Origin of the sequence: Coprococcus sp. HCN-4056 (assembly GCF_037892645.1) — a bacterium.
Classification (GTDB): Bacteria; Bacillota; Clostridia; order Lachnospirales; family Lachnospiraceae; genus Coprococcus; species Coprococcus ammoniilyticus.
Window position 1 is genome coordinate 57,672 of record NZ_JBBKBL010000002.1, and the last position, 57,671, is coordinate 115,342.

The window sequence follows — 57,671 nt, forward strand, 5'->3', positions numbered from 1 at the left end:
AGGTATGTCGAAAAATATAGACCTTTGGCTATTGTACAACAATTAGATACAAAATGGAACAGAAAAAATTAACCATTTGTGTTTCGAAACCATTTGTGCTAGAATAAGTTCGAAATGCCTAACTAAAGGGTACATAAATGGTCTGAAATCAAGGAGGAATGAAAGAAAAATGGAACAGTACAAACAGGAATTCATTGAATTTATGATCGATTGTAATGTATTAAAATTTGGAGATTTTACAACAAAGAGTGGAAGAAAAACACCTTTCTTTGTAAATACCGGATTTTACAGAACAGGGGCACAGTTAAAGAGACTGGGTGAGTTCTATGCGGAAGCAATCAACAGTGCGTTTGGTCTTGATTTTGATGTATTGTTTGGACCTGCATACAAGGGAATTCCGCTTTCAGTAGCAACTACCATGTCAATTGCAGAAATGTATGATGAAGACATCAAATATTGCTCAAACAGAAAAGAGATCAAGGATCACGGAGATAAGGGGATCTTACTCGGAAGCCCGATCTCAGATGGTGATAAGGTTGTTATCATTGAAGATGTAACAACAGCCGGAACCTCAATCCAGGAGACTATGCCGATCATTAAGGCACAGGGAGATGTAGATGTTATGGGACTCGTTGTTTCTGTTGACCGTATGGAGCGTGGACAGGGCAAGAAGAGTGCACTGACAGAGATTCAGGAAGAATATGGTATCCAGACAACTGCTATTGTTACAATGGCAGAGGTTGTAGAGCATTTATATAATAAAGAATATAAGGGAAAAGTCATAATCGATGATAAGTTAAAGGCTGCGATCGATGCTTATTATGACATTTATGGCGTAAAGTAGAAACGGTTGGTAGAAAAATGAAACTAGGAAGAAATGATATCTGCTGGTGCGGAAGTGGAAAGAAATACAAATCCTGCCATTTGAACATCGACAGCAAACTGGAAGAAATGAAGCTAAAGGGATATAAGATCCCGACGAGAAGAATGATGCGTTCACCGGAACAGATTGAAGGAATCCGTGTGGCATCCAAGGTAAATACAGAGGTGCTTGATTTCATCACTCCATTTGTAAAAGAAGGAGTATCTACAGGTGAGCTTGATCGAAGAATCTATGAATATACGAAATCAATCAATGCAATACCTGCCTGCCTTGGATATGAAGGATATCCGAAGAGTGTCTGTATATCGATCAACGATGTTGTCTGTCATGGTATCCCGGATGAGAAAACAATCCTGAAAAATGGAGATATTGTCAACATTGACTGTACAACGAAATATAATGGATATTTTGGCGATTCATCCCGTATGTTCATGATCGGAGATGTTGATCCGGTCTGGAAGAAACTGGTAGAGGATACAAAGAAAGCACTGGATCTTGGAGTAGAAGTATGTAAGCCATATTCGACGATCGGTGATATCGGATATGCGATCAATACATTTGCCAAAGAGCAGGGCTATTCTGTCGTCCGTGAGATCGGCGGACATGGTGTGGGACTTGATATCCATGAAGATCCGTATGTCAGCCATATCGGACAGCCGGGCAAGGATTATGTGATTGCTCCAAGCATGACATTTACGATTGAGCCAATGATCAATCTTGGTGTGCCTGATGTATGGCAGGATGCTGATGATGGCTGGACAATTCGTACAGATGATGGCAAGCCATCTGCCCAGTGGGAATACACCCTTCTTATGACCGAGCACGGAATTGAGATTCTGGCAAAATAATACTTTCACATAATTATACAAAACACAGGGATTGCCCCTATACAGACCATAAGCCCCATTATAATATGACATTTAGTGAAGGTTTCGTCGTGAAATGCATATTGCCAGTAAATACGAGCGCTTGTCTGAGCCAACGTTTAGTTGGCGAGTTAGCGCAGGAGTATTTACGAATCAGGCATATGCATTGAACAGAAACCGTAACGAGTCATTTATAATGGGGCTTATGGTCTGTATAGGGGCAATCCCTGTGTTTTATGTTTTAAATGAATGGCATTATTTTGCCAGAATGCTTAAGATCTCGTTGCTTCTTGCGACGAACTTGGTCATGGCATCGGCAGATAATGGTCTGTTGGCAAGAACTGCCAAGTCATATAACTGACAGCAGATGGTAGGAGTGTTCTCGCCATCCGGGTTGTCAAGGACATATTTGACCAGATTGTTGTTGGCATTTAATACCAGTGTTTCACCCTTGCCGCCGAACATGGCAGGATCCATGCCCATGCCGGCCATACCATACATCTTCATCATTTCCTGCATACGTCTGGATTCTTCGGATAAGGTCAGCATAGAAGATAAGTCCTTATTCTTTAATGCTTCTACCTTGATCGTGATATTTTCGACATCCAGTGCTTTCTTGAAGAGTTCGGTCAGCTTGTCGGTATAATCCTTTGCTGTTTCTTCGGATAATGCTTCATCTACAAAATTATCGGACAGATCTGCATCGATTCTGTAGAAATGTACATTTTCATTTTTCTGTTCCAGAAGCGTGATAAATGGGCTGTCAATCGTCTGTGTCATGATCAGGGCATCCATGCCTTCCTCTTTGAACATGTTAATGTACTGTGACTGAGCAACTTCATCCGTAACATAGAAGACTTTGTTTTCGTATTTTTCTTTTCCGGCTTCCAGATATTCCGGCAGAGTCAGGTATTTGCCTTCCAGATTCTTGTAGATACAGAAGTCTTTCATCTTCTCTAAGAATTTCTCATCCTTTAAGCAGCCGAATTTGATAAATGGGTTGATGTCATCCCAATATTTCTCATAATCTTCTCTGTGAACCTTATACATACCAGATAATTTATCGGCTACCTTCTTTGTGATGTAATCGGAGATCTTCTTAACAAATCCATCATTCTGCAGAGCACTTCTGGATACGTTCAGCGGAAGATCCGGACAGTCGATGGTACCTTTTAACAGCATCAGGAATTCAGGGATAACTTCTTTGATATTATCAGCTACGAATACCTGGTTGTTATACAACTTGATCGTTCCTTCCAGATTATCATACTGGGTATTGATCTTAGGGAAGTACAGGATTCCTTTCAGGTTAAATGGATAGTCCATGTTCAGGTGGATCCAGAACAATGGATCTTTGTAATCATGGAATACTTTATGGTAGAAGTCTTTGTATTCATCGTCTGTACAGTCATTTGGATGCTTGGTCCAGAGAGGTGTTGTAGTATTTAAAGGCTTTGGTGCTTCTTTTTCTTTCTTTTCGGCAGCATCCTTTGTTTCATCGGTTTCAGCAGTAGCTTCTTCTGATGCTTCAGCTTCGGTTGCCTTTTCTTCTTCATCTTTTGCAGGGGCATCTGCATTTGTAAAGTAGATCTCTACAGGCATGAAAGAGCAGTATTTGTCGATTACTTCTTTGATACGGTATTCATTTGCAAATTCATAGCTGTCTTCATTCAGATACAGGGTGATAACAGTACCTCTGGTTTCTTTGTCGCCTTTATCCATGGAGAAGTCCGTTCCGTTCTCACATTCCCAATATACAGGTTCTGCGTCCTGTTTGTAGGAAAGGGATTCGATCGTTACCTTATCGGCAACCATGAATGCGGAGTAGAAACCGAGTCCGAAATGACCGATGATCTGTTCCTCTGTTGCCTTGTCCTTGTACTGCTCAAGGAAAGCAGCAGCACCGGAAAATGCAATCTGATTAATATACTTTTCGACTTCTTCAGCAGTCATACCGATACCATTATCAATAAACTGTAAGGTCTTGTTGTCCGGGCTTGCGATCACATCGATACGATAAGGCTCGTCCGGTTCGTCAAATTCGCCCATCAGAGATAATTTCTTTAATTTTGTTACAGCATCACAGCCGTTTGAGATTAATTCCCTGACAAAGATATCATGGTCGGAATACAGCCATTTCTTGATGACAGGGAAAATGTTTTCGCTGTTAATTGATAAACTTCCTTTTTTCATAAAAAATGCATCTCCTTATATAAATTCTATATTATTCCAGTTGTCAGAACAAATCGGAATACGCAAATATATATATGTGTAATGAGAGAAATATCTGCCCTATCTGTTCTGTGTTATCACTAACAGATATCATAAATCAGAAAAAAATAGAAGTCAAGACAAAATTAGCACTCAAATACGTTGAGTGCTAATAATTCACAAATATTTTATGGTTTATTTAGAAATGAATGCTGTAACAGGTGGTTAAAAGATCTGATTCTGTTTAAAAAAAGCAGATACATTTGCATCCCAGATGTTTGCAAGTGTTTTATCCATGGAGAAAATGTTCATGGATGCCATCGTTGTAAGTGAGATCTTTTCTCCGTCAAAGTAGATGTTTAAAGACAGATTTGCAATGTCGGATGCCGTGAGATTCAGATGGTTCTGTTCAATGATCCGGTTAATGTTCGCGTCCGATAAGATCAGCACGATCTTGAAGTTTAATGGGAGTTTATTGCCCTTGATGACATTGAAGATGTGCTGCCTGACATTTCCCCATGTCGTGTAAGTCTTTGAGGTCATTTCTTCCAGTTCTTCCGTATCAAAAAAAGATGGATTCAGTCTGCCGTCGATCGTATAAGAAACGTCGGAACGGACATAGGCTTCCACCAGCAAAAATGTGTCAAAGACCGGTTCCATCAAAAGCTTTTTAACGAAGTTTTTTGTTTCAGTAATTTCTATATTAAGCATATGCAGCTCTTACCTCCCTGCAATAAACAACGGATTGCGATAAAATTCTTGCCTCTAGTTTACAGGAAAAGAGGAAAGGTTGCAATCGGAAATCTGAAAACAGCCGGATGAGAAAATCCATTTGTTGAACTTTAGCGGGAGGTGTGTTAGTATTTTTACAGATTTATAAAAATATGGGAGGTTTTGAAATGGCAGAGATTATATGGAAGGATCGCAAACGTATATTTTTCGGATTACCATGGACATTTACAAAGTACAGCTTATCAGAGGATCGGTTATTTATCAGTACGGGGTTCTTCAGTGTGCAAGAAGATGAAGTACGACTTTATCGCATCATGGATGTTTCATTGGAACGTAAATTATGGCAGAGAATGTGCGGACTTGGAACGATCAAATGCTGTTCCGCAGATAAGACAATGGGAGATTTCGAGATCAAGAACATCAAGAAGTCCAGAGAGGTCAAGGAAATGTTATCAAATATGGTAGAAGATGAACGTACCAAAAAGAAGGTTTCCAGCCGTGAGTTCATGGATCATGAACGCGATGAATTCGACGATTACGACGACCACGATACATATTAACGAGGACGATCAAAAGTACGTTGCTGCTTTATACGATAGTAGTTTGCTTTGATCGGTAATGTAAGATCGTATTTGGTTGTTCAGCAAGAGGTATGCTTTGACGATTAAATGAGAGCTGATATTACATATTATTCCGCAAGACGCTTTCGCTCTACCTTCGACGTAGTGGTACATAAGGCTGCAAAAGACGCAGCCTAAGTACCAACGCTCAGGCAGGCTTGCTTCATAATAGTAATATCAGTTCTCATTTTAAATTATAAGGTAAAGTGATTGCTGAACAACCAGATACGATCTTTTACGATATGAAAGCAAGATACCATGATATAAAAGCAACAACGCATTTTTGATCTGTCTGTGGAATCAAGTATCGAAGAAGAATATATCTTATTATAGACAGACAGAGTCCACTGCATACCTTTATGGAGCAGACCTTTTTTCACGTCGGTCCTTAACGAGTCACCGAAGGTGAGGAGGTTAGTACCGTTACGTGAAAAATAGAACGCAAGTGTTCTGCGTAATAAAGGGTATGGCAGGGGTCTCTGTCGTCAGGAAATCAGATATTCTCGGCTATCTTGGTGACGCCAACGTAGATTTGGGAGACTTTGTACCAGGTGGAGTAGTCGGTGATGCCGGTAACGGGCAGGTCGAAGATCTGTTGAAAGCGTCTGACGGCATCGGCAGTGGCAGGTCCATAGATGCCATCGGCGGCAACAGTTGGTATGGATGGATAATTCTGTGCGATACGATTTAACTGCTCCTGAAGCTGACGAACCTTGTCACCGGTTGCGCCAATTGACAGATCATATCCAGGATAAGAGGATGGAATACCGGCAATGGTTTCGGCAGAGTTGATATAAATGGAATCGCCATAGTAGTAGCGTAAGATCTCTATCGCAGACAGTCCCTGATCGGCAAGATACTTGGAACCCCATTGGGTCATCCAGTTTGGACAGGTGACCCGTTTCCCGTCACAGTATTGTGTAAAGATCGGTTGGGTGACACCCGGCCTTGACAGATAATTGGCAAATTGTTCATCAACGATACGGGAGATATTTTTATATATAGTCTTGTTATAGATCCATTTCTGATCGTAAGCGGTTGAAGATGTGATCGTAAAATCGTATCCCTTTCCGCGATACCATTCTGTATAGACACGGTTTAAGGTGAAGGACATAATTGCAAGGATGTTGGCTCGAAGGGAAGCATCCGGCCATGTGGAGTAGATTTCATTTGATGCAACATTCTTTATGTAGTCTTTGTAAGGTACATAGTAGTCGATTGCAGTTGGGTCGGAAGGAGCTCCATCATGTACCACGATGGTTTCCGGAATCACGACACGGCTTAAGACGATCTCGCCTGTCTCTGCAACTGTTTTAATCTCATCCTCAGCAATCTTTGGCGGATATTCTTCCCAGAGGGTATGAGCACCGATCACCGTTGGGTTATAGCTCGATTGGTCAGTATCAGAAACACGCAGCTTAACTGACTGAATGCCCTTTTCGTCGGTAAACATCTGTACACCGGAGATGATACGTGGTTCAAATCCGGGTGCATTGATTTTCAGATTGTATTCGGAATATGGCTGGTTGTCAGATGGTTCCATGCTGTATTCCAGTGGAGGAGTTTCAAGGGTGATGCCATCGATGATACCGTCGCTGTCTGTTTGCCGTTCCTCTATAACTTCATCCGGAGTTCCGGTTGATGCGACAGAAACGACCGCACCGGTTACCGGATATGCAGTCTGTTCCGAGATGATCCTGATTTTTAATGTTCCGTTATTGTTTCCATTTGCCATTTTAGTAATCCTGAATTATAATCTGTTTATTATATGAGACAAAATCATATTTCATGCCAATAATACTTTATCAATGCAGAAGCAGGAAAGAATGTATGTTATGCGTGGTGTAATGATCGTTTAGAAGATTTAAACGACAGAAACAAGTGTTATGCATGGTATATAATGATGAGGTATATGAAAAAAGAATTTATTGAAAAGTAATATAAAAGAAAAGAAGCGACAGGAGGTTTCACTATGGCATATTTTCCAATGTTTATCAATCTGGAAAACAAAAAAGTAATCGTACTTGGCGGAGGAAAGACCGCACTTCGAAAGATTAACTCTCTGATAAAGTTTGACTGTAAGATCGCAGTTATCGCACCGAGGATCTGCGATGAGATCAAGACAGTACCGGGAATCAGTGTACATGAGTCGAATATGACATTAGATGCGCTTGATACGGCAGATATGGTAATTGCAGCGACTAAGAGGGATGATGTAAATGCTAAGATCGGAAAGTATTGTAACGAACATAATATTCCGGTCAATGTAGCAGATAACAAGGATGTCAGCAGCTTCCTGTTCCCCGGAATTGTTATGCGTGAAGACCTGGTGATAGGGGTCACAACAGGAGGCTACAGTTCAAATGTAGCAAAGGAGATCCGTAATATGATCGAGAAGCTGATTCCTTATGAGTATGGAACCTTGACCAGAAAGATGGGAGCATACCGAGAGATTGCGTCCATTAATATCAAGGATGCTTATTTAAGGGAAATGGCACTGGATGAGATCATCAAACAGGCAATCAGCAATAAGTATATGATCGATGACCGAAAGGCAAATAAGATTCTGGATCGTTATGCGAAGGAAGATGAGCTGAGAGCGAAGGGTATGCGATAAAAAATACTTGCATTTTCCTTATAACGTGTTATAATCTTGTTTTAGTAAGATTATGGTAACTATTAAGAGTGGGTTTTGGCCCACTCTTAGTTTTTGTAGAAAGGTGGTATTGCTACGAAGAAAACAGATATTGAAGCAAAAGCAACAGAGATGGTTCTGCCGATCATTGAAGCAAATAACCTTGAACTGGTTGATGTGGAATATGTAAAAGAAGGCAGTGATTATTATCTGCGGATCTATGCAGATAAAGAAGGTGGAATAACGATCGGAGATTGTGAGATCGTGAACAGAGCCATGAGTGATCTGCTGGATGCAGATGACTTCATTAAGGATGCCTATATTCTTGAGGTCAGCTCTCCGGGGCTTACAAGACCATTAAAGAAGGAAAATGACTTTAAACGGAGTATTGGCAAGATCGTAGAGATCAAGACATATACCAAGATCGATAACTGTAAAGATTTTGAAGGTGAACTTACAGCGTACGATGAAGAAACAGTTACCATTTTGACAGAAGATGAGAAAGAACTGAAGATTGCAAGAAAAGATATATCGATGATAAGACTTGCATTTGTATATTAATAAAAGAAGCGGGAGGATAAAAAAGTGTCAGAAATTATCGAAGCATTAAATCAATTAGAAAAGGAGAAAAACATCAGCAAGGATATTCTGCTGGATGCGATCGAAAGATCCTTAAAGGCGGCCTGCAAGAAGGACTTTGATACCGATGAGAATATCGATGTTGTTATGGATCGTGAGACCGGTGAGTTTCATGTATATGCGAAGAAAGAGGTTGTAGAAGAGGTTGAAAGACCTGCGACACAGATTTCTCTGGAAAAAGCTAAGATGATGAATTCCAAATATGATCTCGGAGATATCATCAACATCGAGATCACAACAAAGGATTTCGGAAGAATCGCAGCACAGAGAGCAAGAAATGTAATCGTTCAGGCAATTAATGAGAGCGAAAGAGATGCGATCTACGATCACTTCTATACAAAAGAGAAGGATATCATCACAGGTATCGTTCAGAGATATGTTGGAAACAACATCAATGTCAGTCTGGATGATAAGACAGAAGCAATATTAAAAGAGTCTGAGATGGTTCCCGGCGAAGTATATAACAGAGGTGACCGTATCAAATTATATGTAACAGAAGTAAAGAAAGGCTCCAGAGGACCTAAGATCACAGTATCCAGAACACATCCTGATCTGGTAAAGCGTTTATTTGAAAAGGAAGTAACCGAGATCGCAGACGGTACAGTAGAGATCAAGAGCTCCTGCCGTGAGGCCGGTTCCCGTTCCAAGATCGCTGTTTATTCTCATGATGAGAATGTAGATCCGGTAGGTGCATGTGTAGGTGTAAATGGAAGCCGTGTTAACAACGTAGTAGAAGATCTGAACGGTGAGAAGATCGATATTATTTGTTGGGATGAGAATCCGGCAATCTTCATCAAGAATGCATTAAGTCCATCAGAGGTTATTGCAGTTGATGTAGATCTGAATGAAAAGAGCGCATTTGTCGTTGTACCGGATTATCAGTTATCACTTGCAATCGGTAAGAAAGGTCAGAATGCAAGACTTGCTGCAAAGCTGACAGGATATAAGATCGACATTAAGAGTGAGTCACAGGCAGAAGAGATGGGATATTTCTCAGAAGAAAATGATGACTACGAAGAGCCGGAGCAGGAAGAAGCATTTGACAATATCGACGATATCGTTGATGGTTCTTATGAAGAATCTCTGGAGCAGCAGGATGCAGAAGAAGTAAAAGAAGATGAAGAATAAAATGAAGTTCTGACCGGGTACCATGCCGATTGGAACGGAGATAAATATATAAGCATAGGAAGTGATGTTATGGCAAAGAAGATACCGCTCAGACAGTGCCTTGGTTGTAATGAGATGATACCGAAAAAAGAACTCATCCGTATCGTGAAGGATAATGAGAATAATTTTGCGATCGACCTGACCGGCAAGATGAATGGACGGGGGGCATATATATGCCGTAAGGCAGAGTGCCTGAAAAAAGCTATGAAGAGTAAATCTCTGGAACGCTCATTCAAGATGCAGATTCCAAAAGAGGTTTATGAGAAACTGGATAAGGAGTTAGAGGCAATTGAACAGTAAGAAGATTTATTCCATGATTTCCTTATGTGCAAAGGCTGGAAGGCTGGTAAGCGGAAACTTTTCAGTAGAAAAGGCCGTAAAAAACGGAAGCGCATGTGCCGTGATCGTGGCATGTGATGCAGCCCATAATACAAAGAAACTATTTGATCAAAAATGTAATTTTTATGAGATCCCATATTTTGAATTTGGAGACAAAGACAGTCTGGGAAAATTCGTTGGAAAAGAATTCCGGACGTCGATCGCGATCTTAGATGAAGGATTTGCGAAACAGATCATAAAATACATGAGTTTGAGTGAAAATATGGAGGTGTAACTTTTGACGAAACTGAGAGTACACGAATTGGCAAAAGAGCTGAATATAAGCAACAATGAAATCAAAGCAATCCTTGGCAAAAATGGTATCGAGATCAAGAGCCATATGTCGGCTGTTGATGAGAATATGATCAATATCGTTAAGAAGGCATGCGGAACCGGTACAAAGAAAGCAGATGCGCCGGCAGCAAAGCCTGTACCGGAAAAGAAGTCGGAGGACGTAAAGGCGGCAAAGACAGCACCGGAAAAGGTTCAGAAAGAGATTTCTGTAAAAGAAGAGCCTAAGAAAACGGCTGTAAGAAATGATCGACCGGCTACAGGGGAAGCGAATAAGCCGAAACAGGGTAAAGATGAGGGACATACGAGATTTGTCAGAGATGACAGAAACAGAAATAATTCCGACAGACAAAATAATGAGAGAGTAAGATTTAACAATAGTGAGCGTATGAATTCTGATAAGACAAGATTTGGCGACAAGCAGGGAAATGACAGACCAAGATATAACAACGACAGAAATAACGGTGACCGTGTAAGATTTACAAATGGTGATAGAAATAATTCTGACAGACCGAGATATAATAATGACAGAAACGGTACTGACAGAAACAATTCCGACAGACCAAGATACAACAATGACAGAAATAACACTGACAGAAATAACACTGACAGACCAAGATACAATAATTCTGGCGACAGAAATAATTCTGACAGACCGAGATTTAACAATGACAGAAATGGTCAGGACAGAGGAAGATTCTCAAACAATGGCCGTGGTGGTCAGGATCGTGGCAGATTTTCCGGAAACGGAGATCGTCAGGGCGGCTTCGACAAGCCGAAGTTCGGTGACAGACCGGATAACAGAAACAACCGGTTCAACAATAATAGAAACAATACTCCGATGGGATTTGGCAAGGATGACGAGGATGATAATAATAACAATCAGAGAAGAAGTCCAAAAGCAAATACCCGTAAGGATTTTGAAGCAAAAGAGATGCCGGGCAAAGATTTAAAGAGCCAGAACAGAGACAATTATAACAGAGATAAGAATAAGCCTCGTAAGGGCAACAGAAGATCTCCGGAAGAGGTTGAGGCAGATATCAGCAGACTGGCTAAAAATGTCAGAAACAAGCATCATCAGCCGCAGCAGCCACAGCAGCAGGCAGAGGATAAGGAAACGATCCGTACGATCACACTTCCGGAAGTTGTAACGATCAAAGAACTTGCAGACATTATCAAAGAGCCTGTAAATGCGTTGATCAAGAAGCTCTTCCTTGCAGGTAAGATGTATAACGTGAACTCTGAGTTAGACTTTGAAGCAGCAGCAGAGATCGCGTTGGAATATAATTGTATTGCTGAAGAGGAAGAAAAAGTTGATGTGATCGAGGAGCTCTTAAAAGAGGATGAAGAAGACGAGAAGGATATGGTTTCCAGACCACCTGTTGTCTGCGTTATGGGTCACGTTGACCATGGTAAAACATCCCTTCTTGATGCAATCCGTAAGACAAATGTAACATCAGCCGAGGCCGGTGGTATCACACAGGCGATTGGTGCATCTGTAGTAGAGATCAACGGACAGACGATCACATTCTTAGATACACCTGGACATGAGGCGTTCACAGCTATGCGTATGCGTGGCGCACAGTCTACCGATATTGCTATCCTTGTTGTAGCAGCAGATGATGGTGTTATGCCACAGACGATAGAGGCTATTAACCATGCAAAGGCAGCCGGTATCGAGATCATCGTTGCGATCAATAAGATCGATAAACCAAGTGCAAATATCGAGCGTGTAAAGCAGGAGCTTACAGAATATGAACTGATCCCTGAGGACTGGGGCGGATCAACGATCTTCTGTCCGGTTTCCGCACATACAGGTGAAGGACTGGATAACTTGCTTGAGATGATCCTGTTAACTGCAGAGGTTCTTGAGTTAAAGGCAAATCCAAACAGAAATGCCCGTGGTATCGTAATCGAAGCAGAGCTTGATAAGGGACGTGGCCCTGTTGCAACTATGTTAGTGCAGAAGGGTACACTTCATGTAGGAGATTATCTTGCAGTCGGATCTTCCCATGGTAAGGTTCGTGCAATGCACAATTCAAAGGGTGTCCGTGTAACAGAAGCAACTCCATCCACTCCGGTGCAGATCCTTGGTCTGGATACAGTTCCATCAGCCGGTGAGATCTTTATGGCAGTTGATAATGAGAAAGAGGCAAGACAGATTTCTGAGACATACATTTCGCAGAGCAGAGTGAAGATGCTTGCTGAGACGAAATCCAGAATGTCACTGGATGATCTGTACAGCCAGATCCAGGCAGGTAATGTCAAGGAACTGAACATCATTATCAAAGCTGATGTACAGGGTTCTGTAGAGGCTGTTAAGCAGAGTCTGTTAAAGCTTTCAAATGATGAAGTTGCAGTAAAATGTATCCATTCCGGTGTTGGTGCGATCAACGAGTCAGATATCATTCTGGCATCCGCATCCAATGCGATCGTAATCGGTTTCAATATCCGGCCGGATGCAAGAGCAAAAGAGACAGCAGAGACAGAAGGTGTAGATGTTCGTTTATACAGAGTCATCTACAATGCAATTGAAGATATTGAGTCTGCAATGAAGGGTATGTTAGATCCTATCTTTGAAGAACAGGTAATTGGTCATGCAGAGATCAGACAGACCTACAAGGCTTCCGGTGTCGGTATGATCGCAGGTTCTTATGTATTAGATGGTATCATCAACCGGAATTGCAGCGTAAGAATAACCCGTGAAGGAAATCTGATCTACGAAGGCAAGATGGCTTCCTTAAAGAGATTCAAGGATGATGTGAAGGAAGTTAAGTCAGGATTTGAATGTGGTATTGTTCTTGAGAACTTTAATGACATTCAGGTAGAGGATCAGATTGAAGCATATCAGATGGTAGAGGTTCCAAGAAAATAATGAGAAAGAACAGTGTAAAAAATACAAGAATTAATGCAGAGGTTCAGAGAGAACTCTCACGGATCATCAGCAGAGAGATCAAGGATCCCCGTATTAATCCGATGACATCCGTAGTAGAGGCGGTTGTAACACCGGATCTGAAATATTGCAAGGCATACATCAGTGTCCTTGGAGATCAGGATTCCGTAAACTCCACACTGGAGGGACTGAACAGTGCAATGGGATTTATCAGAAGAGAACTTGCACATTCCATTAATCTCAGAAATACACCTGAGATCACATTTATCATGGATCAGTCGATCGAATACGGTGTAACAATGTCCAAAAAGATTGATGATGTTGTAAAAGACATCGAAGATGATGAGGATGATACAGAAAATGAAGAATGATTTTCTTACCATGATCGAGCAGGCAGACACGATCGCTATAACCGGACATGTACGTCCGGATGGCGATTGTGTAGGCTCAACGGTTGGATTATATAATTATATCATCAGCAATTATGATAAGCAGGTACAGATCTATCTAGAGGAATTCTCCAAGGATTTTCTCTTTTTACATGATGCAGATAAGATCAGTCATACACCGACAGATCAGGTCTATGATCTGTGTATTGCGGTGGATTGTGGTGATAAGGAAAGACAGGGAGATTTTCTTCCAATCTTTGAACATGCGAAGCATACAATGTGTGTGGATCATCATATCTCCAATCCGGGATTTGGTGAGGTATGCTATGTGGATGCAGAAGCGTGTTCCGCGGCAGAAGCACTTTATAAGCTGATGGAACAGGATAAGATTAATAAGAATGCTGCCGAAGCACTCTATATGGGAATTGTACATGATACAGGCGTATTCAAACACAGCAATACAACAAAGAGTGCGATGAGTATAGCGGGTGATCTGATCGAAAAGGGTGCAAATCCGTCATTTATTATAGATGAAACCTTCTATAAGAAGACATTTGTCGCAAATAAGCTGCTTGGAATCGCTCTGACAAAAGCAGAGCAGCATGCAGATGGCAGGATCATCAGCACAGTGCTTGAGGCAGAGGATTTCCGAAAAAGTGGTGCAGGTAAGATCGATACGGATGGTATCGTCGATCAGCTTCGGATCACAGAGGGAACGGAAACGGCGGTATTTATCTATCAGACGGGAGAAGATGAATACAAGATTTCACTTCGGTCGAATAATATCGTTGATGTAAGCAGGATATCCTGCAATCATGGCGGTGGTGGTCATGTTCGTGCTGCAGGTTTCAGCATGAAGGGAGATATCAAAGAGATCCTTGCCGGCGTGATAGAGGAGATTAAGGAACAGTTATGCTAGACGGCTTTTTAAATGTATACAAGGAGCAGGGCTATACATCATTTGATGTAGTAGCCAAGCTTCGTGGTATTTTAAAACAGAAGAAGATCGGTCACACAGGCACACTTGATCCGATGGCGGAAGGTGTGCTTTTGGTGTGTCTTGGACAGGCAACAAAATTAAGCGAAATGCTGATTGATAAGGATAAGACATACCGCTGTGTCATGCTGCTCGGAAAGACAACAGATACAGAGGATGTAACAGGAAAAGTCCTTACAGAGACAGCAGATATCCCGGACGAAGCATCGGTAATAGAAACGGTAAACAGCTTTATCGGTACTTATGACCAGATACCGCCGATGTATTCGGCTATCAAGGTAAACGGCAAAAAGCTCTATGAATATGCCAGACAGGGAATTGAGATCGAGCGGAGCCCGAGAGAGGTAACGATCTTTGAATTAAAGATAGAAGATGTGTCGCTTCCAAGGGTTACATTTACCGTACATTGTTCCAAGGGAACGTATATCAGAAGCTTATGCCGGGATATCGGAGAAAAGCTTGGCTGCGGAGCAGTCATGGAGAAGTTGGTCCGTACTGAAGTGAAGAATTTCAGGGTTGAAGACAGTCTGACACTTGCGGAGATCGAGCAGGCGAGAGATCAGGGAACGATCGGATCATATGTAATGAAGAAAGAGCTGTTGCTGCCGGAATATCCGGAGCTTCATATCGGTACAGATGAATATGCAAGAAAGCTGTTAAGAAATGGAAACAAACTTCAGCTGTCCCAGTTTGCGGAAACTGTGAGCCCGGAAACGGTTACAGATGTTCCGGGTATCCGTGTCTATGATGAAACGGACAGCTTTGCAGCGATATACCGGTATGAAACGGAAAAGGGCAGCTGCCGGCCGGTAAAGATGTTCCCGAAGAATGCAGAGACAGATAAATGATAGGATAGAAGACAATGCAGCATTATTTTAATCAGAAAGATATACAGATCAATACAGAAAAAGGTTCCGTCGTTGCACTTGGCAAGTTTGACGGTTTTCATCAGGGCCACAAGCTACTGCTTGACGAGGTGCTTCGTTTACAGAGGGATGGATATACCGGAGTTGTATTTACCTTTGATATTCGTAAAAATTCGATCTTTGATGTAGATAAGCTTCAAAGCATCATAACCTCGGAAGAAAAATGTATGCTTGCAGAACAGATGGGAATCGATGTACTGGTGGAGTATCCGTTTGATGATGCATTTGCATCGATGGAACCGGAAGCCTTCGTAACGGATATTCTTGTAAAAAGGTTACATGCCGGATATGTAGTCGTAGGAACTGATTACGGATTCGGAAAAAAGAAACGCGGGAATGTAGAGCTTCTGCGGAAGATGGCCGGAGAATACGGCTATCAGGTGATCGTGATAGAAAAGAAAAAGATCCATGATGTCATTGTAAGTTCCACTTATATCAGAATGTTGATCAGTGAGGGAAAAATGGAAGAAGCAGAAACCTTCCTTGGCAGACCTTATTTTCTGTCCGGTCATGTAGTGCATGGCAGAGAGCTTGGCAGGACGATCCAGGTTCCAACGGCAAATCTGCTTCCAAAGCATGGGAAAATCTATCCGGTGACGGGTGTTTATGCATCAAGGATACATCTGGAGGACGGCAGGGTCTGTTATGGGATTACGAATATCGGAGACAATCCGACGGTGAATACAGATCGCAGGGTAACGATCGAGACGCATATCTTTGATTTTGATGAGGATATCTATGAACAGAAGCTGGTCGTGGAATTGTTATCCTTTATTCGCGGAGAGCAGAAATTTTCAGGTGTTTCAGAATTAAAAGCACAGATGCTTGCAGATATGGAAGTGGCAAAACAGAGGATATTCGGGTAAAAATTAATTTGTCAAGATATTTTACTTGACAACGATGCAGACATGGTATAGAATAACCCATGGTAAAGGGAAAATACTTTACAGGCGGTGATCGTATGGAGAAAATAGTCAGACAGTCTTTATTATATGATTTTTATGGAGAGCTTTTGACGGAGCATCAGAAAGCAATTTATGAAGATGTGGTCAATAATGATATGTCCTATTCCGAGATTGCCAGAATGAATCAGATCAGCAGACAGGGTGTCTATGACATGATCAAGCGCTGCGATAAGATCTTGGAAGAATATGAAGATAAGTTACAGCTTGTTGACAAATTCATGAAAGCGAGAAAGCAGGTCGAGAAGATGAAAGACTGCATTTCGGAGCTGATGGAGGAGAATCGGGATGACAGGCTGAATTCGAAGATAGAAGCAATCGACCGGTTATCGGATCGGATACTGGACGAGTTTTAGTAGATGAGTGTTAGGAACGAAGGGAGATATTCATGGCTTTTGACAGTTTATCTGACAAGCTTCAAAATGTTTTCAAGAAACTGAGAAGCAAGGGTGTTCTTACAGAAGATGATGTAAAAGAGGCAATGAAAGAAGTAAAGCGTGCTTTACTGGAAGCCGATGTAAACTTCAAGGTTGTTAAATCATTTATCAAAGCTGTAAGTGACAGAGCTGTTGGTGAAGAAGTCCTTAAGGGCTTGAATCCCGGACACATGGTCATTAAGATTGTAAAAGAAGAGATGGATAAGCTGATGGGTTCTGATGTAACAGAGCTGAAATTACTTCCGTCAAATGAGATTACAGTCATTATGATGTGCGGTCTTCAGGGTGCTGGTAAGACAACAACGGCTGCAAAACTTGCATATCAGTTTAAGAATAAAGGCAAGAAACCATTGTTAGTTGCCTGTGATGTATACAGACCGGCTGCGATCAAGCAGCTGCAGATCAATGGTGAAAAGGTTGGTGTGCCTGTCTTTACGATGGGAGATAATCATAAGCCGCTTGATATTGCCAAGGCTGCGATCCTGCATGCAGAAAAGAATCATATGAATCTGGTATTTATCGATACTGCCGGACGACTTCATGTAGATGAAGATATGATGGATGAGCTTGCGGAGATCAAGGAAAATATTAATGTTACATATACAGTTCTTACCGTTGATGCGATGACAGGACAGGATGCTGTCAATGTTGCAACGACATTTAACGATAAGATTGGTATAGATGGTGTGATCCTAACGAAGTTAGATGGTGACACCAGAGGCGGTGCGGCACTTTCCATTAAGGCTGTTACCGGAAAGCCGATCCTGTATGCAGGAATGGGTGAGAAGCTGACAGATCTGGAACCATTTTATCCGAGCCGTATGGCGAGTCGGATCCTGGGAATGGGTGATGTGGAATCGCTGATCGAGAAAGCACAGAATGCGATCGATGATGAGAAAGCGAAAGAGATGGAACAGAAGTTCCGGAAAGCATCCTTTGATTTCAATGATTTTATGGAACAGATGGATCAGCTTGAGAAGATGGGTGGAATCGGAGATCTGCTCTCCATGATGCCCGGAATGTCCAGTCAGATGAAGAATGTACAGATCGATGAAGATGCAGGCAAGAAGCCGAAGGCGATCATTCAGTCCATGACACCGAATGAGAGATGTCTGAAGGATCCGATCTCACCATCCAGAAAGAAACGTATTGCAGACGGCGCGGGCGTTCAGATCGCGGAAGTTAATCGTTTCTTAAAGCAGTTTGAACAATCCAAGAAAATGATGAAGCAGATGTCCGGTATGATGGGTGGCAAGAAACGCCACGGTGGATTCAAGCTTCCGTTTGGATTTAAATAAATTTTTATATTTTATATTTTATTTCAGGAGGAACAAACAAAATGGCAGTAAAAATCAGATTAAGAAGAATGGGTTATAAGAAGCATCCTTTTTACAGAGTAATCGTTGCAGATTCAAGATCCCCAAGAGATGGTAGATTCATCGAGGAGATTGGAACATATGATCCTAACCAGGAGCCAAGCGTAGTAAAGATCGATGAAGAAGCAGCTAAGAAGTGGCTTCAGACAGGTGCTCAGCCAACTGAGACTGTTGCTAAGTTATTCAAGCAGGCAGGTATTGAAAAATAATATCACCAGGGAGGTGTTTAAATGAAAGATTTAGTTGAAATCATTGCAAAATCCCTAGTAGATCATCCAGAGCAAATATCTGTTACTGAGACAGAGAAAGACGATATAATTAAAGTTGAACTGACTGTTGCACCAGAGGATATGGGCAAGGTTATCGGAAAACAAGGCAGAATTGCCAAATCCATCCGTACAGTTGTAAAAGCAGCTGCTTCAAAGGGTGACAAAAAGGTAATTGTAGATATTAAGTAGTACAAAGATCTTTTTGGGGGAGTTATCATAACTCCCCCATTTTTAGTTATAGTGGAGGAAAGATATAATTTTGGAAGACAGACTGAGAGTGGGTGTGATCACAGCACCGCATGGTATCAAGGGAGAGGTAAAAGTATATCCGACAACGGATGACCTGAATCGATTTAAAAGCCTGAAAAAATGTTTTCTGGTATCAGGCAGCAAAGAGATTGAAACTGAATGTACATCCTGTAAATTTTTAAAAAACATGGTAGTTTTGAAGCTCGCAGGGTATGATAGTATAAATGATGTAGAAGCTTTAAGACAATATGATATTCTTGTAAACAGAGAGGATGCCGTAGCCTTAGAGGATGGTGAGTTCTTTATCTGTGATGTGATCGGATCAAAGGTATACGATCAGAATGACACAGAGATCGGTGTGATTGATGATGTACTGGAGACACCGGCGAATCATATCTTTGTTATAAAGAAAAAAGGACAGGACGATATCTATGTTCCGGTTGTAAAGGAATGGGTAACAGATATTGATACGGTAAATAAAACGGTAAAGGTACATCTTCTGAAAATCGCAGAAGATTAGAACGAATGGAGAGAATGATGAATTTTTATGTTCTTACATTATTCCCCGATATGATCATGGACGGGCTTAGAACCAGTATTACCGGCCGGGCGATGGAAGCAGGGCTGATCCATATTGAAGCAGTGAATATCAGGGATTTTACAAAGGATAAGCATAAGCATGTAGACGATTATCCGTATGGCGGCGGAGCCGGAATGGTCATGCAGGCGGAGCCGGTTTATAATGCCTATCAGTATTTGTGTGAAAAGACAGGAAAGAAATTAAAGGTTGTATATATGACACCGCAGGGACGGACATTTACACAGAAGGTGGCAGAAGAATTTGCCGTTGAAGATGATCTGGTGCTTTTATGCGGACATTATGAGGGTATCGATGAACGTGTGCTGGAGCTGATCGTAACGGATTATGTATCGATCGGTGATTTTGTCTTAACCGGCGGTGAGCTTCCGGCAATGGCGATCATTGATACTGTATCCAGACTGGTTCCTGGGGTATTGAACAATGATGACAGTGCGGAGATCGAATCCTTTCATGATGATCTGTTAGAATATCCACAGTATACAAGACCGGTAGAATTCATGGGGAAGAAGGTTCCGGATGTGCTGCTTTCCGGTCATCATAAGAATATAGAGGCATGGAGACTGGAACAGTCGATCAGCCGGACAAAAGAACGGCGGCCGGATCTGTATGCGAAATATGAAGCAAATCACCCGGTTGTGGAGAAGAAAAAGAGAAAAAGGTAAATTCCCATTTGAAATTCACATTTATGACATAGATGTTTGTTAGAATACAGCAAGAAATGGAAATAACAGGAGGTCGCATATGGATAGTATAAAGGTATTGGTAGTTGACGATGAGAGCAGAATGCGTAAGCTGGTCAAGGATTTCCTGAGTAAGAAAGGATATATTGTTCTGGAAGCAGGAGATGGTGAAGAAGCGGTTGATATCTTTATGAATAATAAAGACATCGGACTGATCATTTTAGATGTTATGATGCCGAAGATGGATGGCTGGGAGACCTGTAAGGAGATACGGAAGTTCTCACAGGTTCCGATTATCATGCTGACTGCAAAGTCAGATGAAAGAGATGAACTTCTGGGATTTGAACTTGGTATTGATGAATATATCACGAAGCCGTTCAGTCCGAAGATCCTGGTTGCCAGAGTAGAAGCAATCTTAAGAAGAACCAGTGATGTACCGGCTGACAGTGTGATCTCAGCAGGCGGTATCACGATGGATCTTGCAGCCCATATCGTAACGATCGATGGAGAACCGATCGAGCTCAGTTATAAAGAATTTGAGCTGTTGAATTATTTTATGGTGAATAAAGGAGTTGCATTATCCAGAGAGAAGATACTGAATAATGTATGGAATTATGATTATTTTGGAGATGCCAGAACGATCGATACCCATGTAAAGAAGCTCAGAAGCAAGTTGAAGGATAAAGGTGACTATATCAAGACGATCTGGGGCATGGGATATAAGTTCGAGGTGGATGATGAGAAAAAGGTCGATAAGGAGTAAGATAACACTTTGTCTGATGGCGATCATTACTGTGATGATCCTGCTGTCAGGCATTTTGTCCGTTATCTTCATTAAAAAATATTATTACAATGAACTGAAAAATAATCTGATCCAGACTTATCAGGAATGTGATGCTTTTTTCAAAGATTCATCAAATAAGAACAGAGATGGCAGCTATGACCTTGACAGCATGGAGAGCCTGCTCGAGAATAAATCCGATGCGATGATCTATATTGTGGATGATGTTCATATGAAGATCTATACAACGGTAAATGAGGATACGGCTGTATTTAACAATCTGAAAAGTATCGGTGAGTTCCTGATGTTCTCAGACAGTATAGATGCGAATAATTCCCAGATCGAACGGGAAGAGGTCGAGAAGCATAAGGATTATAAGATACAGATCACAAAGGATAAGGATACAGCTCAGAGTTATTTTGATCTGCTCGGATTTCTGGATAATGGATTTGTTATTATCGTGCGTACCACAATTGCCAGAGTGGATTCCACGATCCAGACAACGATCAAATATTTTATGGCTGTACTGATTACAACAGCAATCATCAGTTGTATTCTGATGTATTTTGTCAGTGAGATATTTGCCGGACCGATCAAACGGCTTACCAGGGTTGCAAAACAAATGGCAACTCTTGATTTTGATGCAAGGATCGAGCATCCGTCCAATGATGAGATCGGTGAGCTGTCCTGTTATATGAATGATCTGTCGTATAAGCTGAATGAGACGCTGACGGAGCTTAAGGAGACAAACCAGAAGCTTCAGGTGGAGATTGATGAGAAGATCAAGATTGACGAGATGCGTAAGGAATTCCTGTCACATGTATCACATGAATTAAAGACACCGATCGCACTGGTACAGGGTTATGCAGAAGGCTTGCGGGATAATATCAATGATGATGAAGAAAGCAAGAATTTTTACTGTGATGTCATTGTTGATGAAGCAAACAAGATGAATAAGCTGGTAAAGCAGTTACTTGATCTGAATGAGATAGAATTCGGGCAGAACCGAGTGAATAAGGAAATGTTCAATATCGTTGATCTGATCCATAATTCCATCGATTCGTCTGCAATCCTTGCAGAGCAGAGTCAGGTTACGATCGTTTATGATGATGTAGATCCGATCAATGTCTATGCGGACGAATTCATGATCGAAGAAGTCTTCCGTAATTATCTGACAAATGCGATCCATTACTGCTATAAAGAGAAAGAAGTCCGTGTCTGGACAGAAAAATATATGTATGAAAAACCGGGAGCCACATATGAAGAAGGATCGATCCTTGGAAATCTCCGTGTCTATGTATATGATCAGGGACCAAATGTACCGGAGGGCGAACTGGAGAAGCTGTTCATCAAGTTCTACAAGGTAGATAAGGCAAGAACCAGAGAATATGGCGGAAGCGGCATCGGTCTGTCCATTGTTGCGGCTACCATGCAGGCACATAAGAAGTGTTATGGTGTGTATAATGTAAAAGATGGAGTTGTGTTCTATTTTGATCTGGATATCATCGGGGAGACAGACGATATCGAAGAAAAAATCGGTATTGAAAAGAAAGAAACAGAATAATTTCTTTGCAAAAAAATGGAATACAGAATATACTAATCAATGATTATGTGGATAGAGAGGAAATGTTATGTCGTATAGTGCAAAAAATATAGAGGTGCTGAAGGGACTAGAGCCTGTAAGACTCAGACCGGGTATGTATATCGGTAACACTGGAAGAAGCGGTCTGAACCATCTGATTCAGGAGCTGATCGATAACTCCGTGGACGAGCACCTTGCAGGTTATTGTAAAAATATATATGTCAGTATCAATGAAGACGGTTCAGCGACCGTGTCAGATGATGGACGGGGTGTTCCTGTTGATATACATGAGACAGAGGGAATACCTGCGGAACGTGTCGTATATACCGTACTGCATGCTGGTGGTAAGTTCAACAGCTCCACATATAAGATCAGTGGTGGTCTTCATGGTGTAGGTTCTGCTGTTGTAAATGCATTATCAAAGAAGCTGCTGGTTGAGGTCGCAAGAGACGGATATCTCTACACGGACAGCTATGAGTATGGCGTTCCGGTAACGGAGCTGACTCCGGAAGGAAATCTGCCGCGTACCCGGTTAAAAGAGAAACGAACCGGAACAAAGGTAACCCTATATCCGGATGATACGATCTTTGAAACAGTAAAATTCAAAGCCGATGCGATCATGCAGAGAATCAAGGAAACGGCATATCTGAATCCGGAGCTTACGATCACATTTCATAATAAGAGAGACGGCAAGGAACCGGTCGTATTCCATCAGCCGGGCGGTCTGTCCGCATTTGTAGAGGATATATCGGAAGGACTTACACATACTTCGCCGATCATTGCGATCAGTGGAGAGAAAGAGAATATAACTGCTGATATCGTATTCGTCATGACAGAGGATGGGGAAGAAAACATCATCGGTTTTACAAATAATATCACGAATCCGGAAGGCGGAACACATGTAACAGGTTTCAAGTCAGGATTTGCAAAGCTGATCAACTCGTATGCAAGAAATGAGCTTGGGTTATTAAAGGAAAAGGATGCGAACTTAAGTGGTGCGGACATCCGTTCCGGTATGCAGGCGATCATATCTGTAAAGCATCCGGATCCGCAGTTTGAAGGGCAGACGAAGACGAAGCTGTCGAATACAGACGTTACAAAGGCAGTCGATGATATTGTAAAAGAACAACTTACCGTTTATTTTGATCGTAACTACGATGTCTTAAAGGATATCTGTGATCGTGCAGTCAGCCTGTCTAAGAAGAAGGCTCTGGAAAAATCCAAGATCAATCTGAATAAATTCTCCTTTGAAGGAAATGGAAAGCTTGCCAAGCAGGAATCTAATGATTCGTCCAAATGCGAGATTTTCATAGTCGAGGGTGATTCTGCCGGCGGCTCTGCTAAAACAGCCAGAAACCGTAAATATCAGGCAATCCTGCCACTTCGTGGTAAGATCTTAAATGTAGAGAAGAAAACAGTAGCCAAGGTTCTTGAGAATGCCGAGATCAAAGCACTTATTAATGCATTTGGATGCGGCTTTATGCAGGGCTATGGCAACGATTTTGATATTAATAAATTAAACTATGACAAGATCATCATTATGACCGATGCCGATGTCGATGGTGCGCATATCGCTACATTGCTTCTGACATTTTTCTATCGGTTTTATCCGGATCTGATCAATGAGGGTCACATCTATATCGCGATCCCGCCGCTTTACAGAGTGGGCGAGGGCAAGCATATGCAGTATCTGTATTCAGATGAAGAACTGAACCGTTATCGAAAGAAGCATACCGGTAAATTCACGATCCAGCGTTACAAAGGTCTTGGAGAAATGGATGCAGACCAGCTCTATGAGACAACGATGAACCCGGAGAGCCGTGTGTTAAAGCAGGTATCGATCAACAGTATCGTGGAAGCAAATAAGCTGACACAGACGTTGATGGGAACAGAAGTGGCACCGAGACGAGAATATATTGAGACACACAGTACAGATGCAGTGCTTGATATCTAAGGAAAGAGGAAATCTATGTCTGAAAAAATCTTAAATGTTGATTATGAAAGTGAAATGGGACAATCCTATGTAGATTATTCCATGAGCGTTATAACAGAACGTGCGCTCCCTGATGTCAGGGACGGTTTAAAGCCGGTACAGCGTCGTATCCTGTATTCATTAAATGGTCTGGCAGGTTCAGATAAGCCACATCGTAAATGTGCGAGAATCGTCGGTGATACGATGGGTAAATATCACCCACATGGAGACAGTTCAATCTATGAAGGTCTTGTAAATATGGCGCAGAACTGGAAGCTTCCGATCCCGCTTGTAGATCCGCATGGTAACTTTGGTTCGGTAGATGGATCCGGTGCAGCGGCAATGCGATATACCGAGGCAAGAATATCCAAATATACAGAGGATGTCTGCATGAAGGATCTGTCTTTCTTTAAGGATCAGTTTATTCCAAACTTCGATGGAACAGAGACAGAGCCTACATTTCTTCCGTTTCAGGTTCCGAATATTTTAGTCAGTGGTTCGACAGGAATCGCAGTTGGTATGGCAACCAATATTCCGACACATAATCTCGGAGAAGTGATTGATGCAACCGTGATGTATTTGAATGATCCGGAAGTACCGCTTGAGGATCTGTTAGATGTGATGAAAGGACCGGATTTCGCAACCGGCGGTATCATCAATGCATCCAAGGAAGATCTGATGCAGGTCTATGAAACAGGACTTGGCAGGATCAAGGTCAGAGGTAAGGTGGAGATCCGTGATATCGGTCATGGAAGAAAGAGTATCTGTGTAACCGAGATCCCGTTTACGATGATCGGTGGAACAGCGAAGTTCTTGGATACGGTTGCAGAGCTTACCAGAAACCGTGAATTACCGGCCGTTGTAGATATCGCTGACCGTGGAGACAAGAACGGAGAATGTCTGTGTATCGATGTAAAGAAGGGTACAACAGATGAAGAAATCCGGAATATCATCAATATTTTATATAAAAAGGCAGGACTTGAGGATACCTTTGGTGTAAATATCAACTGTATTTATGACGGTAAGCCGGAGGTCATGGGACTGAAGCGGATTCTGTCGATCTATACGGATTTCAAATACGGACTATACAATACCAAATACACGAAGTTGTTAGAAAATCAGATGGAAGTACGGGAAATCAAGACTGGTCTTCTTACAGCGGTTGACTGTATCGACCTGATCATAGAGATCCTGCGTGGAAGTAAGAAGGTAGCGGACGCAAAGGCATGTCTGATGCATGGAGATACCTCCAATATTACATTCCGATTCAAAGGTTCAGAGGCAGATGCAAAGTTCTTATGCTTTACCGAGAAGCAGGCAGATGCGATCCTTGCAATGCGTTTACAGAAGCTCATCGGTCTGGAAGTAAATGCCCTTAAGAAAGAACTGGAAGATGCAGAGAAGCTGATCAAGAAGTATTCAAAGCTGCTTGAAAGCAAGAGCAATATGAAGAAGCAGATGATCGCAGATATGTTAGAGATCAAGGAGAAATATGCGATTCCAAGAAAGACTGTGATCGCAGACTGTGGCGAAGTTGTCGTTAAGAAGGCACAGGCAGTTGAGACAGAGGTTGCTGTACTTCTCGATCGTTTCTACTATATCAAGGTCGTTGATGCCAATCTTTATGATAAAAACAAAGCGCAGATCGACAAAGACTACCGGTTCTCATTCAAATGTAAGAACACAGAACGTGTTGGTGTATTTGCAGATAATAATCAGATGTATATGATCAAGGTTGCTGATATCATCAAGCTTCAGGCAAAGAAGAATACCGGTAAAAAGGGAAATGGTTCCGGTCTGATCGGCAGATTGTCGGATAAGGGTATTCAGATCTTTGAATTCTGCAATATGAATGGAAATGAAAACATATTATATATGTGCTGCATCGAGCAGATCATAGATAAGAACCTGTTATTTGTGACCAAGCATGGTCAGGCAAAGCTGGTTCCGGGCAATAACTACGATGTACTTCGTAAGATGATCGCGGCATCCAAGCAGGAAGAAGACATTATCTTTATCCATGATGCGGAGATGGAAGATTTCATCGTTGTAAAGAGTATGCTTGGCTACTATGCAAGAATCCAGATCAGCGAGATTCCGGTCAAAGGAAAAGGTGCAGGCTGCATCCGCCTGGTGAACATCACCGACGATGACGAGATCGAAGAAGTAGCAGTCGGCAGCACAAAGGATAGCTTCTTTGTAGACAATACAGAGATCCTGTTTACACGAATCAAAGCATGTAAACGTGGCAGTAAAGGAACAAAGCTGCGGTTGTAGGGAAGAAAACATAGAGAAAGGTTAAAACGGAAAAACAAATGATAGCGATTATTGATTACGATGCAGGTAACATCAAAAGCGTCGAAAAAGCCGTACAATTTCTTGGCGAAGAAGCCATAATTACAAGAGACAGGGATGTCATTATGGACAGCTCCGGAGTTATTCTTCCGGGTGTTGGAAGTTTTGGCGATGCAATGGGAAAAATCAATGAATATGGATTGAAAAATGTTATTTATGATGTCGTTGATTCGGGAAAACCATTTCTGGGTATCTGTCTTGGACTTCAGTTATTATTTAAGACAAGCGAGGAGACACCGGGAGTAACAGGATTGGGAATCGTAGATGGACAGATCCTTCGGATTCCAGATGCGCCGGGACTTAAGATTCCACAGATCGGATGGAACTCACTTGATATCAATCCGAAAGCAAGGTTATTTAAAGGACTTCCGGAACATCCATATGTATATTTCGTTCATTCGTATTATCTGAAGGCAGATCATGAGGAAGATGTAGCTGCATCCACATTTTACTCAACGAATATCCATGCTTCGATCGAACATGGCAATGTATTTGCCTGCCAGTTCCATCCGGAGAAAAGTTCAACCGTTGGACTTCAGATCCTGAAGAATTTCATAGAATTGGAGGCGTAATCATGCATACAAAGAGAATTATTCCATGTCTGGATGTGAAAAACGGACGAGTTGTAAAGGGTATTAATTTTGTAAATCTGGTAGATGCTGGAGATCCGGTTCAGGTTGCTTCAGCTTATGATAAAGCCGGTGCGGACGAGCTTGTATTCTTAGATATCACTGCATCCTCAGATCAGAGAAATATCGTAGTAGATATGGTCAGACGTGTGGCTGAGACGATTTTTATTCCATTTACGGTTGGCGGTGGTATCCGTACCGTTGATGATTTCAAGGCCATTCTCCGCGAAGGTGCAGATAAGGTATCGGTTAATTCAGCAGCGATCGACAATCCGAATCTGATCGCAGAAGCAGCCGATAAGTTCGGAAGTCAATGCGTAGTTCTTGCCATTGATGCAAAGAAACGACCGGATGGCGGTTGGAATATCTTCAAACATGGCGGTAGAATTGACTGCGGTATCGATGCAGTAGAATGGGCAATGAAAGCAGTTGAACTCGGTGCAGGAGAAATCCTTCTTACCAGTATGGATTGTGATGGTACGAAAGCCGGATACGATATCGACCTTACCAGAACGATTGCAGAGAATGTAAATGTACCGGTTATTGCTTCCGGTGGAGCAGGAACCAAAGAACACTTCTACGACGCACTGACAGAAGGAAAAGCAGAAGCTGCACTTGCGGCATCATTATTCCATTACAAAGAGCTTGAGATCTCTGATCTGAAGAAGTATTTAAGTGAACGTGGCATCCCTATGCGGATGATATAAGATATTATCTTACTATAAGAACAAAATACATGCAGAAAAAAGGTAAATGAAAACAGCTACAATATCTCTATGAAGCAGACCTTTTTTCACGTCGGTCCTTAATGAACCGCAAGAGCGGTGAATTTAGTACCGTTACGTGAAAAACAGAACGCAAGTGATCTGCGAAATAGAAGATATTGTAGCTGTTTTTATATCACAAGCTATAACTGCATGTATTTTGTTACCGGAGCTTCTTGTTGGCCGCTGCCAGCATCAGCTTAATACGGTTGATCTGGTTAACCTCGGATGCTCCTGGATCGTAGTCGACTGCCACAATGTTAGCATCCGGATAAGCCTCACGAAGATGCTTGATAACACCCTTGCCGACAATGTGGTTTGGCAGACAGGCAAATGGCTGTGCACAGACAATATTTGCGGCACCGCTGTTGATCAGCTCGATCATTTCACCTGTTAAGAACCAGCCTTCACCGGTTTGGTTACCGATGGATACAAAAGGTCTGGCATATTCTGCAAGATGCGTGATCGGTGTAGGTGGATCAAAACGTTTGCTTGCCTTTAAAGCATCAGTTGCAGGCTTTCTCATATGCTCAAGGAGCGAGATGGCTGCATTTCCGATGATTGCGCCTTTGTGTGTCTTGCCCAGATATTCATATTTATAATTACTGTTGTAGAAGCAGTACATGAAGAAATCAAGCAGATCAGGCATAACAGCTTCAGCACCTTCCGATTCCAGCAGATCAACCAGATGGTTGTTGGCAGATGGAAGGAACTTTACAAGGATCTCTCCAACGATACCGACTCTTGGCTTCTTGATGTCAAGAAGTGGGAGAGTATCGAAGTCATGTACAATTCCACTGATATTCTTTTTAAATCTTGCTGTGCTTCCTGTTTCTTCCAGTGTCTTCTTACAGATCTTTTCCCATTTCTCATGGATCGCATTTGCAGATCCCGGTTCTTTCTCGTATGGTCTTGTATGGTAAAGACAACGCATGAAGACATCACCATAGACAAGTGCCTGAATTGCCCGCTTTGCAAGCTTTAAGGTGATAGGGAAACCGGAGTTCTTCTCAAATCCCTGAGCTGATAATGCAATTACAGGGATCTGGCCGTAACCTGCTTTTGCAAGCGCACGTCTGATAAATCCGACATAGTTGGTTGCACGGCAGCCACCACCGGTCTGGCTCATGATAACTGCAAGTTTATTTACATCATATTTACCGGATGTAATGGCACTCATCAACTGACCAACGACGATCAGAGAAGGATAACAGGCATCGTTATTTACATATTTTAATCCGACATCGATTGTTTCCTTGGTTGCATCCGGCAGGATCTCGATATTGAGTCCCATAACCTTGAATGCAGATTCCAGCAGATTGAAATGGATTGGTGACATCTGTGGAGCAAGAACGGTGTAGTCCTTCATCATATCCTTGGTAAATTCGATTCGGTTGATCGCACTGCTTGACGGGCAGGTCTTGTAGTTCTGTTCCTTTCTGGAATTAACTGCACTGATCAGTGAACGGATACGGATTCTGGCAGCACCAAGGTTACTTACTTCATCAATCTTCAAAACGGTATAGATCTTTCCTGATTTTGTCAGGATATCATTTACACAGTCGGTTGTTACGGCATCCAGGCCACAGCCGAAGGAGTTCAACTGGATCAGTTCCAGATTGTCACATGTCTTAACATAGTTTGCTGCCTTATATAATCTGGAGTGGTACATCCACTGGTCAGATACGATAAGCGGACGATCTACCTGTCCCAGATGAGCAACGGAATCCTCTGTCAGAACAGCGATCTTATATGAGTTGATCAGTTCCGGAAGACCATGGTTGATCTCAGGGTCGATATGGTATGGACGACCGGCAAGGACGATTCCAAGGATGTCGTGTTCATCGATATATCGAAGAGTTTCTTCGCCCTTTTCACGGATATCGGTCTTTACTTTTTCTGCTTCTTCATATGCAGCACGGACAGCAGATGCGATCTCATCGGTTGTAACATCGTAGTATTTTTTCATTTCACGATACATACGATCGACAAGAGCCTGTTCATTATCCAGTGCGACGAACGGACGGATAAAGGTGATCTTGTCATCCTTTAATTCTTCCATGTTATTTTTGATATTTTCGGCATAGGATGTAACGATCGGGCAGTTGTAGTGGTTATTTGCTTCCGGTGTTTCGTTCATTTCATATGGAACACAAGGATAGAAAACGGATGTGATACCATTCTTTAACAGCCACATAACATGTCCGTGTGAGATCTTAGCCGGATAACATTCGGATTCACTTGGAATCGATTCGATACCAAGACTGTAGATATCTCTGGATGACTTTGGAGAAAGTACTACCGAGAATCCTAGCTTTGTCAGGAAAGTGAACCAGAATGGATAATTTTCATACATATTCAGGACACGAGGGATACCGATCACACCACGTTTTGCCATATCAGGTGTAAGCGGGGTATAGTCGAAGATCCTGTTTAATTTATATTCGAACAGATTCGGGATGTTATCAGCATTCTTCTTAAGACCGACACCCTTTTCACAACGATTTCCAGTAATGAAATTCTTACCGTTTGAGAAACGGTTGATCGTCAGCAGACAGTTGTTGGTACAGCCCTTACATCTGGTCATATTTGTGGTGTAAGTCAGCTTGCTGATCTCATCAATCGACAGCATAGAAGTCTTAAAGCCCTCTTTATATTTATTCATGGCGATAAGGGCAGCACCGAAAGCACCCATGATACCGGAGATATCCGGTCGGATAGCGGTTCTGCCGGAAATCACCTCGAAGCTCTTTAAGACAGCATCGTTGTAGAAGGTACCACCCTGTACGACGATGTTCTTACCGAGATCCTTTGGATCCGTCAGCTTGATAACCTTTAAAAGTGCATTCTTAATAACGGAATATGCAAGACCGGCTGAGATATCAGCTACGGATGCACCTTCCTTCTGAGCCTGTTTTACTTTTGAATTCATGAATACCGTACATCTGGAACCAAGGTCGATAGGAGTCTTGGCAGTTGTAGCGATCTTTGCGAAATCAGCAATATCATAATTTAAGGATTTGGCAAATGTTTCAATGAAAGAACCACAGCCGGAGGAACATGCTTCATTTAACATGACATTATCTACGACTTTGTTCTTGATCTTGATACATTTCATATCCTGGCCACCGATATCGAGGATACAGTCAACCTCAGGATCAAAGAATGCTGCTGCTGTATAGTGGGCAATCGTTTCTACTTCGCCAAAATCAAGAGAAAGTGCCTGCTTGATCAGGGCTTCGCCGTAACCGGTAGAGCATGAACCGGCGATGACAGCACCCTCCGGCAGCTTGGAATAGATATCTTTGATCGCTTTGATCGTTGTATTTAACGGACTTCCGTTGTTGCTGCTATAGAAGTCGTATAATAATTCACCATTTGAACCGACAAGAGCTACCTTGGTGGTTGTAGAACCGGCATCAACACCGATGAAGCAGTTTCCTTTATATGTAGCAAGGTCACCGCGTTTTACTTTATATTTATTGTGCTCCTCCTTGAATGTTTCATAGGCTGCTTCGTCTTCAAATAATGGAGGGAGACGGAGTACATTTTCAGCCATATGTAACTCACCGTCTAAGGAATGACTGAGTTCGCCGAGCGTTCTGGATACCTCCGGCTTGGAATTCAGGGCAGCACCTGTTGCAGCAAAAAGATGAGAATGACCCGGATCGATGATCGCATCCCCGGTCAGATTCAGAGTACGGATAAATGCATTTTTCAGTTCCGGGAGGAAATGAAGCGGGCCGCCTAAGAACGCAACATTTCCTTTGATCGGCTTACCACATGCAAGACCGGAAATTGTCTGGTTGACAACAGCCTGGAAGATAGACGCAGCCAGATTCGGCTTGGTTGCACCTTCATTGATCAGAGGCTGGATATCTGTCTTGGCAAATACACCACAGCGGGCAGCAATCGGATAGATCGTATCATAGTCCTTTGCATATTCGTTCAGACCACTGGCATCTGTCTGAAGAAGAGTAGCCATCTGGTCGATGAAGGAACCTGTACCACCGGCACAGACACCATTCATACGCTGTTCGATTCCATTTGTAAAATATATGATCTTGGCATCTTCGCCACCAAGCTCGATCGCAACATCCGTCTGTGGAGCATAGTCTTGTAATGCTTCTGAAACACAGACTACCTCCTGGGTAAAAGGTACACCGATAACCTCTGCCAGCGCAAGACCGCCGGAGCCGGTGATCGCCGGAGTAACTTCTACATCACCAAGCCTGGCTTTTGCATCATTTATAAGAGCCTGTAATGTCTCCTTTATGTTTGCGTAGTGTCTTCTGTAATCAGAAAATAATATCTTGTGTGAATCATCAAGAACAACAACTTTTACGGTTGTTGAGCCGATGTCAATTCCTAATTTGTACATAAAAACCATCCTAATCTTTTTGCAAAATTTTCTCTTTATTGAACCGAATCTATTATAGTGGAACGTTTTACAAAAAACAATGATTTTTTCCCTTTTCTGACGAACTTAATATTTATTTTAGGATTGATTTTCCTTGATTTTTTATTATTTAATTTTTATTTTAGAAAAAGGCAGAGAAAGATTTGTATTTTAATAAGAAGAAAAGGGAACATTTTTCAGATTCCGAATATAATAATAAAAAAGCCGGATGGTATGAAATGGAAAATTATGATCATTGCAATGGAGTGATCCATGTAGTAGAAAAAGGGGATACATTATATAAGCTTTCAAAACACTACAAATGTAATCTCTGTGACATCATAACTGCAAATCCGTATGTAAATGTCTATAATATGCAGGAAGGGGAAGAAATCTGTATTCCGATAGAACAGGAAGGCTCCGGAGATGGAAAGATGCATTATACAGTGAAAAAAGGAGATACCTTTGAATCTGTATTCATGTATTTTGGTGTCGGTCCACAGGAATTATTTGAGAACAATAAGAACTTGTATCAGGTCGTTTTGCCGGAAGGATTGGAGCTGGTTGTGGATTAAGATATATAAAAGTTAGAAATTCTTCATGATTGTGCTGTTGTAAAGTTTTTCGTTCTATTATATAATTTGATAATGTCGGGATACTATCAGCCATATTCTCATTGGATGGGAATATGGCAGTTCCCTGATTTGTGGATATAACGGATGTTGGAAAATCTGTTTATATACCGAAAACAAATAGTATGAATGAAATTAAAAGGAGATCCATTCATGAAGATGATAAACAAGCTTGAAAGGAAGTTTGGTCGGTATGCGATCAAGAATCTGTCCCTGTATCTGATCCTTGGATATGTCATTGGCTATCTGCTTCTGATGTTTGCACCACAGGTTTTATCAAAACTGATTCTTGTTCCTGCATTTGTTATGCAGGGAGAAGTTTGGAGATTACTTACATGGGTAATCACTCCTCCGGAATTAAGTGTCAGTATCTTTACTATCATTATGTTGTTCTTTTATTACAGTATCGGTAATCTGTTAGAACGTTCAATCGGTACGTTTTTGTACAACCTGTATATATTTGGTGGTATGTTCCTCACGATGGCAGGAACGATGATCGCATATATACTTTGTCAGTATGTATTTCATATTCCAATGTCATGGGATTCTCATATCTATATCGTATCCAGTTATTATATTTGCCTGTCTTTATTTTTGGCAGTTGCAGCTTGTTATCCGGATATGCAGGTACTGTATGCAATGATCATTCCGGTTAAGATGAAGTGGTTATCTGTTTTGTATCTGGTGTTTATAGGATATTATTTTATGAACGCAAACCTGATGGGACGTGTAAATATCGTAATGTCACTTTTAAACTTTGTAATTTTCTATTTCAGCACAAAAGATTTCAGACGGCTTTCTCCAAAGCAGATCAAGCGAAGAAGGAATTATGCGAAGCAGGTGCGTGTCAACAATTCAGAGAATGTGACACATAAATGTTATGTATGCGGCATCACAGATAAGGAAGCACCTGACATGCAGTTCCGTTATTGCTCCAGATGTACAGGCAACAAGGAATATTGCCAGGATCATTTGTTTACGCATGAGCATAAATAAGAGATGGATTTAATTAAGGATGAGAGGAAAATAGATAGTTATGTATAATGAAGATAAAAAACTGATCACAGAGATAACCCGTAAGAACAATATGGATGAGAATCTTGCAAAATTTGCAGATGCAGTCATGACGGCAGATTTCGAATATGCCTGTCAGAAATTTGCATTAAACTATGTTGTGATCCGTGAACTGATGGCAGACAAAGATTTTGCAGAGGATCCATATATTTATGAATGTGTTATGGGAATCAATAAGCTGGTCGGAACATATCTGGCAGGAGATGCGGATCAATTGGATGACAAGGATCTGGCGCTTATCTCCGAAATGAGAAATAAGATCACGGAGAAGATGAAGGTACTTACTGCATATACTGATGCGTTTGAGTTGTACGAATATATCCTGAACCGAAAAGAATATGGATTCGAGGAAAATGTGGACGAAGAACTTGAGAAGATGTTTGAGGAATTTGATGCAGAGCAGTTCAGTGCGGAGGTCTTTAACTTCATCTTTGCAGATAAGGATAAGGTAGCGGTAAATGCGAAGATCCAGCAGATCGTAGGTCAGCTTCCGCTTCGTATGACAAAGGCAAGATTTTACGATATTATCGGACAGACTTTATCAATTTATAATGGTTGTGAGATCAGTTCATTGGATGATTTTATAGAGACAGTAGAAGAAACTGCCTTATTACAGCTTCCGGAGAAATTCGAGACAGAATATTCTTCTCTGCATGAAGCGTATGAGATTATTAAAGAGGGAGATTATGCACATCTTGATTTTGACGGATACAGGAATCTGTCAACGGTTCTGGATAAAAGTGCAGGCTTTATCAATGATGTCGTATCCGATTATATGATGCTGATCGAGCTGGTAAATGATCTGTACAGCATGATGCTTGCGGCTGAATGCAAGTCAGGAGTATCGGAATCCTGTATGCGAGCATTATCTATTATCAGACGCATCTATGAATCCATGGAGAACGAAGATGAATTTCCGACGGATGCATATGATATGCTGGTTGCAAATGAAGGCGCGCAGGAGGAAGCGGGAGAACACCGGATGGTGCTTGAAGCTCCGATCTATGATATCGTATCTTCCAATCAGCCGGATATTATCCGCCTTGGTCTGGAGGATGCTTATCATCGTATTGATACACTGGAAAAACTATTATCCGGCAGTATGTTTGTAGATATCGATCATGTGAAGATTGAGACAGGCGCACTTGCGGATTCTGAATATATTATTTCAAAAAAGGATAAACTGATAGAAGAATTCGGAGAGGTATTTACCGGAAACTCACAGGTAGTTAATCGTGCGGTCATGGCGAAGATACTTTCTACAATTCCTGTGTTCTTTAATACACAGCAGGAGATCAAAGATTATATTGATAATGCACTGGTGCGCTGTTCAAATCGCAGCGAGGTTCTTGCATGCTATGTGATCATTCAGGGAATTATGGAAGATTAGAGAGAGGTCGGACAGAGCAGGGGAGTGAAAAAATGACAATAGCAAAGCGGCTTTATACCGGAGTTATGCCGGATAAGACGGCATCCCGACTGATAAAAAGAATAAAAAAACGGAAGCCTTGTGCGGATGTTTATGTCATAACACTTCCATTGTTTGAGGACGGACTGTTAGAGGTTTATGAGGCAAATGAATTCCTGCAGCCGTACTATAAGAAACGAACGGATGATATCGTTATCGTTGGAATGTCGATGACAAAGGCCGGAGCGTTTTTTCTTATACGGGATATTATCCGGGATGTATACGGTACGACCGGAAAGTTTGATTGTAAGGACTATTTTCTATATGACATGACAGTGTGCTGATATAAGGGGAGCATATGTTACATATTTTCTTATTGATATTAAAGATTCTGTTGATTACAGTATTGATCCTGATAGGGCTTGTACTTGTACTGTTGCTTTTATTATTATTCGTTCCTGTCCGGTATCGGTTTTATGCAGAAAAACATGACAATTTTATATGCAAATTAAAAGCCTCATGGTTGGGTTTTGTATTCTGCTTCAAAGCAAATTATGATGAAAACGGCTTTGTATATTGGCTGCGGTCATTTGGCGGAACGCTGGTATCCAATGAAGATGGATTTTCGGAAGAAAGCCAGGAAGAAACAGATACGGAGACAGAAGTCGCAGAAAGTGAAAAAGAAACTCGTATGCGGGAAAAAGCTGAAGTCAGAGAAGCAAAAAAACTGAAAAAACAGGAAAAGGCAGAGACTCGAAAAGCAAAAAAACAGGAAAAACGCGAACAGGCAGAAGCCGAAAAAACGAAAAAAACGGAAAAGCAGGAAGCAGAAGATGCTGAATCCGATCAGCAGGATGGTTTGTCAGATCAGATGATGCAGGATGCAGATCCCGACAGAGAAGATAGAGATGCTAACCGGGAATTTGCAGAAGATCATTCGGAATTTCAAAAAAGTCCGGAGACGATATTTACCCGTATCGGTAAGAAGTTCGACCGATTTGTTATTGCGGTAAAGGATAAGATCGAAGCAGTTGTAAGAAAACTGCACCATATGAAAGATAAGGCGGAGCAGTATAAGAAATTCGTCCGGGCGGGTACAACAAAGCAGGCATTTCAGGTGTTAAAGCGAAACGTGATCCTGTTATTAAAGCATCTGAATCCGACAAAGATCAAAGGGCAGGTAACATATGGTTCAGGAGATCCGGCATCTACCGGAAAACAGCTTGGATATCTGAGTTTGATTTTACCGTTATATTATAATAAAATAGATATAACTCCGGATTTTTCCAAGAAGATATTGGAAGGGGATATTTTCATAAAAGGAAGAATCAGGGTTTATAATATATTATATTATTGCTGCAAGGTATACTTTAATAAATACGTGAAAAGATCTATGGCATATTTAAAAAAGATTTCGGGAGGAAATAAGTAATGGCAAATACAAATATTGACGGAACGATCAGCACTTTGTTTCATGGAATGGATGGATTTGTTTCATCCAAATCTGTAGTGGGAGATCCTATCAAGGTAGGAGATACGATCATTATTCCACTTCTTGATGTGAATTTCGGTATGGCGGCCGGTGCGTTCAATAAACAGACCGGCAATAATGCGGCCGGTGGTATCGGAGCAAAGCTCAGTCCGGCTGCGGTTCTGGTTATCTCAAACGGTAAGACAAGACTTGTTAATATTAAGAATCAGGATGCCATCAGCAAGATCATTGATATGGCACCTGAGATTGTTGACCGGATTACCGGCTTCTTTAAGAAGGAAAAGACAGAGGAAGAAGAGCAGATTGAACAGGCGGTAGAAGAAGCATCGAAACCGGCAGAGGAATAAAACAGACATAAAAGAAAAAGACTTTGCATATCTTATAATGGTATGTGAAGTCTTTTTTTGGCGGTGATGTTGTTTGAAGCGTGTAGTTGGATTTGCCCTCTTTTTCGTTGCGATCGGAATGATATTCAGCTATCTGGTAGAAGGGTTTCTGGAATTTTTGATTATTGTAATCTTTTTTTTAATGGCATATATATTATTTTGCAGATGCTAAAAGTCAATGACCTGACCGGGTTACGGCAGGAGAAATTTTGAGAATTTATGATAGAAGCTTGGCCGGCAGTCTGAAAAAAGAAAACAAAAAAGACTGCCATTGTTTTATGGCAGTCTTTTTTAGAAAGAATACGAGGTGAATTATGCACGCTCAACCTTTCCAGATTTTAAACATGAAGTACAAACATAAATCTTCTTTGGAGAACCATCTACGATAGCCTTAACAGACTTAACATTTGATTTCCACATCTTATTTGCTCTTCTATGTGAATGGCTCACTTTGATACCGAAATGAGCACCTTTATTACAAACTGAACATTTTGCCATGATAGCACCTCCTTATTTTTATTAAACTTATCCTCTCATAAGTTCACAACAAATGTTACTATATCAGATAATTTTGTTATATGCAAGCATATTTTTAATTTTTTTAAAAAGAATAGACAATAAACGGTTGTCTTGAAATTTGCATATTCTCTGTTATAATAGAACTATATGTTTATAATTATGGTGAGACAGGTTTGCCTATTTTTAAATATACTTTTCAGAATGACAAGGAGATGGGATTCCTGCACATCATATAACAGGACAAAAGCATGGGAGGTTTTCTATGAACGAATATATAAATAATGATAATGGAACCGTCAGTCTGGATGAGAATGTGGTTGCACAGGTAGCAGGTATGACAGCACTCGATTGCTTTGGCATTGTTGGTATGGGTATTGTCAGTGTAAAAGACGGAATCGTAAAACAGTTAAAAGGAAACAATATCACGCAGGGAATTCATGTTACGTTTGATGAGAATGGAGATATTGTGGTAGAGCTTCATATCGTTGTGGCATATGGTGTCAGCATCAAGGCTGTAACAGATAATCTGATGCAGTCTGTAAAATATAAAGTAGAAGATTTTACATCTCTTAAGGTCAGTCAGGTAAATGTATTTGTTGAAGATGTAAAGATTCTGGATTAGACGGAGGAACTGTAGAAGTGAAAAATACGATTGATGCACTTGCACTGAAGAAAGCATTTATAGCCGGTGCGAATAACCTTGATAATAAAAAAGATTATATTAATGAGCTGAATGTGTTCCCTGTACCGGATGGAGATACCGGTACAAATATGACAATGACGATTATGTCAGCAAAAAGGGAAGTTGAATCCTGTAAGGAGACAATGAGTGATATCGCAAAGGCAATGTCAACCGGTTCCCTTCGTGGAGCCAGAGGTAATTCAGGTGTAATCCTTTCTCAGCTTCTTCGTGGTTTCAGCAAGAAGATCGGGGATAAAACAGAGATCGGAGTAATCGAGATTGCTGATGCATTCCAGAAGGCGGTTGAGACAGCTTATAAGGCTGTTATGAAGCCAAAGGAAGGAACGATCCTTACAGTTGCCAGAGGTATTGCTACTAAGGCCAGAGAATGTGCAGGTACAGATATTACATTGGAGGAATTCTGCGAAACCATCATTAAGCATGGAGATGAAGTGCTTGCTTCCACACCGGAGCTGCTTCCGGTATTAAAAGAAGCCGGTGTTGTGGATTCCGGTGGACAGGGTCTGATGGAAGTATTAAAAGGTGCAGTTGACTGTATTCTCGGACGTGTCGTAATTGCAGATACAAAGCCTTCCGGAGCAGGAGTATCAGGTGTTGACAATTCAAAGTATTCTGAAGATCTGTCAGCCGATATCAAGTTCGGATATTGTACAGAATTTATTATTAATCTGGAAAAACCATACGGCATAAAAGAAGAAGACGATCTGAAACAGTTCTTAGAGTCGATCGGTGATTCCATTGTCTGCGTATCAGATGATGAGATCGTTAAGATCCATGTTCACACAAACCATCCGGGCCAGGCATTTGAAAAAGGTCTTACCCTTGGTTATCTGTCAAATATGAAGGTTGATAATATGAGACTGGAGCATCATGAGAAGGTCATCAAGCAGGCAGAACGGGAAGAAGCAGCCAGACAGGAAGCTGCAAGACAGGCAGAGAAAGAAAAACAGCAGCCAAAGAAACAATATGGTTTCATCGCAGTATCCATGGGTGATGGATTAAAGGAGTTCTTTACGGAGCTTGGAGTTGATTATGTGATCGAAGGTGGTCAGACGATGAATCCAAGCACTGAGGATATGCTGAATGCGATCGAGAAGGTTCATGCCGAGAATATATTTATATTCCCAAATAATAAAAATGTTGTTCTTGCAGCCAATCAGGCAGCCGGCTTATGTGAAGATAAGAATATCATCGTCCTTGCAACGGCAAATGCGCCACAGGGTATCAGTGCAATGATAGCGTTTGACAGTACGATGACATTAGAGGATAACAAAAACAATATGTTAGAAGCTGTATCAAATGTAAAGAGCGGACAGGTAACATATGCGGTCAGAGATACCTCCATCGATGGAAAAGCCATCCATGAGGGAGATATCATGGGTATCGGTGATAAGGGACTGGTATCCGTTGGTAATGACATTTCGGATGTTACATTCGATCTGATCAAAGATGCAGTAGATGAAGACAGCGAACTGATCAGTATTTATTACGGAACAGATGTAAAGAAGGAGGATGCAGAGGCATTTGCGGCAAGAGTGGAAGAAAGCTTCCCGGACTGCGATGTACAGAACTACTATGGTGGTCAGCCAATCTATTATTACATTGTTTCTGTAGAATAAAGGGAGAAAAACTACATGGAATTAAAGGATAGGGTAACTTGCATTAAAGGGATAGGAGAAAAAACAGCCAGTAATCTGGCAAAGCTTGGTATCTCTACAGTGAGTGACCTTATCCATTATTATCCAAGAACTTATATTACATATATGGATCCTGTTGACATTCAGGATATACAGGCAGATGAGCGTCAGGCAGTAAGTGTGACGATCAACAGTCGGGTGGAAGTGAAGAAGCTTCGCGGATTCTCGATTGCGACTGCCTATGCCAAAGATTATACCGGGACAATTAAACTGACATGGTTTAATTGTCCTTTTCTGCGTAATTATTTTCATATTGGAGATCGTTATATCTTTGTCGGAGAAGTGAAATATAAGAATGGCATGTATACGATGAGCCAGCCGGAGTACTATACAGTGTCCCAATATCAGGAAATTTTAAAAGAATGGCAGCCTGTATATGGTTGTACGGCGGGTATTACAAGCAAGACGATCCAGAAAGCGGTAAAGGGAACGCTTCCTCTGATTCAGACGCTTTCAGATTATATACCGGAGGACATTCGGGATGAATATGATCTGATGCGGGCAAATGAAGCCGTAACCCATATCCATTTCCCGGATACGGAGGATCACTTAAGAGCTGCGATCAAGCGGGTTGCCTTTGATGAATTTTATGAATTTATAGAGAATATGCATAGTCTGAAAGAACATGATACGGTGAAATACAATCAGGCGAAAATTCCATTTACGGAACAGGTGACAGGGTTTATCGAGAGCCTTCCGTATCGTCTGACAGGGGCACAGATGGATGCGGTTCGGGATATCATGGCAGATATGGATTCAGAGCATGTGATGAATCGTCTTGTGCAGGGGGATGTTGGTTCCGGTAAAACGATCGTTGCTGCGATCGCTTTATTTGCCTGTGCGACGCAGGGGTATCAAGGTGTGATCATGGCACCGACCGAGGTACTTGCAAATCAGCACTTTAAAGAACTGACCGGCTTATTTGAGCCATATGGAATCCATGTTGCGCTGTTGACCGGTTCGATGACGGCGAAGGAGAAACGGGAAGCGTATCAGGAGATTGCAGAGCATCGTGCGGATGTGATCGTAGGAACGCATGCGTTGATACAGGACAAGGTGGAATATGATAATCTGGCGCTTGTTGTAACGGATGAGCAGCATCGGTTTGGCGTAAGACAGAGAGAGAAATTATCGTTAAAAGGGGGAACGCCACATGTTCTTGTTATGAGTGCGACACCGATTCCGCGAACCCTTGCGATCATTATGTACGGAGATCTTGATATTTCGGTTATTAATGAACTGCCGGCAGGACGGATTCCGATCAAAAACTGTGTAGTGGATGAGAGCTACCGTCCGAAAGCTCAGGCGTTTATCCGGACAGAGGTTAAGAAAGGACATCAGGTCTATGTGGTATGCCCGATGGTGGAGGAAAGCGAAGCCTTAGATGATGTGGCAAATGTAGTTGAGTATTCGGAAGAACTGTCACAGAAGCTTGACAGCAGCATACATGTGGCCTATCTGCATGGCAAGATGACAGGGGATGAGAAGAACCGGATCCTGACGGATTTTTATGAAAAAAAGGTTGATGTACTGGTATCGACAACGGTTATCGAGGTAGGTATCAATAATCCGAATGCCACGGTTATGATGGTAGAAAATGCAGAACGGTTTGGACTGGCAGCTCTGCATCAGCTCCGTGGGCGTGTGGGACGTGGAAATCTGCAGTCTTATTGTATCTTTATCAGTGGAAAGAAAAATAAAGAAGTGATGGAACGGTTAAATGTACTTGCAGATTCAAACGATGGCTTTTATATTGCGGGAGAAGATCTGAAACGGAGAGGACCGGGAGATTTCTTTGGTATCAGACAGAGCGGAGATGTGCTGTTTAAGATGGGAGATATCTATAAACATGCCGACATGTTAAAGGCAGCATCGGATGTCTATGAGAAGTATGGTGACCGCATACGGACAGAATTTGACCGAAGTGTAGCAGCAAGAAATGAGATGTATGGAAAACCGATATTATAAGGAGATTAGAACGATGGAGATAGCAGAGGTAAAAGAAAAGGCAGATAAGATCTGTGAGAATATATCGAGAGTACTGATCGGCAGAGAGAAGGAGATACGTGTGATACTGGCGGCACTTTTTGCGGGAGGTCATGTACTGGTGGAGGACAGACCGGGAACCGGCAAGACACTTTTAGCAAAGACATTTGCCAAAAGCATCGGAGGGCAGTTTAAGAGAGTTCAGTTCACACCTGATCTTATGCCATCCGACATTACAGGCTTAAGTATCTATAATCGTAAATCAGAAGATTTTGTATTGGTGAAGGGACCGGTATTTACAAATATCCTGCTTGCAGATGAGATCAACCGTGCAACACCGAGAACACAATCCAGTTTGCTTGAGGCAATGGAAGAGCAGCAGGTGACGATCGATGGAGAAAGTCATAGGCTTGAAGCACCGTTTTTTGTTATTGCAACAGAGAATCCGATCGAGACGACCGGTACATACCCGCTTCCGGAAGCCCAGCTTGACCGTTTTCTTATAAAGATCTCCATGGGAGATAATTCAAAGGCTACAGAGGTTTCAATCATGGATCGTTTTATGTCTGAGAATCCGTTTGATACACTTCAGACGGTCTGTGATACAGATCATATAAAGACGATGCAGGAAGCGGTCAGAGAAGTTTTTGTTCATTCTTGCGTAAAGGAATATATTGCAGACATAATCCTTGCAACCAGGAATAACAGCCGGATACAGGTTGGTGCAAGCTCCAGAGGCACGATAGGGCTTCTTCGTCTGTCGCAGGCATATGCTGCTATGGAGGGCAGAACCTTTGTCCGTCCGGATGATGTCCGTTATATGGCACCATATGTCCTTGCACATCGTGTGATCATGGCAGGACACATGGATGAGAAAAAAGAAAAGACAGTGATCAGGGAACTGGTCGATCAGATCGCTGTTCCGGTTGAAGATTGGGAGAATTAATATGGAGATACTGATAGCAGTATTGTGCTTTCTGGTGATCTATCTCGGACAGACTGTTATTTACCGCAAATACTGGGATCAGGGGCTTTCTCTTGATCTGGATTTTGATGACAGGTATCTGGAGATTGGCGATAAATCAGGGATAACAGAGACAATTACAAATCGAAAGATGCTGCCTCTTACAACTTTACATGTGAAGTTTTCCACAGCGAGATCCTTGCAGTTTCAGGAAAATGAGAATGCGGTTGTTACGGATTTTTATCATAGAAATGATCCGTTTTCGATTATGGGAAACCGGAAGGTAGTCAGAAAGCTTTCATTTACGGCGAAAGAACGAGGATTGTTTTTTATTAGTGCTGTAAAGCTGATGGCAAAGGATTTTTTGATGTCGAAGACATTTGCGTTGTCTGTAGAAAATCAGGCATTTCTGTATGTTTTCCCTGAAAAACTTTCTAATATACAGCTTGATACGGTCTTAGATGGTATGTTGGGTGATCTGACATCAAGGAGAAGTCTTTTTCCGGATCCGTTTGCTTTTTCCGGTCTGCGGACTTACAGCGTGGGAGATCCGAGAAAGAGCATTAACTGGAAAGCAACAGCCAGATGCGACGACCTGATGGTAAATGTATATGAGCACACGGCAGAACAGAGGGTGAAGATACTTGTCTGTCTGGAGCCGAACACCATGATAAGAGTTCATTATATACAGGAAATGTGTATCAGTATAGCATCCACGGCAGCATCTTACTTTCTGGATAACCGGATTCCTGTCATGATACGGGCAAATGGATATGATCTGTTATCCGGTGAGATGGAATGGGTGGATTTTGGTTCTTCCGGAGAACATCGATTTACGGTTGATAAATATCTGGCACGGATAACGGAAAATGCCGGGATCGATAGATTTGTTGAAGTCTTGAAGCAGGAAGTGACAGATGTAGACAGCAATACAACATATCTCATCGTATCTGCATACCATAAAAAGGATTTGCTGGATGAGCTTGATCATATGGCTGAAAAAGGAAAGAATATTTATATGATAGTTCCATATCTGAATATACAGGGGTGCGATGATATCAGACCTTATCTTCATGGAATGGAGGTAGAGTTAAATGACACATAAGATATATTGGGCAGAGCGAGGATTGCGTTATCTTTATGAGGTGGTAACGGCGGAATTGTTCATGTATACATTCAGCATGATATTTATGAGACAAGATCCGCGGTTTGTGGATGCCATTTGGATCGCAGGAATATTTCTGTTGTCCTATCTGATCAGAGATTTTGCACCGAATCATATATTACTTACCGTTGGACATCTGGTGCTTGCGGGACTTTTAGTTATCTTGCCGGGCACAGTATGGATCCGAACGGTTACAGGGATTTATGATATCGGGTATCTGCTGCCGTGTGCGGTAGCTTATGCAAAGAGAGGTTCCAGACTTACAGATATGAGCGAACCATGGCCATCGATCTTAGCAGGGATTTTTGTTTATTTTGCAAGTATCGGCATGGAACTTCCTGTTTTGTCGAACCTGTCTTATATTGCAGTTGCATTACTTATGGCTATATATATGATGATCCGGTATATACAGGGGTTGAAACGCTATATCTCACAGACAACAGAAGTATCGGAGCAATCCATCCGGGATATCGCATTTATAAATGGCAGGGTTGTATTATTCCTTGCAGTGCTTGTGTTGTTATTAATGGGAGCCTGTCGTTTCCTTGATCTGTCCGGGTTTGTAAATGTACTTGCGCGTGCATTTGCAAAGGTAGTTCAGACAGTATTTGGTGCGATCATGGTCATATGGGTATTTGTGCTGACGCTGCTTACGAAGGGAGGACCGGCAGTAACCAGTCTCGATTATCAGGATACTTTAAATGAATATTATCAGAACAGTGTAAAGGGATATGATGTATTTACCTTGATATTAAAGGTATGTGTAGTTCTTCTTCTGATATTCTTTCTGGTACGGATATTGTTGCAGGTGATCCGTTTCCTTTTGAAACCGAGAAGCTATGCAGATGATGTGATCGAGCTTATCTCCGAAGAACCGGATCAATATAAAGAACGTATAACAGATAGACGTATAATGCACAGATTGACAGCTGAAGAACGGGCAAGAAAAATTTATAAGAAGTCGATCCTGCGATATAAGGATGTAATCACACTTAACAAACGGATGACTTGTGAAGATATCAGGCAGGAGATAACAGAGACGGAGGATGGAAATGTAGAGGGTATTTCTGCCATATATGAACAGATCCGATATGGAGCAGGGGAAGTGGACAACTATGTTATACGAGAAATGAAAGCAGCATCCGGACAGAATAAAAGGGTGAATAAAAAAGAAAATAAAAAGGGAGTAGTGCAAAAATGAACCAGAAGAAAAAGACGATCGTATTATGGGGAGTCATCATAGTACTTGCAGCGGCTGTTGTGACACTGTCAGTTATACTGGTGACAAAAAGTCGGAAAAATAATGATCCGGACGGACAGAAGAATGCCGGAACAGAAGCTGTGATAGAGGGATCCGGGCAGAATGCGGAGCAAAAGGCTGAGGATGGCGCTGATCAAAAGAAGGAAAAGGGTGCATCCGATACTCAGAAGTCGACAGATGACAAGAAGACCTTATATGCAGAAGTAACGGTTGGAAGTACATGGGAAAATAACGGAATGACAGCCGCTACAGAGACGGTCACGATCTATAATAAGACCGATAAAGCTGCAACGGATTGGAGCGTTGATCTGGAATTTTCCGGGAAAGTAACGATCGACCAGCTCTGGAATGGAAAGTATACGGCAGATGGATCGGTGGTTCATGTAACCGCAGAAAGTTATAATGAGGAGATACCGGCTGGTGGCAGCATTGATTTTGGATATAATTTATCAGCATCGGATGTGAAGCCTGTTCGTTGTACATTGATGATCGCAGGAAAAGAAGTAACAACTGTCACCGGTGAGAAGGCAGCTCAGACAGATGGGCAGTCTGTTGACAGTGATAAAAAAGATCAGTCCGGAAGTAATAAGGTCACAGATACTAAAAACGGTAAAAAAGAAGATAATCCGTATAAGGCACATGGAAAGCTTGCGGTATCAGGAACGGACCTGGTGGATGCATCAGGCAGTAAATTCCAGTTAAAAGGTGTCAGTACACACGGACTTACCTGGTTTGCTGATTTTGTAAGTAAGGACACTTATCAGTATTTCAAAGATTCCTTTGGTATCAATCTGGTACGTTTTGCTATGTATACAGATACAGGAGATTCCTATGGATATTGTTCAGGCGGAAATAAATCAGAGATCGAGGAGCTTCTGGGAAAAGGTGTTGATGCAGCAACGGATCTTGGATTGTATGCGATAATTGACTGGCATATTTTAAATGACAATGATCCAAATATGCATATAGATGATGCAAAGGATTTCTTTGACCGGATATCAAAGAAATATGCTTCTTACGGAAATGTGATCTATGAGATCGCAAATGAACCAAATGGTGGTACAACCTGGGATTCTGTAAAGAGCTATGCGGAAACGATCATCCCGATCATACGAAAAAATGCACCGGATGCCATTATCATTGTCGGAACACCAACCTGGAGTCAGGATGTGGATGTGGCAGCTGCAGATCCGATCACAGATCAGACCAATCTGATGTATGCGGTTCATTTCTATGCCGCAACCCATAAGGATGATCTGAGAAATAAGGTTCAGTCGGCACTTGATTCCGGACTCCCGATTTTTGTATCAGAGTTTGGCTTGTGTGATGCATCAGGAAACGGTTCGATTGATTATAATCAGTCTGATGCATGGTTTGATCTGATCAATGATAGGAACTTAAGCTATGCGGCATGGAATATCTCGAACAAAGCTGAAACGTCATCATTATTTGATTCCTCCTGTACAAAGACAAGCGGTTTTACAGATGATGATCTGTCAGACAGCGGAAGGTATATTAAGGAAAAAATTGAGAGTTTCTATTGACAAAAGGGATGAAATATATACAATAAAAAAAGATTTTAACAACCTATGGGAGATCATGATTTATGAGAGTAATAGCGGGAACTGCCAGAAGCCTTCGGCTGGAAACGATCGACACGATGGATACCAGACCGACAACCGATCGGATCAAAGAGACCTTATTTAATATCATATCGAGAGAATTGCCGGATTGTACATTCCTGGATCTGTTCAGCGGAAGCGGTGCGATTGCGATCGAAGCATTGAGTCGTGGAGCAAAACAGGCAGTCCTTGTAGAACAGAACCGGAAAGCGGTTGACTGCATTAACCGGAATCTGGAATTTACGAAATTGAAAGATAAGGCAAGAGTCATCACAGGAGACTGTGTTGCAGCGATCGACAGTCTGGAACGGTCAGGACTTGTGTTTGATATTATATTTATGGATCCGCCATATGGAAAATTATTGGAAAAACAGGTGCTGAACCGTCTTGCATCATCCGGCATTGTTGATAAGAATACCTGGATCATTGTAGAATCAGATCTGGATACGGAATACGATTATCTGACCGATATAGGATATGAGATCGATCGTGTGAAGAAATACAAGACAAATAAGCATACATTTATACAGGAGATTCTATAAAAATGAGCAGTGCAATATATCCGGGAAGCTTTGATCCCGTAACATTAGGACATCTTGATATTATCAGACGCTCTGCGGAGATGTTTGACGAAGTTATAATCGGTGTTTTGAATAATACTTCAAAAACTCCATTGTTTTCTGTAGAAGAACGTGTTAATATGTTGTCTGAAGTGGTGTCAGACATACCGAATGTTCGTGTTGAGAGTTTTGGAGGTCTGCTGATTGATTTCGCCAGACAGAATGGGGTGAAGACGATCATCAGAGGCTTAAGGGCTGTAACCGATTTTGAATATGAATTACAGATCGCGCAGAGTAATCGCAAGGTTGCTCCAGAGATAGACACCGTATTTTTGACAACCAGTATTGATTATGCATATCTGAGTTCCAGTATCGTAAAAGAGTATGCCAGCTTTGGTGTAGATGTGGAACAGTTTGTACCAGCAGGAGTTGTCGATCGGATAAAAGAAAAATATATCAGATAGTTTTAGGAGGAAATAAGTCATGGCAAAAAAAGGCATTGAGGAAATGATTTCCGAGATTGAGATTTTTATAGATAATTGTAAGTACAAGCCATTGTCATCCAGTATGATCATTGTTCCAAAGGATGATCTGGAGCAGATGCTGAATGAATTAAAATTAAAGCTTCCAAATGAAATTGAGCGTTGCAAGAAGATCATGCGCAACAAGGAAGCCATACTTGCAGATGCCAGAACAAGGGCAGATTCTATTATTACAGAATCTGTTGCAGAGGCAAATAAGCTGGTTGATCAGAGTCAGATTGTAGAACTTGCAAATATCCGTGCAAATGAGATTTTAGATATGGCAAGAAGTCAGGCTGATCAGATTGTAAACGAAGCAAATGCAGATGCAAACGAGATTCGTCTGGGTTCTATGTATTACACTAAGGATAAGCTTACAGAGGTCAGCAATTATATTAATGCAACATTAGAGGCTGAAAAGGCAAATTACGATAACCTGATTCAGTCCTTACAGTCAAATCTGGATATTGTATTGAATAATACAAATGAGATTAATGGAGATATTGCAAATATGACCGGAGCAGCACAGCAGGCTGCAGCTCCTGAAGAAGCAACACAGACAACATCAGAGGAGAATAATACAACTGTAGAAAATGAGCAGGATTATAACGTATATGGTAAGACAGAATACTCCAATGATGACGAAGATGACGAGGATGATGATTTTGACGATGATTTTTTAGATGATTAGGAATTTATATCCTGTGATTTAAGAATAAAAGAGTCATTAGATAACTGAATACAGCGCAGATACATTTACCGAATGTATAGCGTACAAAAGACAGCTTTGTATCTTTTAAAATGTGCATGGACTGGAAGAGGGATGAGACTCCTCCGAACGATGTAACAGAAAGGATCAGAGCTGTTTTTTGTATGGAAGAAAGTGGAAAAACGGATAATTCGGACAGACCTTTTGTTATCTCCAGGTAGCATGCCAGAATATGGAAAGTTGGTATATTTCCTACACATGCAATCGCAAGGTTATACAAAACGGAGAAAACAGCGACATAGATACCTATAACGGTGATGGTTGTTATACTGTTTTCGATAACAGATGGTGAATTGCCGATATCCTGTGCTGCAGCATATTCGGACATAGTGCCCGTAGTTTCAGAGAGAGGTATTTGGAGATCTTTCGCATCATTAGGAGATCTGTGAACTGTTTTTTTATTTTGTTTAAAAAGCGAAATATGTAAAGAATTTTTTGATAGCAGATAGTACAGGATAGCATAGCAGATCTGTGGCAGGTAGATGACTGCCAGTACGTTGATGGTATTTATCTGGCCGTTCAGATATTGGTTACAGACATATCCAATCAGAAACATAGGACTGATGTTGTTACAGAGGGGCATAATGGCATGGGCGAAATTTTTTGATATGACTTGATTTTTGTAGAGCCTGCCTATAGCTATCGCACCGACCGGGTAGCCGCAGAACAGCCCGCATAAGAATAACAGGATCAGACAGCCTGCCCGGTTTGGATGTTCCCAGTCAATCATAGACAGGAAGAAACCCGAGATCAGAAGAAAAGGAAGCAGAAGGGGCACAAGATTGTTATACCACAACACTAGGCCCTCTGCGAAGTTTTTGGAAACAAAGGAAGAATTCAGGCAGAGGACGATAACAAGCAGGATGAAAGCCGGATATAAGCAGAATGAGCGGATCGATAAGACAGAAGGATGCTTCATAAGGAAAACTCCAGTTCATGTGTTCATCAGTATTTTATGAAAAAAGAGTGATCACTATGAATTATAAATAGAAAGAAGCAGACATTAATTAATATAAATCAGCCGGGCAGGCTGGTGGCAGGAATTTTAAATAAGAGAATATCTTTTCGAATAAAAATGGTTGAAAAAGAGAAGAAAACTGAGTATAGTTAAGCTGCTATTACAGGAGGTAGGTAAAATGATAAAAACATGTTTTGAGAATGTAAAGACGAAAACTCCACTGGTGCATAATATCACGAATTATGTAACAGTAAATGATGTTGCAAATGTGCTTCTGGCATGTGGAGGAAGTCCGATCATGGCAGATGATATTGACGATGTAGAAGATATCACCGGTATCTGTGGTGGTTTAAATATTAATATTGGAACCTTAAATAAGAATACGATCCCATCTATGCTTGCTGCCGGCAAAAAGGCAAATGAGCTGGGACACGCCATATTGCTTGATCCGGTGGGCGCAGGAGCCAGCAGACTACGTACAGAGACAGCATTAATGCTTTTAAATGAGATAAAATTTGATGTGATCCGTGGAAATATATCAGAAATCAAGACTCTTGCATTTGGTTCCGGCAGTACAAAGGGCGTAGATGCAGATGTGGCTGATGCAGTCACAGAAGATACTCTCGATCAGGCGGTTGATTTTGTGAAGAAGCTTGCGGGAAAGCTCGGCTGTATCATCGCTGTTACAGGTGCAATCGATCTGGTAGCAGATGCAGATATTTGTTATGTGATCCGGAACGGAAGACCGGAGATGGGTAAGATCACAGGAACCGGATGTCAGTTGTCCGGTCTTATGACAGCTTATCTGACAGCAAATCAGGATGACAAGCTGGAAGCTGCTGCAACTGCCGTTATACTGATGGGAGTTGCGGGCGAAGTCGGATATGCGAATATGGAACCGACAGATGGTAATGCTACTTATAGAAACCGCATTATTGATGCAATCTATAATATGGATGCAGATAAGCTTTGCAGTATGGCAAAGTGTGAGATCAGATAAGGAGTGAATGAGGCTATGAGTAAGCAGACAAATACAAAACCGGAGGAGCTTCTGTTATATGCAGTAACAGACAGACACTGGTTGAACGGTGCAACTCTGATCAGTCAGGTAGAGGCAGCATTAAAAGGCGGAGCAACCTTTATCCAGCTTCGTGAGAAAAATCTGGATGATGAAGCATTTTATAAAGAAGCGCTTGAGATCCAGAAATTATGTAGAAACTATAAGGTTCCTTTTGTGATCAATGACAATGTAGAGCTTGCAAAGAAGATCGGAGCGGATGGTGTTCATGTCGGACAGTCTGATATGGAGGCCTTAGATGTCAGAAAGGTGCTGGGAGACGATAAGATCATCGGTGTATCTGCACAGACAGTGGAACAGGCAAAACTGGCTGAAGAGCATGGAGCGGATTATCTGGGCGTTGGTGCGGTATTTCCAACCGGATCCAAGGATGATGCAACAGAAGTCAGTTTTGAGACGTTAAAGGAAATCTGTGAGCATGTGCATATCCCGGTTATTGCAATCGGCGGCATAACCAGAGATAATGTTGTGAAATTAAATCAAAGTGGAATTTGTGGTATCGCAGTTATCAGCGCGATCTTTGGTCAGACAGATATTGAGGCTGCCACGGCAGATCTAAAAAAACAGACAAAGAAGATGTTAGGAGAATAAGGATGATAAAAGGTGCGATCTTTGATATAGACGGAACACTGATCGATTCTATGGAAATGTGGGAACATGCGGCAGAACGGTATCTGGCAGGAATGGGTATCGAAGCAGAACCCCATCTCCAGAAAAAACTGTATACCTTTACGATTACAGAATCGGCAGAATACCTTAAGAAGAATTACAGTTTATCAAAAACGATTCTTGAAATCATAGATGGGATCAATGAAACGATTGGTGCATTTTACAGAAATGAAGCAGAACCAAAGCCGGGGATCATAGAGTTCTTATCTGCCTTACAGGAGCGGAAGATCCCAATGACAGTAGCGACTGCGACAGACAGGGTTCATATCGAAGCCGTACTGAAGCATAATCATATGGATCATTTTTTCAAAAAGATCCTTACCTGCTCGGAGGTAGGAATTGGAAAAGAACATCCGGATATCTATATTCAGGCAGCAAAGTATATGCAGACGAACATTGCTGATACATGGGTGTTTGAAGATGCTTATCATGGCGCAAGGACAGCATTTGATGCAGGCTTCAAAGTATGTGGTATCTATGATGCTGCGAGTGCGGAGCATATAAATGAGTTGAAAAAATACAGTACGCTGTATGTTGACAATACAAAGGAATTATATAATATTTTCTTTCTTTAAAAAAACCGGCATGATACAGAATTGATAAAATGTACAGCAGGCAGGAACAGACCGGTAACGAAAGTATTTGTAAAAGTAAAGGAGACGAAAGGGTTGAAGACAGTTCTTACAATAGCCGGAAGTGATTCCAGCGGCGGTGCGGGAATCCAGGCAGATATAAAGACCATTATGGCAAATGGTTGTTATGCCATGAGCGCAATCACGGCATTAACTGCCCAGAATACGATGGGAGTAACAGGAATTCAGGAAACATCATCCGAGATGCTCTCCTTACAGCTTGACGCTGTATTTACGGATATCCGGCCGGATGCGATTAAGATCGGCATGGTCGCTTCTGAGAAACTGATCCGTGTGATTGCAGATGAAATAAAGAAATATCAGGCAGAACATGTGGTAGTGGATACTGTTATGGTATCAACCAGTGGACACCGGCTGATCGACGAAGATGCGATCGGTGCTTTAAAAGAATGTCTGCTTCCGATCGCAGAGGTCATTACTCCGAATATTCCAGAAGCAGAGGTATTGGCCGAAATGACGATCCGTGATGAACAGGATATGGTTCGTGCAGCTGAAAAAATATCAAAAGTCTATGGCTGTGCGGTTCTCTGCAAGGGAGGACACAGTATCAACGATGCAAATGATGTCTTATATTCGGACGGAAAAGTCAACTGGTATTATGGAAAACGGATCGATAATCCGAATACTCATGGAACCGGATGCACACTATCAAGTGCAATCGCATCAAATCTTGCAAAAGGGTATAAGATCGATGAGGCGATAAGAAACGCAAAAGATTATATATCCGGTGCGCTTGCGGATGGCATGGATCTGGGACATGGAAGCGGACCTATGAATCATGGCTTTGATCTGAAAAGCAGATTTGCAGAATTATGAAAAAAGTGGTTGCGAATCTCAAATGACTATGTTATCATGGACAAAGTTGGTGTAAAAGCGCATTTGACACCAGAACACTTGGAATGGAGGTGGCAATATGGTAAAGACAATTATCATGGTCGTATATGTAATTATATGTATAGCATTAACAATTATTGTCCTGTCACAGGAAGGTAAATCAGCCAGTCTGACAAGTTCAATTACCGGCGGTAATTATGATAATTCATACTGGGGCAAGAATAAAGGAAGTTCAAAAGATGCGGTTCTCAGAAAGATAACAACTGTGCTTGGTATTCTTTTTATAATAATTGCATTGCTTCTTGATTCTAAGCTGTTCTAGTTCATATACAGAATTTATCAGTGCTTACATATATCCTATATGTAAGCACTTTTTAGATATACAGAGAGGTATTTATGACAGAAGAATTAAAGAATGAAAGAAAAGAGAATATATATACCCTGATCAATGACGATGATTACAGACCGTTGAAATTTAAAGAGCTTTGTTATCTGCTTCAGATCGGAGGGCGTGATAAGGATGATCTGTTAGAAATCTTAAATGAGCTTGTCGATGAGGGCAGGATCGAGAAAACCTCCAAAGGTAAGTATCAGAAGCTTGGAAAGGGTGTCCTTGTCGGTACATTCATCAGCAATCAGAGAGGATTTGGATTTGTCCGTGTGGAAGGATATAAGGAAGATTTCTTTGTACCACAGAAGTATACGATGGGAGCATTCCATAATGATAAGGTGCTGATCCGTGTTGCATCCGGCAACCGGGGCAGATCAACAGAAGCGCATGTAGAACGGATTCTGGAACGAGGTTTAAAACAGTTGGTCGGAACCTATCAGAAGAACCGGAACTTTGGTTTTGTGATTCCGGATAACGGTAAATTAGACAGTGACATCTTTATACCGGAGAAGAAATCCATGGGAGCAGTAACCGGACATAAGGTTGTTGTGGAGATCACAAATTATGGAGAAAAGTCTAAATCTGCAGAGGGACGTGTCGTTGAGATACTTGGACATATTAATGATCCGGAGACGGATGTATTATCGGTTGTAAGAGATCTTGATATTCCGGTTGATTTTCCGGATGTTGTTATGGCAGAGGTGAAGAATATACCGGATGAGGTAACAACGAAAGAGATGGCAGGAAGAACCGATCTCAGACAGTTGCAGACCGTTACGATCGATGGAGAGGATGCAAAGGATCTGGATGATGCGATCACACTCTATGAGGAAAACGGGTTATATAAGCTTGGCGTTCATATTGCAGATGTTACACATTATGTAAGGGAGAATTCTCCACTTGATAAAGAAGCGTTGAAGCGTGGAACAAGCTGTTATCTGATTGATAAGGTCATACCGATGCTGCCGCATAAGCTGTCAAACGGTATCTGTTCACTGAATGAGGGAAAAGACCGTTTGACGCTTAGCTGCCTGATGGATATAGATGCAAACGGCAAGATCATCAATCATAAGATCTGTGAATCGGTGATCAATGTTGACCGCAGAATGTCATATACAAGTGTATCTGCGATCGTAGAGGATCATGATACGACAGAAACAGAAAAATATAAAGAACTGGTTCCGATGTTTGAATTAATGCTTCATGTGTCAGAGTTGTTAAGAACGATCCGACATGAGCGAGGTTCGATTGATTTTGATTTTGATGAGTCTAAGATCACAGTTGATGAAGACGGTCAGGTATCTTATATCGGAGTGTATGAGAGAAGACGTTCGAATCAGATCATTGAAGACTTTATGCTGGCTGCAAATGAGACAATCGCTGAGGACTATTTCTGGCAACAGATTCCATTTGAATATCGTATCCATGAAGCACCGGATACGGAGCGTGTAAAGCAGTTATCCATTCTGATCAGCAAGTTTGGATATTACTTTAAGGCATCCAAAGAGAATATTCATCCGAAGGAGTTCCAGAAGCTGTTATCAAAGATCGAGGGTGAGCCATGTGAGAATCTGATCAGCCGTATGACACTTCGTACGATGCGGCAGGCGAGATATTCGACGGAATGTGAAGGACATTTTGGATTGTCTTGTAAATATTACTGCCATTTTACATCGCCGATCCGAAGATATCCGGATCTTCAGATTCACAGGATCATTAAGGATAATATTCATGGAAGATTGGATGACAGAAGACTTTCGCATTATGATGCGATCCTTCCAAAGGTATGCGATGATAATTCCAGAAAAGAACGCCGCGCAGAAGAAGCAGAACGTCAGGTAGAGCGTTTAAAGAAAGTGGAATACATGGAGCATCATATCGGAGAAGAATTTGAAGGTATCATATCAGGAGTCATTAACCGTGGTATCTTTGTAGAGCTTCCAAATACTATTGAGGGATTTGTAGATGTGTCGACACTTTATGACGATTTTTATGTGTATTCGCAGGATGAATATGCTATGATCGGAGAATCAACCGGAAAGAAATATTCGATCGGTGATACCGTTAAGGTAAAAGTAAAGCTGGCAGACAAACAGAGCAGACGGATCGAATTCGTGATCCGGTCAGATGCCAAAGAAGGAGATGAAACAGGACATGGCAAAGGAAAGAGGCAACAAACTCATCGCAAATAACAAAAAGGCATATTTTGATTATTTCATAGAAGAAAAGTACGAGGCAGGGATCGCACTGGCCGGAACAGAAGTAAAATCAGTCAGACAGGGACATTGTAGCATCAAAGAATCCTTTATCAGTATCGATAAGGGAGAAATCTACATTTACCGTATGAATATCAGCCCATATGAAAAGGGTAATATATTTAATAAAGACCCGCTTCGTACCAGAAAGCTGCTACTTCACAAATACGAGATCAATAAGCTGATGGGAGCCCAGCAGGTGAAGGGATACGCGATCGTTCCTTTAAAGGTTTATATCCGTGACGGTCTGGTTAAGATGGAGATCGGACTGGCAAAAGGTAAGAAATTATACGACAAACGTCAGGACATTGCGAAGAAGGATGTCAAGCGTGAGAATGAGCGTGAGTTCAAGATCCGTAATTTGTAAGAGTTGATACAGGATTTCCAGAATATCCGAGGCTGATGGACTGGATAATTCCCGATATTTCATATGAAGTTTTAAAGATTTTGTGAAATACTGGAATATTTCATACAGATGTGATATACTCCAATAAGATTTTTACTGGGAGGTCAGGTAAGTGAGCCAGAGTAAAGTAGATAAAAGAAAATATGAGAAGAAGAACCGCGCAGCGATCATGAAGCGTGAAAAGAGAAAGAAAATCCTTGGATGGTGCATATTTGGCGTGTTAGTTGGATGTATTCTTGCAGCTACACTGGGTGTAAAGATATACAAAGCGATTCCAAAGTATGTAGAAGCTGAGAAGCTTGGCGCATATGTCAGCCAGACATGGGCAGAACAGGGATATGGAAGCTATTTTGAGAACAGCAGTACAGCTACAGCATCCGATGCAGAGGATACTGACAGTGATACTTCTGAAGATACAGCTTCTGAAGCAGATACTTCATCTGAAACGACAACTACAGCAGAGACTGACACAACAGAAGCTGCTGAGTAATATATAAGAAAGCACCTGACAACAGAGCTTTCCTTTACAAACCAGGGGTTGACTGGTTTCGACAGGGGTTTTGCAGTCACGGAAGCCATCCGTGGACTAGGACCACGTTAAAACTTAGATTAAATATAAACGCTAACGATAATTTAGCTTACGCTGCCTAATTAAAGGCAACTGCCAGCTTTAAGGTCCCCCGTACCTTTCAGATCTGGTATCATCCAACGGGAAACTCCGGTGCTTAAGCTTTGCGGTATCGGAAAATTCATGAAGCTACTGATGTATCCAGCCTGTCCGTAGGCGTGGTACTGAGGAAATGTTAAAATACGGAATGTGATGGGAGATGCCGTGATGAATGAGCTTTTGGACGTGGGTTCGAATCCCACCAGCTCCATAGCATGAACTATGGCAAAAAGGATGCAAGGTCGTACACCCAAAAAGGTGTAGATTTTTCTTGCATTCTTTTTATTTGTATGGTAAACTGAACGAGTTGTGAAAAAA

At 41.7% G+C, this 57,671-nt stretch carries 55 protein-coding genes and 1 other RNA gene; 50 read left to right on the forward strand and 6 right to left on the reverse strand.

Annotated features, from left to right (window positions below; all coding sequences use genetic code 11):
- Nucleotides 1-169 precede the first annotated feature (169 nt).
- Nucleotides 170-844, forward strand: a complete 675-nt coding sequence (gene pyrE, locus WKT03_RS02720) for an orotate phosphoribosyltransferase (protein WP_044944879.1) — start codon at nt 170-172, stop codon at nt 842-844.
- A 17-nt stretch (nt 845-861) separates the two neighbouring features.
- On the forward strand, nt 862-1,731 hold the full coding sequence (locus tag WKT03_RS02725) for a methionyl aminopeptidase (protein ID WP_008400640.1): 870 nt from the start codon (nt 862-864) through the stop codon (nt 1,729-1,731).
- 273 nt (nt 1,732-2,004) lie between these two features.
- Here WKT03_RS02725 and htpG read toward each other — a convergent pair whose 3' ends face one another.
- On the reverse strand, nt 2,005-3,942 hold the full coding sequence (gene htpG / locus WKT03_RS02730) for a molecular chaperone HtpG (protein WP_021943985.1): 1,938 nt from the start codon (nt 3,940-3,942) through the stop codon (nt 2,005-2,007).
- Nucleotides 3,943-4,185: 243 nt separating this feature from the next.
- Nucleotides 4,186-4,671: a DUF5721 family protein gene (locus tag WKT03_RS02735; protein ID WP_118616090.1), complete on the reverse strand. Its 486-nt coding sequence runs from the start codon at nt 4,669-4,671 to the stop codon at nt 4,186-4,188.
- 188 nt (nt 4,672-4,859) lie between these two features.
- Between WKT03_RS02735 and WKT03_RS02740 the strand changes: the two genes are divergently transcribed.
- A complete protein-coding gene (locus tag WKT03_RS02740) occupies nt 4,860-5,252 on the forward strand; it encodes a PH domain-containing protein (RefSeq protein ID WP_243100145.1) in 393 nt (130 codons plus the stop codon).
- A 553-nt stretch (nt 5,253-5,805) separates the two neighbouring features.
- Here WKT03_RS02740 and WKT03_RS02745 read toward each other — a convergent pair.
- On the reverse strand, nt 5,806-7,047 hold the full coding sequence (locus WKT03_RS02745) for a peptidoglycan-binding domain-containing protein (protein ID WP_117807492.1): 1,242 nt from the start codon (nt 7,045-7,047) through the stop codon (nt 5,806-5,808).
- 237 nt (nt 7,048-7,284) lie between these two features.
- On the opposite strand from WKT03_RS02745, the gene WKT03_RS02750 reads away from it, so the two are divergent.
- The 22 genes from WKT03_RS02750 to hisF all read left to right on the forward strand — a co-directional run bounded on the left by WKT03_RS02750 (nt 7,285) and on the right by hisF (nt 28,227).
- Nucleotides 7,285-7,929 carry a precorrin-2 dehydrogenase/sirohydrochlorin ferrochelatase family protein gene (locus tag WKT03_RS02750; RefSeq protein ID WP_118616092.1) on the forward strand — a complete coding sequence of 215 codons (645 nt, stop codon included), beginning with the start codon at nt 7,285-7,287 and terminating at the stop codon, nt 7,927-7,929.
- A gap of 129 nt (nt 7,930-8,058) precedes the next feature.
- Nucleotides 8,059-8,508, forward strand: coding sequence for a ribosome maturation factor RimP (gene rimP / locus WKT03_RS02755; RefSeq protein ID WP_262529551.1), 450 nt, complete (start codon nt 8,059-8,061; stop codon nt 8,506-8,508).
- Nucleotides 8,509-8,532: 24 nt separating this feature from the next.
- Complete coding sequence (gene nusA, locus WKT03_RS02760; protein WP_021943980.1) at nt 8,533-9,714, forward strand: transcription termination factor NusA; 1,182 nt, start codon at nt 8,533-8,535, stop codon at nt 9,712-9,714.
- 69 nt (nt 9,715-9,783) lie between these two features.
- Nucleotides 9,784-10,053: an RNase P modulator RnpM gene (gene rnpM, locus WKT03_RS02765; RefSeq protein WP_008401017.1), complete on the forward strand. Its 270-nt coding sequence runs from the start codon at nt 9,784-9,786 to the stop codon at nt 10,051-10,053.
- A gap of 13 nt (nt 10,054-10,066) precedes the next feature.
- A complete protein-coding gene (locus tag WKT03_RS02770) occupies nt 10,067-10,366 on the forward strand; it encodes a L7Ae/L30e/S12e/Gadd45 family ribosomal protein (RefSeq protein ID WP_008401016.1) in 300 nt (99 codons plus the stop codon).
- Nucleotides 10,367-10,369: 3 nt separating this feature from the next.
- Nucleotides 10,370-13,297 carry a translation initiation factor IF-2 gene (gene infB, locus WKT03_RS02775; RefSeq protein ID WP_117784781.1) on the forward strand — a complete coding sequence of 976 codons (2,928 nt, stop codon included), beginning with the start codon at nt 10,370-10,372 and terminating at the stop codon, nt 13,295-13,297.
- Nucleotides 13,297-13,686, forward strand: coding sequence for a 30S ribosome-binding factor RbfA (rbfA, locus tag WKT03_RS02780; RefSeq protein ID WP_008401014.1), 390 nt, complete (start codon nt 13,297-13,299; stop codon nt 13,684-13,686). The genes infB and rbfA overlap by 1 nt, the downstream gene beginning before the upstream one ends.
- Nucleotides 13,676-14,623 carry a DHH family phosphoesterase gene (locus WKT03_RS02785; protein ID WP_243000334.1) on the forward strand — a complete coding sequence of 316 codons (948 nt, stop codon included), beginning with the start codon at nt 13,676-13,678 and terminating at the stop codon, nt 14,621-14,623. Before rbfA ends, WKT03_RS02785 begins: the two co-directional genes overlap by 11 nt.
- The gene (gene truB, locus WKT03_RS02790) at nt 14,617-15,549 is read left to right on the forward strand and encodes a tRNA pseudouridine(55) synthase TruB (RefSeq protein ID WP_117784783.1); all 933 of its coding nucleotides are present in this window, start codon (nt 14,617-14,619) and stop codon (nt 15,547-15,549) included. Before WKT03_RS02785 ends, truB begins: the two co-directional genes overlap by 7 nt.
- A 14-nt stretch (nt 15,550-15,563) precedes the next feature.
- Nucleotides 15,564-16,493 (forward strand): bifunctional riboflavin kinase/FAD synthetase, encoded by a 930-nt coding sequence (locus tag WKT03_RS02795; protein WP_117784784.1) that lies wholly within the window; start codon nt 15,564-15,566, stop codon nt 16,491-16,493.
- A 95-nt stretch (nt 16,494-16,588) separates the two neighbouring features.
- On the forward strand, nt 16,589-16,945 hold the full coding sequence (gene ylxM / locus WKT03_RS02800) for a YlxM family DNA-binding protein (protein ID WP_021943974.1): 357 nt from the start codon (nt 16,589-16,591) through the stop codon (nt 16,943-16,945).
- Between the two features lie 32 nt (nt 16,946-16,977).
- The gene (gene ffh / locus WKT03_RS02805) at nt 16,978-18,324 is read left to right on the forward strand and encodes a signal recognition particle protein (RefSeq protein WP_008401009.1); all 1,347 of its coding nucleotides are present in this window, start codon (nt 16,978-16,980) and stop codon (nt 18,322-18,324) included.
- Between the two features lie 41 nt (nt 18,325-18,365).
- Entirely contained in the window at nt 18,366-18,611 is a 246-nt protein-coding gene (gene rpsP, locus WKT03_RS02810; protein WP_021943973.1) for a 30S ribosomal protein S16, read from the forward strand.
- A gap of 21 nt (nt 18,612-18,632) precedes the next feature.
- Nucleotides 18,633-18,860 carry a KH domain-containing protein gene (locus WKT03_RS02815; protein WP_008401006.1) on the forward strand — a complete coding sequence of 76 codons (228 nt, stop codon included), beginning with the start codon at nt 18,633-18,635 and terminating at the stop codon, nt 18,858-18,860.
- 70 nt (nt 18,861-18,930) lie between these two features.
- Entirely contained in the window at nt 18,931-19,440 is a 510-nt protein-coding gene (gene rimM, locus WKT03_RS02820) for a ribosome maturation factor RimM (RefSeq protein WP_243000336.1), read from the forward strand.
- Nucleotides 19,441-19,457: 17 nt separating this feature from the next.
- A complete protein-coding gene (gene trmD / locus WKT03_RS02825; RefSeq protein WP_021943971.1) occupies nt 19,458-20,183 on the forward strand; it encodes a tRNA (guanosine(37)-N1)-methyltransferase TrmD in 726 nt (241 codons plus the stop codon).
- A gap of 79 nt (nt 20,184-20,262) precedes the next feature.
- Nucleotides 20,263-20,964: a response regulator transcription factor gene (locus WKT03_RS02830; RefSeq protein WP_008401003.1), complete on the forward strand. Its 702-nt coding sequence runs from the start codon at nt 20,263-20,265 to the stop codon at nt 20,962-20,964.
- Nucleotides 20,939-22,546: a HAMP domain-containing sensor histidine kinase gene (locus WKT03_RS02835; protein ID WP_243000338.1), complete on the forward strand. Its 1,608-nt coding sequence runs from the start codon at nt 20,939-20,941 to the stop codon at nt 22,544-22,546. The genes WKT03_RS02830 and WKT03_RS02835 overlap by 26 nt, the downstream gene beginning before the upstream one ends.
- Nucleotides 22,547-22,613: 67 nt before the next feature.
- Nucleotides 22,614-24,518 (forward strand): DNA gyrase/topoisomerase IV subunit B, encoded by a 1,905-nt coding sequence (locus WKT03_RS02840; RefSeq protein WP_008401000.1) that lies wholly within the window; start codon nt 22,614-22,616, stop codon nt 24,516-24,518.
- 15 nt (nt 24,519-24,533) lie between these two features.
- Nucleotides 24,534-26,813 (forward strand): DNA topoisomerase (ATP-hydrolyzing) subunit A, encoded by a 2,280-nt coding sequence (locus tag WKT03_RS02845; protein ID WP_340390889.1) that lies wholly within the window; start codon nt 24,534-24,536, stop codon nt 26,811-26,813.
- A 38-nt stretch (nt 26,814-26,851) separates the two neighbouring features.
- Nucleotides 26,852-27,463 (forward strand): imidazole glycerol phosphate synthase subunit HisH, encoded by a 612-nt coding sequence (hisH, locus tag WKT03_RS02850; protein WP_021943968.1) that lies wholly within the window; start codon nt 26,852-26,854, stop codon nt 27,461-27,463.
- A 2-nt stretch (nt 27,464-27,465) separates the two neighbouring features.
- Nucleotides 27,466-28,227 (forward strand): imidazole glycerol phosphate synthase subunit HisF, encoded by a 762-nt coding sequence (gene hisF, locus WKT03_RS02855; RefSeq protein ID WP_008400973.1) that lies wholly within the window; start codon nt 27,466-27,468, stop codon nt 28,225-28,227.
- Nucleotides 28,228-28,447: 220 nt separating this feature from the next.
- On the opposite strand, the gene WKT03_RS02860 is transcribed toward hisF, so the two are convergent.
- Nucleotides 28,448-32,665, reverse strand: coding sequence for an acyl-CoA dehydratase activase-related protein (locus WKT03_RS02860; RefSeq protein ID WP_340390890.1), 4,218 nt, complete (start codon nt 32,663-32,665; stop codon nt 28,448-28,450).
- Nucleotides 32,666-32,922: 257 nt separating this feature from the next.
- Between WKT03_RS02860 and WKT03_RS02865 the strand changes: the two genes are divergently transcribed.
- From WKT03_RS02865 to WKT03_RS02890, 6 genes are all read left to right on the forward strand, one after another.
- Nucleotides 32,923-33,258 (forward strand): LysM peptidoglycan-binding domain-containing protein, encoded by a 336-nt coding sequence (locus WKT03_RS02865; RefSeq protein WP_008400969.1) that lies wholly within the window; start codon nt 32,923-32,925, stop codon nt 33,256-33,258.
- 210 nt (nt 33,259-33,468) lie between these two features.
- The gene (locus tag WKT03_RS02870) at nt 33,469-34,311 is read left to right on the forward strand and encodes a hypothetical protein (protein WP_226801013.1); all 843 of its coding nucleotides are present in this window, start codon (nt 33,469-33,471) and stop codon (nt 34,309-34,311) included.
- A 40-nt stretch (nt 34,312-34,351) separates the two neighbouring features.
- On the forward strand, nt 34,352-35,779 hold the full coding sequence (locus WKT03_RS02875; RefSeq protein WP_117784792.1) for a hypothetical protein: 1,428 nt from the start codon (nt 34,352-34,354) through the stop codon (nt 35,777-35,779).
- Between the two features lie 32 nt (nt 35,780-35,811).
- Nucleotides 35,812-36,141: a hypothetical protein gene (locus WKT03_RS02880; protein WP_021943962.1), complete on the forward strand. Its 330-nt coding sequence runs from the start codon at nt 35,812-35,814 to the stop codon at nt 36,139-36,141.
- Between the two features lie 14 nt (nt 36,142-36,155).
- The gene (locus WKT03_RS02885; RefSeq protein WP_243000340.1) at nt 36,156-37,229 is read left to right on the forward strand and encodes a DUF2953 domain-containing protein; all 1,074 of its coding nucleotides are present in this window, start codon (nt 36,156-36,158) and stop codon (nt 37,227-37,229) included.
- On the forward strand, nt 37,229-37,636 hold the full coding sequence (locus WKT03_RS02890) for a GerW family sporulation protein (RefSeq protein WP_117784793.1): 408 nt from the start codon (nt 37,229-37,231) through the stop codon (nt 37,634-37,636). Before WKT03_RS02885 ends, WKT03_RS02890 begins: the two co-directional genes overlap by 1 nt.
- Before the next feature lie 351 nt (nt 37,637-37,987).
- Here the strand turns inward: WKT03_RS02890 and rpmB are convergent, their stop codons facing one another.
- Entirely contained in the window at nt 37,988-38,173 is a 186-nt protein-coding gene (rpmB, locus tag WKT03_RS02895) for a 50S ribosomal protein L28 (protein ID WP_008400961.1), read from the reverse strand.
- A gap of 283 nt (nt 38,174-38,456) precedes the next feature.
- On the opposite strand from rpmB, the gene WKT03_RS02900 reads away from it, so the two are divergent.
- The 10 genes from WKT03_RS02900 (at nt 38,457) to WKT03_RS02945 (ending at nt 49,364) form a co-directional block, all read left to right on the forward strand.
- Entirely contained in the window at nt 38,457-38,816 is a 360-nt protein-coding gene (locus tag WKT03_RS02900; protein WP_008400960.1) for an Asp23/Gls24 family envelope stress response protein, read from the forward strand.
- A 17-nt stretch (nt 38,817-38,833) separates the two neighbouring features.
- The gene (locus WKT03_RS02905; RefSeq protein WP_117784794.1) at nt 38,834-40,516 is read left to right on the forward strand and encodes a DAK2 domain-containing protein; all 1,683 of its coding nucleotides are present in this window, start codon (nt 38,834-38,836) and stop codon (nt 40,514-40,516) included.
- A 15-nt stretch (nt 40,517-40,531) separates the two neighbouring features.
- On the forward strand, nt 40,532-42,562 hold the full coding sequence (recG, locus tag WKT03_RS02910; protein ID WP_117784795.1) for an ATP-dependent DNA helicase RecG: 2,031 nt from the start codon (nt 40,532-40,534) through the stop codon (nt 42,560-42,562).
- A 13-nt stretch (nt 42,563-42,575) separates the two neighbouring features.
- Complete coding sequence (locus WKT03_RS02915; RefSeq protein ID WP_243000342.1) at nt 42,576-43,526, forward strand: AAA family ATPase; 951 nt, start codon at nt 42,576-42,578, stop codon at nt 43,524-43,526.
- 1 nt (nt 43,527) lies between these two features.
- The gene (locus WKT03_RS02920) at nt 43,528-44,649 is read left to right on the forward strand and encodes a DUF58 domain-containing protein (protein WP_117784797.1); all 1,122 of its coding nucleotides are present in this window, start codon (nt 43,528-43,530) and stop codon (nt 44,647-44,649) included.
- Entirely contained in the window at nt 44,639-45,910 is a 1,272-nt protein-coding gene (locus tag WKT03_RS02925; RefSeq protein ID WP_117784798.1) for a hypothetical protein, read from the forward strand. Before WKT03_RS02920 ends, WKT03_RS02925 begins: the two co-directional genes overlap by 11 nt.
- Nucleotides 45,907-47,514 (forward strand): cellulase family glycosylhydrolase, encoded by a 1,608-nt coding sequence (locus tag WKT03_RS02930; protein ID WP_117784799.1) that lies wholly within the window; start codon nt 45,907-45,909, stop codon nt 47,512-47,514. Before WKT03_RS02925 ends, WKT03_RS02930 begins: the two co-directional genes overlap by 4 nt.
- A 62-nt stretch (nt 47,515-47,576) precedes the next feature.
- Nucleotides 47,577-48,134: a 16S rRNA (guanine(966)-N(2))-methyltransferase RsmD gene (rsmD, locus tag WKT03_RS02935; protein WP_021943953.1), complete on the forward strand. Its 558-nt coding sequence runs from the start codon at nt 47,577-47,579 to the stop codon at nt 48,132-48,134.
- Nucleotides 48,135-48,136: 2 nt separating this feature from the next.
- Entirely contained in the window at nt 48,137-48,616 is a 480-nt protein-coding gene (coaD, locus tag WKT03_RS02940; RefSeq protein WP_021943952.1) for a pantetheine-phosphate adenylyltransferase, read from the forward strand.
- Nucleotides 48,617-48,635: 19 nt separating this feature from the next.
- Nucleotides 48,636-49,364, forward strand: coding sequence for a hypothetical protein (locus tag WKT03_RS02945; RefSeq protein ID WP_117784800.1), 729 nt, complete (start codon nt 48,636-48,638; stop codon nt 49,362-49,364).
- A gap of 4 nt (nt 49,365-49,368) precedes the next feature.
- Here WKT03_RS02945 and WKT03_RS02950 read toward each other — a convergent pair whose 3' ends face one another.
- Nucleotides 49,369-50,361 carry a hypothetical protein gene (locus tag WKT03_RS02950; protein ID WP_340390891.1) on the reverse strand — a complete coding sequence of 331 codons (993 nt, stop codon included), beginning with the start codon at nt 50,359-50,361 and terminating at the stop codon, nt 49,369-49,371.
- A gap of 217 nt (nt 50,362-50,578) precedes the next feature.
- Between WKT03_RS02950 and thiM the strand changes: the two genes are divergently transcribed.
- From thiM to ssrA, 9 genes are all read left to right on the forward strand, one after another.
- The gene (thiM, locus tag WKT03_RS02955; RefSeq protein WP_021943949.1) at nt 50,579-51,400 is read left to right on the forward strand and encodes a hydroxyethylthiazole kinase; all 822 of its coding nucleotides are present in this window, start codon (nt 50,579-50,581) and stop codon (nt 51,398-51,400) included.
- A gap of 15 nt (nt 51,401-51,415) precedes the next feature.
- Complete coding sequence (thiE, locus tag WKT03_RS02960; protein WP_021943948.1) at nt 51,416-52,069, forward strand: thiamine phosphate synthase; 654 nt, start codon at nt 51,416-51,418, stop codon at nt 52,067-52,069.
- A 2-nt stretch (nt 52,070-52,071) separates the two neighbouring features.
- A complete protein-coding gene (locus WKT03_RS02965) occupies nt 52,072-52,722 on the forward strand; it encodes an HAD family hydrolase (RefSeq protein WP_021943947.1) in 651 nt (216 codons plus the stop codon).
- A 93-nt stretch (nt 52,723-52,815) separates the two neighbouring features.
- The gene (gene thiD, locus WKT03_RS02970; protein ID WP_262529550.1) at nt 52,816-53,616 is read left to right on the forward strand and encodes a bifunctional hydroxymethylpyrimidine kinase/phosphomethylpyrimidine kinase; all 801 of its coding nucleotides are present in this window, start codon (nt 52,816-52,818) and stop codon (nt 53,614-53,616) included.
- Nucleotides 53,617-53,713: 97 nt separating this feature from the next.
- Nucleotides 53,714-53,956, forward strand: a complete 243-nt coding sequence (gene secG, locus WKT03_RS02975) for a preprotein translocase subunit SecG (protein ID WP_021943945.1) — start codon at nt 53,714-53,716, stop codon at nt 53,954-53,956.
- 74 nt (nt 53,957-54,030) lie between these two features.
- Nucleotides 54,031-56,217, forward strand: a complete 2,187-nt coding sequence (gene rnr / locus WKT03_RS02980) for a ribonuclease R (RefSeq protein ID WP_340390892.1) — start codon at nt 54,031-54,033, stop codon at nt 56,215-56,217.
- Nucleotides 56,180-56,647 carry an SsrA-binding protein SmpB gene (gene smpB / locus WKT03_RS02985; protein WP_021943943.1) on the forward strand — a complete coding sequence of 156 codons (468 nt, stop codon included), beginning with the start codon at nt 56,180-56,182 and terminating at the stop codon, nt 56,645-56,647. The genes rnr and smpB overlap by 38 nt, the downstream gene beginning before the upstream one ends.
- Nucleotides 56,648-56,798: 151 nt before the next feature.
- Nucleotides 56,799-57,176: a hypothetical protein gene (locus WKT03_RS02990; RefSeq protein ID WP_117784806.1), complete on the forward strand. Its 378-nt coding sequence runs from the start codon at nt 56,799-56,801 to the stop codon at nt 57,174-57,176.
- A 44-nt stretch (nt 57,177-57,220) separates the two neighbouring features.
- Nucleotides 57,221-57,567, forward strand: a transfer-messenger RNA (tmRNA) gene (gene ssrA / locus WKT03_RS02995).
- Nucleotides 57,568-57,671 lie beyond the last annotated feature (104 nt).

Bases quoted from the DNA above. Each gene is read 5' to 3' on its own strand.
- WKT03_RS02785 (WP_243000334.1), top strand. From the start codon at position 13,676: ATGAAGAATGATTTTCTTACCATGATCGAGCAGGCAGACACGATCGCT.
- smpB (WP_021943943.1), top strand. From the start codon at position 56,180: ATGGCAAAGGAAAGAGGCAACAAACTCATCGCAAATAACAAAAAGGCA.
- hisF (WP_008400973.1), top strand. From the start codon at position 27,466: ATGCATACAAAGAGAATTATTCCATGTCTGGATGTGAAAAACGGACGA.
- WKT03_RS02880 (WP_021943962.1), top strand. From the start codon at position 35,812: ATGACAATAGCAAAGCGGCTTTATACCGGAGTTATGCCGGATAAGACG.
- hisH (WP_021943968.1), top strand. From the start codon at position 26,852: ATGATAGCGATTATTGATTACGATGCAGGTAACATCAAAAGCGTCGAA.
- WKT03_RS02915 (WP_243000342.1), top strand. From the start codon at position 42,576: ATGGAGATAGCAGAGGTAAAAGAAAAGGCAGATAAGATCTGTGAGAAT.
- WKT03_RS02815 (WP_008401006.1), top strand. From the start codon at position 18,633: ATGAAAGATTTAGTTGAAATCATTGCAAAATCCCTAGTAGATCATCCA.
- WKT03_RS02875 (WP_117784792.1), top strand. From the start codon at position 34,352: ATGTATAATGAAGATAAAAAACTGATCACAGAGATAACCCGTAAGAAC.
- WKT03_RS02830 (WP_008401003.1), top strand. From the start codon at position 20,263: ATGGATAGTATAAAGGTATTGGTAGTTGACGATGAGAGCAGAATGCGT.
- WKT03_RS02885 (WP_243000340.1), top strand. From the start codon at position 36,156: ATGTTACATATTTTCTTATTGATATTAAAGATTCTGTTGATTACAGTA.
- WKT03_RS02740 (WP_243100145.1), top strand. From the start codon at position 4,860: ATGGCAGAGATTATATGGAAGGATCGCAAACGTATATTTTTCGGATTA.
- WKT03_RS02770 (WP_008401016.1), top strand. From the start codon at position 10,067: ATGATTTCCTTATGTGCAAAGGCTGGAAGGCTGGTAAGCGGAAACTTT.
- truB (WP_117784783.1), top strand. From the start codon at position 14,617: ATGCTAGACGGCTTTTTAAATGTATACAAGGAGCAGGGCTATACATCA.
- WKT03_RS02925 (WP_117784798.1), top strand. From the start codon at position 44,639: ATGACACATAAGATATATTGGGCAGAGCGAGGATTGCGTTATCTTTAT.
- WKT03_RS02920 (WP_117784797.1), top strand. From the start codon at position 43,528: ATGGAGATACTGATAGCAGTATTGTGCTTTCTGGTGATCTATCTCGGA.
- ylxM (WP_021943974.1), top strand. From the start codon at position 16,589: ATGGAGAAAATAGTCAGACAGTCTTTATTATATGATTTTTATGGAGAG.
- WKT03_RS02865 (WP_008400969.1), top strand. From the start codon at position 32,923: ATGGAAAATTATGATCATTGCAATGGAGTGATCCATGTAGTAGAAAAA.
- rbfA (WP_008401014.1), top strand. From the start codon at position 13,297: ATGAGAAAGAACAGTGTAAAAAATACAAGAATTAATGCAGAGGTTCAG.
- coaD (WP_021943952.1), top strand. From the start codon at position 48,137: ATGAGCAGTGCAATATATCCGGGAAGCTTTGATCCCGTAACATTAGGA.
- recG (WP_117784795.1), top strand. From the start codon at position 40,532: ATGGAATTAAAGGATAGGGTAACTTGCATTAAAGGGATAGGAGAAAAA.
- secG (WP_021943945.1), top strand. From the start codon at position 53,714: ATGGTAAAGACAATTATCATGGTCGTATATGTAATTATATGTATAGCA.
- WKT03_RS02950 (WP_340390891.1), bottom strand. From the start codon at position 50,361: ATGAAGCATCCTTCTGTCTTATCGATCCGCTCATTCTGCTTATATCCG.
- rnpM (WP_008401017.1), top strand. From the start codon at position 9,784: ATGGCAAAGAAGATACCGCTCAGACAGTGCCTTGGTTGTAATGAGATG.
- thiE (WP_021943948.1), top strand. From the start codon at position 51,416: ATGAGTAAGCAGACAAATACAAAACCGGAGGAGCTTCTGTTATATGCA.
- WKT03_RS02835 (WP_243000338.1), top strand. From the start codon at position 20,939: ATGAGAAAAAGGTCGATAAGGAGTAAGATAACACTTTGTCTGATGGCG.
- rnr (WP_340390892.1), top strand. From the start codon at position 54,031: ATGACAGAAGAATTAAAGAATGAAAGAAAAGAGAATATATATACCCTG.
- WKT03_RS02735 (WP_118616090.1), bottom strand. From the start codon at position 4,671: ATGCTTAATATAGAAATTACTGAAACAAAAAACTTCGTTAAAAAGCTT.
- WKT03_RS02930 (WP_117784799.1), top strand. From the start codon at position 45,907: ATGAACCAGAAGAAAAAGACGATCGTATTATGGGGAGTCATCATAGTA.
- ffh (WP_008401009.1), top strand. From the start codon at position 16,978: ATGGCTTTTGACAGTTTATCTGACAAGCTTCAAAATGTTTTCAAGAAA.
- WKT03_RS02945 (WP_117784800.1), top strand. From the start codon at position 48,636: ATGGCAAAAAAAGGCATTGAGGAAATGATTTCCGAGATTGAGATTTTT.
- WKT03_RS02795 (WP_117784784.1), top strand. From the start codon at position 15,564: ATGCAGCATTATTTTAATCAGAAAGATATACAGATCAATACAGAAAAA.
- WKT03_RS02860 (WP_340390890.1), bottom strand. From the start codon at position 32,665: ATGTACAAATTAGGAATTGACATCGGCTCAACAACCGTAAAAGTTGTT.
- WKT03_RS02840 (WP_008401000.1), top strand. From the start codon at position 22,614: ATGTCGTATAGTGCAAAAAATATAGAGGTGCTGAAGGGACTAGAGCCT.
- WKT03_RS02900 (WP_008400960.1), top strand. From the start codon at position 38,457: ATGAACGAATATATAAATAATGATAATGGAACCGTCAGTCTGGATGAG.
- rsmD (WP_021943953.1), top strand. From the start codon at position 47,577: ATGAGAGTAATAGCGGGAACTGCCAGAAGCCTTCGGCTGGAAACGATC.
- rpsP (WP_021943973.1), top strand. From the start codon at position 18,366: ATGGCAGTAAAAATCAGATTAAGAAGAATGGGTTATAAGAAGCATCCT.
- WKT03_RS02890 (WP_117784793.1), top strand. From the start codon at position 37,229: ATGGCAAATACAAATATTGACGGAACGATCAGCACTTTGTTTCATGGA.
- WKT03_RS02750 (WP_118616092.1), top strand. From the start codon at position 7,285: ATGGCATATTTTCCAATGTTTATCAATCTGGAAAACAAAAAAGTAATC.
- thiM (WP_021943949.1), top strand. From the start codon at position 50,579: ATGATAAAAACATGTTTTGAGAATGTAAAGACGAAAACTCCACTGGTG.
- WKT03_RS02725 (WP_008400640.1), top strand. From the start codon at position 862: ATGAAACTAGGAAGAAATGATATCTGCTGGTGCGGAAGTGGAAAGAAA.
- WKT03_RS02845 (WP_340390889.1), top strand. From the start codon at position 24,534: ATGTCTGAAAAAATCTTAAATGTTGATTATGAAAGTGAAATGGGACAA.
- trmD (WP_021943971.1), top strand. From the start codon at position 19,458: ATGAATTTTTATGTTCTTACATTATTCCCCGATATGATCATGGACGGG.
- WKT03_RS02870 (WP_226801013.1), top strand. From the start codon at position 33,469: ATGAAGATGATAAACAAGCTTGAAAGGAAGTTTGGTCGGTATGCGATC.
- rpmB (WP_008400961.1), bottom strand. From the start codon at position 38,173: ATGGCAAAATGTTCAGTTTGTAATAAAGGTGCTCATTTCGGTATCAAA.
- WKT03_RS02745 (WP_117807492.1), bottom strand. From the start codon at position 7,047: ATGGCAAATGGAAACAATAACGGAACATTAAAAATCAGGATCATCTCG.
- WKT03_RS02965 (WP_021943947.1), top strand. From the start codon at position 52,072: ATGATAAAAGGTGCGATCTTTGATATAGACGGAACACTGATCGATTCT.
- htpG (WP_021943985.1), bottom strand. From the start codon at position 3,942: ATGAAAAAAGGAAGTTTATCAATTAACAGCGAAAACATTTTCCCTGTC.
- pyrE (WP_044944879.1), top strand. From the start codon at position 170: ATGGAACAGTACAAACAGGAATTCATTGAATTTATGATCGATTGTAAT.